This is a genomic window from Brevibacillus sp. NRRL NRS-603, from assembly GCF_003013445.1.
In the GTDB taxonomy this organism is placed as follows: Bacteria; Bacillota; Bacilli; order Brevibacillales; family Brevibacillaceae; genus Brevibacillus; species Brevibacillus formosus.
On sequence record NZ_PXZN01000011.1, the window covers coordinates 288,078 to 345,748 of the forward strand.

Below are 57,671 nucleotides of genomic sequence, written 5' to 3' on the forward strand. Positions count from 1 at the left end.
GAAGAAATCGTACCGGTTCCGATCCCGCAACGCAAGGGTGATCCGGTGCTGTTTGCCGTAGACGAATTCCCGCGTGCTGGTGTGACAGCCGAAGCACTAGGCAAACTGAAGCCTGCATTTAAAAAGGATGGAACTGTGACTGCTGGGAATGCATCTGGCATCAATGATGGAGCAGCGGCTCTATTGATTATGACACGCGAAAAGGCAGAAGAGCTGGGTGTGAAGCCTCTCGCCCGTATCGTAGCCAATGCGAGTGCAGGTGTTGATCCGAGCATCATGGGGTACGGTCCAGTTCCTGCGACCAAACGCGTACTGGAAAAAGCGGGTCTGTCGATTGCTGATATAGACTTGATCGAAGCAAATGAAGCTTTTGCCGTCCAATCGCTGTCTGTTGGCAAAGCACTAGGCTTTGATCGCGAGAAGCTGAATGTCAATGGCGGAGCCATTGCTTTGGGACATCCAATTGGTGCGAGTGGCGCGAGAATCTTGGTCACGCTCGTGCATGAATTGCAAAAGCGCGAAGGGGTAAAATATGGGTTAGCTACCCTTTGCATCGGCGGTGGACAAGGGGTCTCTACAATTGTCGAGAAAATTTAAATTTTAAAATGTGAACGCTTTGTGTACAGACTGAGCCGAACGTTGACAAAGGGAATAATTCTTCGTTAATATGAATGAGGGCAAAGGGGCACTTGACACCAGCCCTCTCCTTATGTATGAAAGGAGAATGTTACTCTGTGTCGAAATTGGATAATCCGTGGCGAGCGATCACGTTGGTCACCCTGATCGGTGTCGATATGGCCGTTTGCGTGATTTCGGGAGTCCTTCTGGGAAAATACCTGGATGGCTTTTTCTCAACCAATCCGCTTTTTTTGATGGTTGGACTGCTCGCGGGATTAGGAATAGGCGTGTACAGCGTCTACCGCATCGTTCGCGGTTACCTCTAGGGAGATGGAACATGCAAACGTTTTCTTCGGCAATGCGATCCACGTTTCGCTATGCCTTTTTCTGTATGGCAACGGCCTCGATACTCTGGGCGGTGTTGCCATCGTATCGTTTCTTTTTACAAAGCCTCCTGCTTGGGATGGTCTGCAGTTTGGTGAATGGCACGGTCCTATTCAGCAAAACCTGGCGTATTGGTCAGATGGCTGTTGATCCAAATGTCCGGCCAAAAGGAACTGGAATGTTGCAGCGACTGGCTGTGGCAGGCTTTGCAGTTTTTTTGACAATGCGTTTTCCTCATTTGTTTGGAATCGGTGGCGTGTTGATAGGTTTATTCCTCTTTCAGATTCTCAGTTTCCTATTTGTGTATCGCTCCTTTAAATAGATAGTAGATATTTTTTCTTTACACGTACGTAAGCAATAGACTCGCGCGGAAGAAAGGGGTGAAATACATGCATTATTCTCTGCGGTTTGAATGGTTGGGCATGGTATTTGACATCTCCACTATTCTCATGATTTTGGTTACCTCTCTGGTGGTGCTTTTGCTGTGTATCGGGATGACCCGCAACCTGACCTCCGCAACTCCAAGCGGCGCGCAAAACGTGATGGAATGGATTGTGGACTTCGTTACCGGCATTACAAAAAGCTACATCACACCGAAGAAGGCTGCGGGCTTTGTCTCGCTGGCACTCACTTTGTTCCTTTACATTTTCCTTGGAAACCAACTGGGTCTCGTATTTAACGTAAACACGGCTCACCACAACGGTCCTGACCATCAAGTAAGTGAAAAGGTTAAAGACATGTTGACGGCTTCCACGAATGAACAAATGAAGCAACAAAAGATGGCCAAGCTTGAAGAAGAGCTGAACTCTACCGATCCATCCTCGCATGGCGTTGTCATTGGCTGGTGGAAATCGCCAACAGCGACTCCTAGCGTAACTTTCGCTCTGGCGTTCATCGTTCTTCTCTACGCTCACTATCTGGGCATCAAGAAGAGCTTCGGCGGATGGTTGAAACATACGTTCCTGAACCCGATTCACATTCTGGAGGAGTTCATCATCAAGCCGTTGACGCTGCCTTTGCGTCTATTCGGTAACATCTTTGCGGGTGAGGTTTTGATTGCCTTCCTGCTTGGTGTTGGGATCTTCGGAAGCATTCCGTTGTTCCTGTGGCTGGGCTACTCAGTGTTCGTCGGTTCCGTACAGGCATTCATTTTCACAACGCTGGCGATGGTTTACTTGTCACAGCAGGTGAATGAAGAACACTAATTTTGTGCTTACCCGATTTTATCTTCGCTTTTAAACACTAAGGAGGTTTTTAAACAATGGAAGGTTTGGCTCTTGCAATTGGTATCGTATTTGGTCTGGCTGCTCTTGGCGCAGCGATTGGTAACTCTTTGGTAATCTCTCGTACAATTGAAGGCGTAGCTCGTCAACCAGAAGCACGTGGTAGCCTGATGGGTCTCATGTTCCTGGGTCTTGGTCTGGTAGAGGCAGTTCCGATCATCGCTGTAGCGATCGGTTTCATTCTCTTCGGTCGCCTGTAATCAGCGAGCATTTAGTAACAATAGGCGGGCACTTGATACCCGCCTATATTTTTGACAAAGACAATTAATAACCTTGATGATACATCTTTCTTTTCGCAGGAAGGAGTGAAACGAATGCTCGACTTTGGAGCGGTATCCCTGGAATGGGGAACGCTGTTAACCCAGGCAATTGTGTTCTTGTTGTTGTTGCTGCTTGTTCGTAAATTAGCTATGGGCCCGATCGTAGGGATCATGGAAAAACGTCGTCAGCATATCGAAAGTCAAATCTCCTCGGCTGAGAAGAACCGCACTGAAGCGGAAGCTCTTCTGGCTGAGCAACGTCGCGTGCTGGATGAAGCGCGTGCAGAATCGAAAGCAATCATTGACCGCGCTACAAAGCAAGCGTCTGATGAAGCAACCAAAATCGTGACAGAAGCACAAGCTGCATCCGAGCGTATGAAAGCGGAAGCAAGCGCTGAACTGGCACGCGAAGTGGAAAAAGCAAAACTCGAACTGCGTGAGCAAATGACCAGCCTGTCCGTGCTCTTGGCTTCCAAGATCATCGAGAAAGAACTGGACGAAGCAGCTCAAAAATCTACTGTTGACAAATTTCTCGCACAAGTGGGAGATCGCCTATGAGTAGCGCAGTAGGTAAACGTTATGCTCGTGCCCTCTTTGAAGTAGCGAGTGAACGTAGCAAGATTGATCAGGTAGAAGCTGACCTGGGTGCGATCGTGGAAGCGGTTGAAGGCAATGAAGATCTGAAAAAGATCATGCTGCACCCGCACATCGCAGCAGATGCGAAAGCTACGCTCGCTGACGAATTGTTCAAAAGCCATGTAGGGGAAGAAACCTTTAATTTTCTGAACGTCCTGATTGAGAACGGACGCGAAGTTGATCTGGTTGATATCTACCGTTCTTTTGTACAACTGGCGAACGAAGCTCGTGGATTTGCAGATGCGATTGTGACAAGTGCAAAGCCGCTTTCTACTGAAGAGCAAAATGAGCTGGCTGAGAAGTTCGGTCAAACGCTGAATAAAAAGCTGCGTATGACAGCAGTCGTAGATCCAGCGATTCTCGGCGGCGTTATTATCAAAATTGGCGACCGTCTGTACGATGGCAGCCTGAAAACGAAGTTGGAAACCTTTGCGCAAAAAGCGTAAAGTTCGATGGCTTTTAAGAAGTTGGATGAATGGGGTGAATTAAGTGAGTGCAATCAGACCAGAAGAGATTAGCTCCCTCATTAAAGAGCGGATCGCTAACTTTAAATCTGAAATCGAAGTTGTGGATGTAGGCACAGTCATCCAAGTAGGTGACGGTATTGCTCGTGTTCACGGTTTGGAAAAGGCCATGCAAGGGGAGCTTCTCGAGTTCCAAAATGGCGTAATGGGTATGGTACTCAACTTGGAAGAAGATAACGTGGGTGTCGTTATTATGGGACCTTTCCGCGACATTAAGGAAGGCGATACTGTAAAACGTACCGGCCGCGTTATGGAAGTTCCAGTAGGGGAAGCGCTGCTCGGCCGCGTTGTTAACCCACTGGGTCAACCAATCGATGGTCAAGGCCCTATCGCAAATGACGGTTTCCGTCCAATCGAGAGCCCAGCTCCTGGCGTTATGGCGCGTAAATCCGTACACGAGCCACTCCAAACAGGTATCAAAGCGATTGACGCGATGATTCCAGTTGGTCGTGGACAGCGTGAGTTGATCATTGGTGACCGCCAAACTGGTAAAACAGCAGTGGCGCTCGACACGATCATCAACCAAAAAGGTAAAGACATGATTTGTATCTACGTTGCAATCGGTCAAAAGCAATCCACCGTTGCAAACATCGTAGAAACTCTGCGTAAAGCAGGGGCTCTGGATTACACAATCATCGTTTCTGCTACTGCGTCTGACCCAGCTCCTATGTTGTACCTGGCTCCATATACAGGTGTAACAATGGGTGAGTACTTCATGTACAAAGGCGGACACGTTCTGTGCGTATACGATGACCTGTCCAAACAGGCTGCTGCATACCGCGAAATGTCCCTCTTGCTCCGTCGTCCTCCAGGTCGCGAAGCATATCCTGGTGACGTATTTTACTTGCACTCCCGCTTGCTGGAGCGCGCTGCGAAACTGTCTGATGATCTGGGCGCTGGTTCTATTACGGCTCTGCCATTCATCGAAACCCAAGCGGGTGACATTTCCGCATACATTCCAACCAACGTGATCTCCATCACGGACGGTCAGATCTTCCTGGAGACAGACTTGTTCAACGCAGGTCAACGTCCAGCGGTTAACACCGGTCTTTCCGTATCCCGTGTAGGTGGTTCCGCGCAAATCAAGGCGATGAAAAAGGTAGCAGGTCCACTCAAGCTCGAGTTGGCTCAATACCGTGAGTTGGCTGCGTTTGCTCAGTTCGGTTCCGATCTGGACAAAGCGACCCAAGCTCGTCTGACCCGTGGTGAGCGCTTGATGGAAATCATGAAACAAGGTCAGTTCGATCCAATGCCTGTTGAGAAGCAAGTTGCTTCTATTTATAGCGCTACAAGAGGTTACCTGGATGACATTCCAGTAGCAGAAGTGCGCCGCTTTGAGAAAGAGCTGTTGTCTTTCTTGGATTCCAACAAACCGCAACTGTTGGAGCACATCCGCACAACGAAAGACCTTCCAGATGAAAAAGAATTCAACGCAGCGATCGAAGAGTTCAAAAAAGGCTTTTCGGTAACTCGCTAATCGTTAACCTGATAGACATCAGATGCATGCCGGGCGATTTGCCCGTGCATGCGTCCTCAAGGTGGTGAAAACGAGTGGCTAAAGGAATACGTGAGATTCGACGCAGTATCAAAAGTAAAAAAGATATGCGCCAAATCACGAAAGCGATGAAAATGGTGGCAGCTGCAAAGCTTCGCCGTAACCAGGATAAAGCTGAGGCGGCACGCCCGTATGCTGACAAGATCCAAGAAGTGATCGCAAGCATCGCGAGTGGGACCTCTGGTTCCAAACATCCAATGTTGCAAAATCGTCCGGTGAAAAAGACTGGTTATATTGTCATCACTTCCGACCGTGGACTTGCTGGGGGTTACAATGCCAACATTCTCCGTAAAGTGGTAAATACCATCAACGAGAAGCACAAGTCCAAGGATGAATACGGTATTTTTGTGATTGGCCGCAAAGGTCGTGACTTCTTCAGCAAACGGAACTACCCGCTTTTGGAGGAAGTAACAGGTCTGCCAGTCAGCCCAGCCTTTGCTGATATCAAGAAAATTGCCGGTGCAGCAGTCCAAATGTTCGAGAATGAGCAGATTGACGAACTGTACCTGTGCTACAACAAGTTCCAAAGTGCAATTTCGCAAATACCTACCGTAAAACAATTGCTCCCATTGGAAGCTCCCGAGAGCAACAATGCGCGCACAATGAATTACGAGTATGAGCCGTCCTCGGAAGAAGTATTGGCGGACCTGTTGCCGAAATATGCGGAAACACTGGTTTACAGTGCACTTCTTGAAGCAAAAGCTTCCGAAGAAGGTTCCCGTATGACTGCAATGGGCAACGCGACAGACAATGCTACGGATATGATCAACCGTTTAACGTTGAGCTACAACCGTGCTCGTCAGGCTGCCATTACACAAGAGATTTCCGAGATCGTTGCAGGTGCAAACGCACAGGCTTAGTGGCAGCGAATAGCTCCCAATTTAGCTTTACAGGAGGGAAGAAGTAAGATGGCGAATGGACGCGTGGTTCAGGTAATGGGTCCGGTTGTTGACGTCGAGTTCGACCGCGGACACCTGCCTGCCATTTACAATGCGATCAAGATTCAACATAAAGCACAAAGCGCTGGTGAGCGCGACATCGACTTGACTGTTGAGGTTGCTACTCATTTGGGCGATAACTTGGTTCGTACCGTTGCAATGTCTTCCACTGACGGTTTGGTTCGTGGTATGGAAGCAGTTGATACCGGTGCAGCTATCTCCGTTCCAGTGGGTGCAGTAACCCTCGGACGCGTATTCAACGTATTGGGTGAGCCGATCGACCTGCAAGAACTCGGTCAAGTAGATCGTCGTGACCCAATTCACCGTAAAGCTCCTGAGTTCGTAGACCAAGCAACAACTGTTGAGATCCTGGAAACAGGTATCAAAGTTATTGACCTCTTGGCTCCGTACATCAAGGGTGGTAAGATCGGTCTGTTTGGTGGTGCGGGTGTAGGTAAAACCGTTACTATTCAAGAGCTGATCAACAACATCGCGCAAGAGCACGGTGGTATTTCCGTATTCGCAGGTGTAGGTGAGCGTACCCGTGAAGGTAACGACCTGTACCACGAGATGAAAGACGCAGGCGTTCTGCCGAAAACCGCGATGGTATTCGGTCAGATGAACGAACCGCCTGGTGCACGTCTTCGTGTAGCGTTGACTGGTCTGACTATGGCGGAATACTTCCGTGATGAAGAAGGCCGCGACGTTCTTCTCTTTGTTGATAACATCTTCCGCTTTACTCAAGCGGGTTCGGAAGTTTCTGCTCTCTTGGGCCGTATGCCATCTGCGGTAGGTTACCAGCCAACACTGGCTACCGAAATGGGTCAGCTGCAAGAGCGTATTACCTCCACGAAAAAAGGTTCCGTAACGTCCATTCAAGCGATCTACGTACCAGCGGATGACTACACTGACCCGGCTCCTGCTACTACGTTTGCTCACTTGGACGCTACAACGAACCTGGAGCGTTCCATCGCTGAGTTGGGTATCTTCCCTGCGGTAGACCCACTCGCATCCACTTCCCGTGCTCTGGCTCCTGATGTAGTTGGCCAAGAACACTATGACGTGGCTCGTGGCGTTCAAAAAATCCTGCAACGTTACAAAGAACTGCAAGATATCATCGCGATTCTCGGTATGGACGAGCTGAGCGACGACGACAAGCAAGTAGTTGGACGCGCACGCCGCATTCAACGTTTCTTGTCCCAGTCCTTCCACGTTGCCGAGCAGTTCACTGGTAACCCAGGCCAATACGTGCCATTGAAAGAAACCGTTCGCAGCTTCAAGGAAATCCTCGAAGGTAAGCATGACCACCTGCCAGAGGGCGCGTTCCTGTACGTAGGTACAATTGAAGAAGCGGTAGAAAAAGCGAAGAAAATGGCGTAAGACACCCTGGAAAGGGGAGACGAGTAAGTGAGTAAGATGACAGTTGAAGTCGTAACTCCTGAACGGGTTGTCTACAGCGGTCAGGCTGAAATGGTGATTGCTCGCGGCTTGCAAGGGGAAATCGGTATTATGCCGAACCACATGCCGTTGGTAACCCCGCTGAAAACAGCGCCAGTTCGGATTAAGACAGAAGGCGATAAAGAAGTAAAGATGGCTGTAAGCGGCGGCTTCATGGAAGTGCGCGGCGATAAAGTGACCATCCTTGCTGAAACGGCTGAATTGCCGGGAGACATCGATGTTGAACGCGCGAAGGCAGCGAAAGAGCGTGCTGAAAAGCGTTTGGCTGAGAAATATGCCGAGCTCGACGTCAAGCGTGCAGAACGCGCGCTGCAACGTGCAATGGCACGTATCGACGTAGCGAAGTAAAGCGTAAGCTTGCTATCCCCGCGCCCATGTGGCTGCGGGGATTTTTCGGTTATAGGGCAATGAATGATGAGTCATGGAATTCGGGCATGATATTTCCAGTTGGTAATTGCCTAATGTTTCTGTGTATAATAGACCTAATGCCCTGCCGACGAGCTACGTTAGCATGAAAAATAGCGGGAAAAAGCGGCATTGGCTATTGGGATTAAAGGAGAGTGTAATTGATGCAAACCATTCGCGATATCCGCCACAATCAAGATGGCGTAGTGATTCCTAGCAGCTATGCGGCTAATGGCTGGACAAGCGTGCTATCTCATGAAATGAATGTTCTTTTCCAAGCAATGTGCTATGTAGTAACGAATCATGAGTCCAAAGAAGAGATGAGAAAAGCTCTGGACGAGTTCGATGCATTGAAAGACACATTCACCGAGCCTGTTCAAGAAGGGTTTAAGTCTGAAGAGGATTTTAAAGGCTATGTAAACCTTTTGAACAGATTCAAAGCGTTTATGAGCCGTTCCGATTATGCGTATCCGACATCTCTTGACGAAGCGATTGAGCTTTTTGTGAAGTGGGGTCTGGTAATCGATAATGGAGATGCTTGGGATGTACCGGTATATCCATTCCCAGATGCATCTGAGTTGTTCAAGCTGAGAGAAGAAGAAGCTCTTGCGTTGGCTCATATTAAACTGGAGGCATTGGTTCATCCGATGTTTAGCCGTCTCGTGATGAAGCTGCACGAGCATGAAGAAAATACGTTCAGCATGTCCAAAGCAGAAATGAAGCAATTGCTGAACACCAATGACGAGATGCTGGCAGAGGTTCTGATCAAGCTGACTCCATATATGGAAGATGCGATTGAAAATATGCTGGAAATCCCAGAAGACGAGAAGATGAACTTCACGATTGTATGGGAGCGTATTTACGAGGACTTCCTCGGACAGCAATTTTCAAACAACGTTCAATAATTAAGAGAATAAGGGAACCAGACGGGCATATTCGTTTGGTTATCATACTATGCTGGAAAAACTCAGGGAGAAATCTCTGAGTTTTTTCCCTTTATATGGGATAAAAGGAAGGCTTTCGTTAGACACCCTATTGGCAATTTGCTATAATGATAAAGGTATTTTTTTCTAGCAGTACTGGTTCAAAAGACACTTTTGAACAACCCCTAGCAGTATCGATAAGCGACAGCGTTCATACCTACACCTTTGATGCTGCGAGCAGTACCCTTTTGAGGGAGTCTCGACTTCTTCTGGAGGACAGCGCAAGACGATTCATACCTTTCTCAAGAGCGGAGGGAACGTGGGTGAGTGACATCTATACCAACAATTATGTGATTGTCGCGATCTTTTTGATTCTTGGTGTGCTGTTGCCCGTAGCTACAGTCAGTTTTGTTGGTCCATTACTTCGTCCAAAGAAACCGACACGGGAGAAGCAAACTACTTATGAAAGCGGTAACATCCCTGTTGGTGACAGTTGGGTGCGTTTCAACGTGAAGTATTACATCTTTGCTCTCATGTTTGTCATCTTTGATGTAGAAACACTCTTTCTGTATCCGTGGGCCGTCGCTTACAAAGAACTGGGGCTCTTTGCCTTAGTCGAGATGGTCATCTTTATATCCTTGCTTATCATAGGATTGATTTACGCGTGGAGAAAGAAGGTGCTAGAATGGAACTAGACCTGACAAGCATTGCGCCTGAATTGCAAGAGGAATTGAATCGTAACGTCATGTTCACGACATTGGAAACAGTGAAGGGATGGGTTCGCAGCAACTCGTTGTGGCCATTAACCTTTGGCTTGGCCTGTTGCGCAATCGAGATGATGGGAACGGGTGGAGCGCGTTATGACCTCGACCGGTTTGGCGTTATTTTTCGAGCATCCCCGAGACAATCTGATGTCATGATCGTAGCCGGAACCGTCACGAAAAAGATGGCACCACTGCTGCGCAGGCTGTATGATCAAATGCCTGAACCAAAGTGGGTGATTGCCATGGGCTCCTGTGCGACAGCGGGAGGTCCGTACGTGCGCTCATACAGCGTGGTAAAAGGTGTAGACCAGATTGTGCCTGTCGACGTATATATTCCGGGTTGTCCACCTAACCCTGCCGCTTTGATCTACGGAATCAATAAGCTTCAAGAAAAAATCCGTTACGAAGCGAAGACTGGGAAGCAGGTGACCAATCTATGAGCGACGAGAAACGCAAGGCGACGCCGGAGGAAAAGGCAGCGGCAGCGGCTGAAGCCCGTGCCAAGGCAGAAGCTTTGCGAAAATTAAGAGAACAGGAAGCACAGGCTTCCCAAGAGGCGAGTCCAGTGGAGGCATCTCAAGAGCCACAAGAGAAAGTCTCTGCTCCGGAAGCAAAGCCTGTGTCGGAAATGACACCTGAGGAAAAAGCCGCAGCCAAGAAAGCAGCAGCGGCTGAAGCGATTGCCAAGGCAAAAGCAGCAAAAGAAGCAAAAGAAGCTGCGGAAGCGGAAGCCCCAGTTGCCGAACAACAATCAGAAGCAGTTGCTACATCAGCAAAGCCAGTGTCGGAAATGACACCTGAGGAAAAAGCCGCAGCCAAGAAAGCAGCAGCGGCTGAAGCAATTGCCAAAGCAAAAGCAGCGAAGGAACAGGCAGAAGCTGCTCCACCCCCAGCAAAACCTGTGTCGGAAATGACGCCAGAGGAAAAAGCCGCAGCCAAGAAAGCTGCCGCCGCAGAAGCACTAGCCAAGGCAAAAGCAGCGAAGGAAGCAAAAGAAGCCGCAGAAAATGGAGTCAATTCAGCACCAGATGCGGATGCCAAGGCAAAGGCCGCTGCCGCCGCAAAAGCCAAGGCTGCCGCCGCAGCTGCTGCAAAGGCAAAAGCTGCACGTGAAGCAGGCGGCGATGAATCCGGTGATGACGCCAAGGCAAAGGCCGCCGCTGCCGCAAAAGCCAAAGCAGCCGCCGCAGCAGCAGCGAAGGCAAAAGCAGCGCAAGCGACTGGGGATGAGACCCCGGCTGAGGAAGCGCCAAAAGCACCTTCCAAAAACCAGCCCTATCTTGATAAATACGTGTCACGAATTTCCGAAGCATTTGGACAGGAAGTTATCGAGGCCTCTTATATTAACGAGCTTTCAAAGGAAGTTCCGACCCTCACCATTCAAAACGAACGTTGGCATCAAGTTGCCCAATTTTTAAAAGATGACGAGCAATTGAGTTTTGAGTACCTGTCCGATCTTCACGGTGTGGATTATGAGGATCGCCTGGAGGTATACTACCACTTTTATTCCTACAAAAATCGCCAAAGCCTGGCAGTAAAGGTCAAAACGAGCAGAGAAGAGTCAAAGGTTGCTTCTGTAATGGACCTCTGGCATGGCGCAAATTGGAATGAAAGAGAGACTTTTGACCTTTTAGGTATTCATTTCCCGGGACATAAGGATTTACGTCGAATCCTGTTGCCGGATGATTGGGTAGGGTATCCGCTGCGCAAAGATTATGTGCAATACGACGAGGAGGTTTAGCAGATGAACCATAACATCCTCACGACTCATGTTGATACCTCTTCTGAAACAGGACTTCGTACGGAAGAGATGTTATTAAACGTAGGTCCACAGCATCCGAGTACACACGGGGTATTTCGTTTGGTAGTTAAAATCGATGGGGAAACGATTAAAGAAGCGATTCCGGTGATGGGCTACCTGCATCGAGGTACGGAGAAGCTGGCAGAAAACTTGACCTATACGCAAATTATTCCGTATACAGACCGTATGGACTACGTGTCGGCCATGACCAACAACTACGTTCTCTGCCACGCAGTAGAGACGATGATGGGGTTGGAGATTCCAGAGCGTGCTCAGTTTCTGCGATTGATCGCGATGGAACTGAACCGAGTGGCGAGCCATTTGGTTTGGTGGGGAACGTATCTTTTGGACATTGGTGCGATGGGGCCCTTCCTGTATGCATTCCGTGATCGGGAGACGATCCTGGATTTGTTTAATGAGCTATGTGGGGCGCGGATGACCTTTAACTACATGCGCGTAGGCGGAGTGAAATGGGATGCACCTCCAGGCTGGATTGACAAAGCCAAAGAATTTGTCCAGTACATGAAGAAAGAATTGAATAACTACCACCAGCTGGTGACAGGGAATGAGATTTTCATCAACCGCCTCAGAGGGATTGGCAGGTTCGATACAAAAACGGCATTAGATTACTCGCTATCAGGTGTCATGCTCCGCTCGACAGGTGTCAAGTGGGACCTGCGCAAGGACGAACCGTATTGCATTTACGATCGTTTTGAATTTGATGTGCCGACAGCAACAGAGGGAGATTGCATGGCGCGCTATCATCTGCGCATGGCTGAAATTGAACAGTCTCTGCGAATTCTTGAGCAGGCATTGGAGCAATTTCCGAGTGAAGGCGAAGTCATGGGAAAAGTACCACGTGTGATTCGCCCACCTGCTGGGGAGGCATATGTGCGCATCGAGTCACCGCGGGGGGAAATTGGCTGTTACATAGCCAGTCAAGGCAAGGATAAACCGTGGAGATTGAAGTTCAGACGGCCGTCGTTTACCAATCTGCAAATTCTGCCTAAGCTGTTGCAGGGGGAAAACCTCGCGAACATGGTTGCCATCCTTGGCAGTATCGACATCGTGCTCGGGGAGGTTGACTGTTGATGAATACTCTCTTGCAGCAAGCCCCCTCATGGGGGACCACGCTTTGGTTTATCATAGCGGCAGTTTTACTACTTGCAGTCGTGTTGGGATTCGTTACGTACGCCATTTACTTTGAGCGTAAAGTGATTGGGTGGATGCAGCTGCGCATCGGGCCGAATCGAGTAGGTCCATTGGGACTTCTCCAGACGGTTGCGGATGTTGCCAAGCTGTTATTGAAGGAAGATGTTCGTCCGCAGCACGCTGACAAAGCATTGTTCACTCTAGCACCAATTTTGGCCTATGCCCCTGCTTTTGCCGTATTGGCGGTCATGCCTTTTTCGGAGAGCATTCAGTTCGCTGATCTGGGAATAGGGGTGTTGTACTATATCGCCTTGTCTGGGATCACCGTATTAGGCGTGATCACGGCTGGCTGGGCCTCGAATAACAAGTACTCGCTGATCGGGGGTCTTCGCTCCGCTGCGCAGATGATCAGCTATGAAGTACCGCTGGTCATGTCCGTGGTGGGTATCGTTCTATTGACGGGCAGCATGAATCTCGAGGATATTGTCAATGCACAGCAGGATGTATGGAATATTGTTCCACAGTTTATCGGATTTGCTGTATTTATCATTGCGGCCCAGGCTGAGCTAAATCGTACGCCATTTGACTTGCCAGAAGCAGAGTCGGAGCTCGTTGGCGGTTACCACGTCGAGTATTCGGGTTTCCGTTTTGCGATGTTCATGCTGGCTGAGTATGTATACATGTTCGGGATGGGTGCCTTGATCACGATTCTCTTTTTGGGTGGATGGTTGCCGATTCATCCATCGCTGGACTTCATTCCGGGAATCGTTTGGTTTATCCTTAAATTTTCACTTTACGTCTTCCTCCAGTTTTGGATTCGCGCCACGATGCCGCGCTTACGTGTCGATCAACTGATGTCGTTTGCTTGGAAAGTGCTGTTGCCCGTGGCATTGTTCAACATCCTGCTCACAGCTGTAGTGGTTTCTTACCAAAACGGCATGTTCTAGTAGCGACTTGATCGAAAACGACTACGTCCCACTGTTTTCATAGCGCAGGCTCCGCCATAGGCTTGCTTCGTCAAAAGCTTGCCTTCGTCAAAAACGTGGTGCAGCCAAGTTCTCAAATTCTGAGGGGTGACACACATGCTAGGACTGGCCAAAGGCCTGGGGTATACATTTAAAAAGCTCACGGAGAAAAAAGTAACCCACTTCTATCCGGATGTGCCCTTTCCAATGCCGCCTCGCTTTCGCGGTATTCAGCACTTTTCTCCTGAAAAATGCATCGTCTGCAACCAATGCGCACGCATTTGTCCGACGGAGTGTATTCAACTGACAGGGAAGCCCCATCCTGATCCGGAGAAAAAGGGAAAGATTATCGATACGTACGATATCAATTTTGAGTTGTGCATTTTATGCGATCTGTGTACAGAGGTTTGTCCTACTGAAGCAATTGTGATGACAAACAACTTCGAACTGGCTGCCTATAGCCGGGACGAATTGTATAAAAACTTGAAATGGCTCGACGACAACAATACGAACGTCAGGGAGGAGAATTAGTATGACAGGGGAATTCGTTGCCTTTTTTATCCTGTCCCTTCTGACGATCGGTGGCGCGGTGTTTATGATCAGCTTTACGCGCGTCGTTCACATGGTCATCTCATTGGGCGTTACGTTTATCAGCATTGCAGGTCTGTTTGTTTTGCTGGGAGCGGAGTTCGTCGGGGTCGCACAAATTCTGGTTTATTCAGGAGCTATCTCCATTCTGATGCTCTTCGGAATCATGCTGACCAAGCACGATGCGAACGATGAGGGAACGGGTCGGACATGGAAAAACCGTTTTATCCTGCTCTTCGTAATCGTACTGTTCGGATTATTGTTCTGGGGTGTGCAAAATACACCATGGCCTGCGCCACCGCCACCTGCAGATGCTCCTGTAAACAATGCAAAAGAAATCGGTATCGAAGTATTCACCAAATTCGTCATACCATTTGAGCTATTGTCTGTTCTGTTGTTGGTCGCATTGGTCGGTGCGATCATCATGGCGAAAAAGGAGGGGGATAACGAATGACAGTAAGCATTTCCTCCTACTTAATGGTCGCTCTGATTCTCTTTTGTGTAGGCCTGTACGGTGCATTGACGAAACGAAATGCAGTCGTCGTCTTGTTATCAATCGAGCTGATGCTGAATGCTGTAAATATTAACCTGGTCGCCTTTTCCAAATTCGGGCTGTATCCATCCGTGACGGGACAAATCTTTACCTTGTTCACGATGACGGTTGCAGCTGCTGAGGTTGCCGTGGGGTTAGCGATTCTGATTGCGCTGTACCGCAACAAGGAGACCGTGAATGTAGATGAAATGGACCAAATGAAACGATAAGAGGGAAACCTGAAAAGGAGGACAAAGATGGATACTCTAATGCACTATGCCTGGCTGATCCCTCTGTTTCCGCTTCTTGCTTTCATCGTGATCGTCTCATTTGGTCGCCAATTGAAAGAAGGAGCGGCCATAGTGGGCATCACCCTGACGGCTGTTTCTTTTGGAATCGCAGTGCTCATTTTCTGGGAGAGATTCCAGGGTGGGGGAACCGATTACAATTATGTGATAGATTGGCTGCATATTGGCGATATCGTGATCAACATGGGATTCGAAGTGAATCCGCTGAATGCCATGATGCTCGTCATTGTGACCTTGGTCAGTTTGTTGGTCCAAATCTATTCCAAAGGCTACATGCATGGGGATGAACGTTTTCCAGTGTTCTATCAATATCTGGCGCTGTTCACGTTCTCCATGCTGGGATTAGTCATCTCGCCAAATTTGTTGCAAGTATATATTTTCTGGGAGCTGGTCGGGGTATGCTCCTTTCTGCTCGTTGGCTACTACTACTTCAAGAAAGAGGCGAAAGCAGCCGCCAAAAAGGCTTTTATCGTTACACGCATCGGGGACCTTGGTCTGTTCATCGGGATATGTTTGTTGTTCTGGTGGACCGGAAGCTTTGAATACGGAGCGATTTTTGAGAGTATCGCGCTCGGACGACTGGAACCATGGATGATTACGCTCGCGGCGATCCTCATTTTCGTTGGGGCCATGGGAAAATCAGGTCAATTTCCGCTTCATACGTGGTTGCCTGATGCCATGGAAGGTCCAACGCCTGTGTCTGCATTAATTCACGCGGCAACGATGGTCGCGGCTGGTGTTTATTTGGTCGCTGCTACCTATCCGCTGTTTATCGCATCCGATACCGCTTTGACGGTTGTAGCGTATGTAGGAGGATTCACCGCCATATTTGCAGCTTCGATCGGCCTGACCCAACGGGATATCAAGCGTGTCTTGGCTTATTCCACAGTCAGTCAGCTCGGGTACATGATGCTGGCATTGGGTGTAGCTGGTGCTGCTGGTTATGTAGCAGGCTCCTTCCATTTGATGACGCACGCCTTCTTCAAAGCACTGCTCTTCCTTGGAGCAGGTAGTGTCATCCATGCCGTACATACGCAGAATGTATTCGAAATGGGTGGCTTGTGGAAAAAGATGCCGATCACCGCTTTGACTTTCTTGATTGGTTGCTTGGCGATTGCGGGGATCTTTCCGTTCGCTGGTTTCTGGTCAAAAGAAGCGATTCTGGGGGCTGTTTACGGAGCGCATCGCTACGATTTGCTGTTCATCGCGCTCTTGGCAGCATTCTTTACTGCATTCTATATGTTCCGTCTGTTCTTCCTGACATTCGCTGGGAAGGCACGTGGCAAGCACGAAGCGCACGAATCGCCAAGTGTCATGACGGGTCCTCTCTTGGTCTTGGCATTGCTTGCGGTTGTCGCGGGCTTTGTGAATACGCCGTACGCGCCATTACTCTCTGATTGGTTATTGTCAACGAACACAGGGACGGCAATCACGAGCATGTTTGGGGAAGGCAGTGAGCATGCGGCAGCTTGGTTGCAGATTGTGGCACTGTTGATCTCCATTCTTGGAGTCGTGCTGGCTTACCTGATGTACGGCAAGAAATCAATCTCCTCGGACACGATTCCAGAGACATTGCCGTGGCTCTATCAGCTCTCCTACAAGAAGTACTACATCGATGAGCTTTATCACAACGTTATTGTTCGTCCGTTAGGCTGGCTTGGATTTGTCTTGGATGTATTTGATAAGTATATTGTGGATGGTTTGGTTGGATTGACAGCAAAAATCACCCAAGGAATCGGATCATTGCACGCAAGAGTACAAAGCGGGCAGATTCAGTCCTATGGGGCAATGGTCATATTCGGTCTGTTATTATTGATCATCGCCATCAGTTTGACGGCTAAGGGAGGTGGACTCTTTGGGTAATATCCTTTTGTCATCACTGGTGTTCTCTCCGCTGTTGGCGATTCTCGTCATGTCTTTTATCCCTGGTCGACATGCAGGTGTGATCAAGCAAGTCGGGATTTTTGGAACGTTGCCAGCACTTATCTTGGCAGGTTGGATGTTCGGCATGTTTGATTACGAGACAGCCAATCTGCAGTTCGTAGAAAAACATAATTGGATTTCGATTCCGATTGGAATGGCCCAGGCAGGCACTGTCTTTGCTTTTGAGATCAACTACGAACTCGGTGTAGACGGTATTTCGATGCCTTTGATTTTGCTGACGGCGATTATTGGTACCCTCGCAGCAATTGCTTCATGGCAGATCAAGAAGAGGCAGAAGGAGTATTTTATCCTGTTTCACTTGCTGTTGATCGGCATGCTGGGAGTCTTTGCTGCAGACAATCTGTTTCTGTTCTTCATTTTCTTTGAGCTGACACTCGTACCGATGTTCTTCCTCATCGGTATTTGGGGATATGGGGAGCGCGAACAAGCAGCGAACAAATTCCTTTTGTATAACGGAATCGGTTCAGGGATCATGCTGCTGGCTTTTATCGTGATCTTTGTCATCATGCGGACGCTCAATATGGATGAAATCACGGCGATTCTGACGACACCAGGGCATCCGATAACTGAAATCCTTACGCCGGAAATGCGTTTTGGCATCTTCCTAGCGCTGTTTATCGCTTTTGCGATCAAGCTGCCAGTATTTCCGTTCCACACGTGGATGCTGCGCGTACACGTACAGGCTCCACCTTCTATCGTCATGATTCACTCCGGTATTTTGCTGAAGATGGGGGCGTACGGTCTTTTGCGGATGGGAATCGGCTTCTTCCCAGAGCAGGCCTATGATTTCTCTACGTGGATGGCAGTTTTGGGTATTATCAACATTTTGTATGGAGCTGTACTGGCCTTCGTACAAAAGGATTTAAAAATGGTGCTGGCTTACTCCAGTATCAGCCATATGGGTATTGTCTTGCTCGGCTTCGCTTCGATGAACACGATCGGGTTTCAGGGAGCGATGTTCCAGGTGGTATCTCACGGCTTTATCTCAGCACTGCTCTTCTTCTTGATCGGAGTCATTTGGGATCGGACACAGACATCGCTGCTCGACGATTTGGGCGGTTTAGCCAAATCCATGCCGTTTGTCAGCGGCGTGTTGTTGGCAGGCGGGATGGCTTCACTCGGACTTCCGGGCATGTCCGGATTCATTAGTGAGTTCTTCGCCTTCCTCGGTCTGTTTGGTCGTTTGCCAGTCATGGCAGCAGTGGGAGCGATCGGGATTGTCCTCACGGCGGTTTATTTACTCAGAGCGATCTTGAAAACGACTTTTGGCCCTACTCCAGGAAGATGTACAGGACTTGCTGATGCACAGCCGATGGAAGTCATTCCGATGGTAGTCCTATTGGGATGTATTATTCTCATTGGGGTTTATCCGGCAGTTCTGGGGAATCCGATGCAGCAGGCGCTGAAAACGATCGTACCTATCGTAACGGGAATAGGAGGGTAATCCATGGAGGTTAAAGATATTTTCTCATATGACTGGAGCTACCTTCTGCCCGAGTTTATCATTCTTGGCTTTGCTACCTTTTTATCACTGCTGGATCTTTTTGCAGGCAAGCGCCTCGGCAAGCAGGTCATCGGTTGGCTAGCCTTCCTGGGAACGGTCATAGCGGCGATCTTTGTGATCATCAATATGAATGCTCTCGATAAGCCATACAGCTACATGATCGACATGATCCGGATCGATGATTACGGCAATGCGTTCAAGCTGATTTTCCTGGCAGGGACTGCTTTTGCCATTCTCATTTCGCTGTCCTATCTGAAATCAGGGGAAATCCAGCACAGAGGCGAGTATTACTACTTGTTGCTGACCGGATTGCTCGGGGCTATGGTCATGGCTTCGTCGGCTGACTTGATTACCTTGTTTGTGGGATTGGAGCTATTGTCTCTCTCGTCCTATGTACTTGTCGGATTGCGAAAAAAATCGCAGCTTTCCAACGAGTCGGCGTTCAAGTACGTCGTTTCGGGAAGTATTGCCACGGCTGTGCTCCTGTTTGGGATGTCGTACGTGTACGGACTCACGGGAACTACACATATTTATGAAATCTCGTTCCGATTGGCAGAAGCGGGAATGGCAGGCTATCAGTTCCTCGTCTATACGGCGTTTGCGTTTCTTGCAGTAGGTCTTGCCTTCAAAATATCGGCAGCGCCTAACCACATGTGGGCGCCAGATGTCTATCAGGGTGCTCCTACCCCGGTCACAGCTTTCCTGGCAGTTGTGTCAAAAGCTGCAGGGTTCGCGCTGATCTTTCGAGTAATGATGATCTCGTTTTTCAACGTTTCCGATGGAACGGGATCAGGACGATTCTTTTTCGAAGAGGGAAGCCTCTATCTGGGGCTGATGGCAGCCGCCTCGATGATTATCGGGAACACGATGGCGCTCAGGCAGACAAACGTTAAGCGTATGATGGCTTACTCAGGTATTGCGCAAGCGGGATATTTGCTCGTGCCGTTTGTACCGCCGACCTCTCTCTTTTTCAGCGAAGTGATCTTCTATCTGTTCGGTTACTTACTGGTCAGCTTTGGTGCTTTCGCTGTGATTATGGTTGTATCTCGTGAGCAAGAGACAGAGGATTTGAAAGGATTCGCCGGATTGTATCATCGCTCACCAGTGATGGCCATTGCGATGAGCATCTTCCTCTTGTCCTTGGCAGGTATCCCGATTACGGTTGGCTTCTTCGGGAAGTTCTATCTGTTCATGGGTACATTAGTGGTAGAAAACTACTGGCTGGCGGCAATTATGATCATCACCAGCGTCATTTCCTACTACTACTACTTCGGGATTATTCGTCAGATGTACATGCGTCCTGGGACAACCGAAGCACCTATGGTTGTGCCAAAAGGCATTTGGACGTTTATTCTCATCATGGCAATCGCTACCGTACTCTTCGGTGCTTTCCCGGGTCTGGTCACCGACTATATCCAGACTCATTTCAATCCGTCCTTTGATTTTGGGAACATGCTCTCTCCCAGTTCTCAGTGATGCTCGTAACTGAATAGCACTTCAGGTACAATAGAAGGGATGGCTCGTGATCGGGCCGTCCCTTTTTCTATGATTCTCGAAAGGGCAATGAGGAGGTAACTAGCATGTCGCAAGAAGTATACGGCTTGTTAAGCATCATTTTATCGATTGCGTTTATTGGGCTCGCTTGGTGGGCGTTGCAATCCTTTCGCTTTGATAAGATTTTGAAAAAACCAAATGGTGCTCAGGCGAAGCTGTTGCAAATTTTTCTTTCCATAGTGATTGGATATGAACTGTCCCGCTTTTTCCTTGATTATTTGGGCTGGTCCCTGACATTCGGGAATTTGTTCAACTAAATACCCAAAGACGACGATTCGCTGGTATATCCACCCAGCTACATGTACAAAATGAGAAGTACAAAGAGATACATGTAAGCATAGGGAGAGGATATTAATGGGGAAATGGTCTGGTTGGTGTGTGCTGGCTCTATTGCTCGTGATGGGGGCCGTGTATTGGATGCCTGCACAAGCAAAGGAAGAAAAGCCGGTTGTGACCGAAATGATGACAGTACTAGAAAAAACGGGCGCAACGGGTGTATCCGTTCAGGTACGTATGCGTACGGCGATGGGAGAAGGCCTGCGTGCTGAACAAGTAAAAGAGTTGGCGACGAAATGGGCACAACAACTTGAGATTCCGTTTTCCCCAAGCGAACAATCGCGTAAACACAACATACTCGCATATAGGACTACATACACACAAAACGGCGTGGATCTGAGCTACGAGGTGACAGGAGTGCCTAAAAATGGAGCATTTTCTGTATATCTAGTACTTCAGTTATCCGGAAACCGTGATTCGCTACTATATATTGGACAAGTACAGGAAACCTTCACGAATGCCCTGCAAAGCGCCGACTTTATTCCGCAAATTAGCACTTGTATTCGCGGATTGTACAATGTTAAGATGGGTGTTGACCAACAGGAGGGTAAAATATTGTCGATTTTTGGTACTCTCCAGGCAACAGAATTAGAACGTTTGCAAGATGAGACGGTTGTCAGTATTTCAGGGTATACCCCTATGTGGGAATCATTCATCGCGTTAAACGGTCAAAAGATGAATCTACAGGTGGCTACACATCGTGACAGCCATTCTGGAACATGGATTACGGTAGGTACACCAATCATCACTGTGGAATATTAGCACGCGGAGGGGTACACATTGGATAAAATTATTGTCCGTGGTGGTAAGGCATTGGCTGGAAATGTAAAAGTATCTGGCGCCAAAAATGCCGTACTCCCTATTATTGCAGCATCTATCTTGGCAGAAGAAGGGACTTGCGTCATCTCAGACGTACCAGGCCTCGACGATGTCCGGACGATATGCGACCTTTTGAAATCGATGGGAATCTCCCTTACATATGATCATGAAGTGCTGACGATCGATGCTTCCAAGCTTACGAGTGTAGAAGCGTCCTATGAACTGGTCCGCAAAATGCGCGCATCTTTCCTCGTGATGGGGCCGCTTTTAGCCAGAAAAGGACAAGCTCGTGTCGCTCTTCCGGGTGGATGTGCCATTGGTACACGCCCGATCGACCAGCACCTAAAAGGGTTTGAGGCTATGGGAGCCAAAATCGAAATCGGACAAGGGTTTATTGAAGCGACGGTAGAAGGACGATTGAAGGGTGCGAAAATCTACCTGGATATTGCTAGCGTCGGTGCAACAGAAAATATTATGATGGCCGCTGCTTTGGCAGAGGGAACCACATTGATCGAAAATGCGGCAGAAGAGCCGGAGATCGTTGATTTGGCGAACTTCCTGAACAGAATGGGAGCAAAAATCCGCGGAGCGGGTACAGGTTCGATCCGTATCGAAGGCGTGGAAAAGATGAAGGGCTGCACACATTGTGTCATTCCTGACCGCATTGAAGCAGGAACTTTCATGGTGGCTGCAGCGATTACTGGCGGAGATGTCTTTGTGGAAGGTGCGATTTGCGATCATCTCAAATCCGTGACCGCCAAGCTTCGTGAAATGGGCGTGGACATTGAGGAGCAAGAAAACGGCATTCGTGTACGCCGCACAGGCCCACTGAAAGCAGTTGACCTCAAAACGTTGCCATACCCCGGCTTCCCGACAGATATGCAGTCGCAAATGATGGCGCTTTTGCTTGTTTCAGAAGGAACGAGCATTGTGACTGAAACGGTATTTGAGAACCGCTTTATGCACGTGGAAGAGTTCCGCCGCATGAATGCGAACATCAAGATCGAAGGCCGCAGTGCCATCGTCGAAGGTGGTTCCAAGCTGACAGGCAGCAAGGTAGCAGCAACTGACTTGCGTGCGGGTGCAGCACTTGTACTGGCTGGGCTCGTATCGGAGGGAGAGACTGAGGTTTCTGCCCTGCACCATATTGACCGTGGCTACGTGAACTTTACGGAAAAGCTGCTGGCTCTGGGAGCAGATGTAGAACGCGTGGTTCCAGAAGAAAAGGCTCGTGAAAAAGCAGTTTCCGAAACCATCAAAGTAAGCTTCTCTCCTAATTTTGCTTGATAAATGCGTCAACCATATGGCAAAACGAAAGATTCTCTGCTTATGCAGGGGGTCTTTTTTTCGTTCTCTCGACTCTCTCATTCTCTCGTTCTACCGCTCTGTTGCAGAACATAGACTTTAGTAGGTTATTTTAAGACTTTTCGTGTCTAGTACGTAACGGGGAGGATCTCTTGCATGAAACGCTATCTACTCATGTGGTTTATCGCTTTGCCGATCTTGCTCGTCCTGATGCCTGCTGCTCTGGTATTTTGGTTTTCACCCCCAATAGGCCCTGTCAGTCAGCCTACTATGGCCGTCTCGGAGCCTGCCATACCGGCGATGAAGGAATCCGCTTCCTCTCTGCCGGTAAAGGTATACCGAACAGAAAAAAAGGCCGTGGAAACATTGCCGTTAGAAACGTATATTACCGGAGTCGTAGCGGCGGAAATGCCAGCAGAGTTCGAGCTGGAGGCTTTAAAAGCACAGGCATTGGCGGCCAGAACCTATATCGTGCGCCGTTTAAAAGAGGGCAAGTTTGATGATGTGCCATCAGGCGGTCAGGTTTTGGATACGGTGCAGCATCAAGTCTATATGGATGAGCATCAGCGGCGTGAGCGTTGGGGAGACCAGTACGAATGGAAAAACAAACGCATTCAGCAAGCAGTTATGGCGACGGCGGGGATTATCCTGACCTACCAGAACGAGCCCATTGACGCGACGTTTTTTTCCACGAGTAATGGTTTTACAGAAAACTCGGATGAATATTGGGAAAAGCCCATTCCTTATTTGAAGAGCGTTGCGAGTCCGTGGGATATTCAATCTCCCCGCTATGAGGAAACGGTCGTCATGTCCACAGTGGAGCTAGAAAAGAATTTGGGCGTCAAGCTCACGCAGGAGGCTTCTACCAATGGTTCCTGGTACCGGATCGAATCGCGTACAACCGGAAATCGCGTAGGGACCATCAGCATTGGCGGCAAGGAGTTTACAGGAAGAGAGTTTCGTGAAAAGCTCAATTTGAATTCTTCTTCCTTTACGTTGGACTTGCGTGGCAATCAGGTTTTCATTACGACCAAAGGATACGGTCATGGTGTCGGGATGAGCCAGTGGGGAGCAAATGGAATGGCCAAAAGCGGCAAAAGCGCGGAGCAAATCGTCAAACACTTCTATCAAGGAATCAGTCTGCAAGAGTATAAAAGAGTGATCCCAGCTTAAAAGCAGAGCAAATTTTTACTTTTCCCTACTCTCTCAGGTTTATACGCCAAAATTCTGGCGATACTGAGGGATGAGGTGATGAATAAAATGGAAGATCAAAAAAATCAAAATCAACCGATTCCATTCAAGAAGGCAAGTTCTTGGAAAAAAGTTTTGGGCAAGAAATGGGCGTTTCCTGCAATCTACATCGGCACCGCAGCAATCATTCTCGCTTTTGTGATGTGGTATCAGGGCAATGTCATGGACACGGTATCCAAAATGACGAATGGCACAGATGGCGTGGCTGTGACAACTCCTACAGCACCTGAGACGACTACACCGCAAAACGAAGAAGCGGTACCTGCTACAAGTGGCGTACAACCACTGGCTTGGCCAGTAGGAAAAGGCGTACAGTACAATGTGGGCATGAACTACTACGATGAGAAAGCCTCCAAGGAAAATCAGCAAAAAGCGTTGGTGAGCTTCGACAACTCCTTCTACCCGCACACAGGTATTGACCTCGTATCCACGGATGGCAAGGGCTTTGATGTCATCGCAGCTCTTGCGGGAAAAGTAGTAAAAGTGGTGAACGATCCACTTGTCGGCAACGAGATTGAGATTGAGCACGCAGACAAAATGATTACGGTATATCAAAGTCTGGAAAGCGTAACAGTCAAACCGGGCGATGAAGTGACACAAGGTCAAGTAATCGGATCTGCTGGACGCAACACCTTTGAAAAAGACGCTGGCGCACATCTTCACTTTGAAGTTCGCATCGATAACAAGCCTGTCAATCCAGAGCAATACTTGATTCAGGCCGATACAGAAGTAAAAAATCAATAACCAATGAATTTTGAAAAACACCTGCAAAATACAACAATTGCGGGTGTTTTTTTGCGTGTAGTACAAACTGTTGAAAAAAGATGCGGCCGTGCTGGCTTGTCAGGCTTGGAAACGTAGAATATGTGTCCCTACGCACCCATATATTGTATCAGACAATGTAGATACAAGGAGGCGAGTAATGTGCACGACTACATCAAAGAGCGGACCATCAAAATCGGCCGATATATTGTAGAGACGAGAAATACGGTTCGGATGATCGCCAAAGAGTTCGGTGTTTCGAAAAGTACTGTGCACAAGGACTTGACTGAGCGGCTGCCTGAGATAAATCCAGAGTTGGCGAACCAGGTTAAGGAAATTTTGGAATATCACAAAGCCATCAGACATCTTCGGGGAGGCGAAGCGACCAAAATTAAGTACAAACGACGTAGTAAAAAAGTACGAGTAGAACAGGAGGAGAGTGTGTAAGAAAGAATTTCCTTGTCCTCTCACGTAGAAGAGCCTATGATATTAGGTAGAAATGTAACTGGTAATCAGGGAGGACCTTTCATGTTTGGCAAAGATATCGGAATCGACTTGGGCACGGCCAATGTCTTGGTTTTTGTAAAAGGCAAGGGAATTGTCCTAGACGAACCATCTGTCGTGGCAATAGATAGTAAAACCAGAAAAGTTTTGGCCGTAGGAAATGAAGCCTATCGCATGGTAGGCCGCACCCCGGGAAATATCGTAGCGATCCGACCTTTGCGAGAAGGGGTTATCGCGGATTTTGAAATCACAGAGGCCATGCTGAAGCACTTCTTAAACAAAATTGGTGGAAAGAGCATGTTTGCCCGTCCGCGAATTTTGATTTGCTGCCCGACCAACATTACCTCAGTTGAGCAAAAGGCAATTCGCGAAGCAGCTGAGCGGAGCGGTGGAGCAAGAGAAGTATTTATCGAAGAAGAACCGAAAGTTGCCGCAGTTGGGGCAGGTATGGACATTTTTCAGCCGTCCGGTAATATGGTAGTGGATATCGGTGGGGGAACGACCGATGTAGCGGTATTGTCGATGGGCGATATTGTCACGTCTTCCTCCATTAAAGTAGCAGGCGATACATTCGATGTGGCTATTATGCGTTACATAAAAAATAAATACAAGTTGCTGATTGGAGAGCGTACGGCTGAAGATATCAAGGTTCAGATTGGAACCGTATCCGGCGGACGCCAGGACGAAATGGACATTCGTGGTCGTGACATGGTAAGCGGCTTGCCGCAAACGATTACCATTCGCTCCAATGAAGTCCAAGAAGCCCTGGCTGAGTCGGTGAGTGCGATTGTACAAGCCTCAAAATCTGTTTTAGAACGAACACCTCCGGAGCTTTCTGCCGATATAATTGATAAGGGTGTTTTCCTGACCGGTGGCGGCGCATTATTGCACGGTATTGACGAGATTCTGGCAGAGGAGCTGAAGGTTCCTGTGCTGGTTGCGGACGAGCCAATGATGTGCGTTGCAAAAGGAACAGGAATGATGCTGGACTATTTGGACAAGATGCCGGCTCACTCGAATAAGCGATTATTCAGGGGGTAAGATTTAAGTGATCAGAGGCTTGTATACGTCTGCATCTGGCATGCTGGCTTTGCAGAACAGGCAAGAATCGCTGGCGAACAATTTAGCAAATATCAATACACCCGGGTTCAAACAGGACGTGGGTGTCATGCGTGCATTTCCGGAGCAATTGCTCTCCCGCATGAATGATCATGAGGGACTGGATGTTCCGGGCATCCCTACTATGCCTGGACAGCCTGCCATTATCGGGCGTTTGCACACAGGGGTATACATGTCCGAGGCGCTGCCTAATTTTGCGCAGGGGGATATTGAAGAGACACGCAATCCGTATGATCTTGCGTTGATGGACAATATTCAGCCAGATCAGGATGGCAATGAGCGGCGGTTGTTTTACAGTGTGGCACGGATTGATGAAGCGGATTTGGCACAGCCCGTACAAGAAGAGGATATTCGCTACACGCGGAATGGCAACTGGAGCGTGAATAACGCTGGTTATCTAGTGACTGCGGAAGGGTATTACTTGCTAGATAATCAGAATCAGGCGATTCGAATCAATACGAACGATGCAAGTAATGCACTGCCTAACGAAAATGCAGGCAAGAATGTAAAGATTGATGAAAAAGGCAAGCTGTGGAATGAGTACTTCGACAGTGGAAGCGGCGAAACAATACTCGATGATATGAACATCGAGCTTGGATTGAACGTTATTACGGATCCTTCAAAGCTGTTGAGGGAAGGCAATAACGTCTTTCGCTACGAAGGCGATTTTGCCATTCAGGGAATACAAGAAGCAGAACAAGACGACCAGGATGCCCTTACTAGAGGAGACTACAATGTTTCAAAAGTTAAGGGACGCTATGGAACGCAACAGGGATGGCGGGAACGCTCCAATGTAGATCCAGCGCAAACGATGACGAGCATGATGAGTGTTTTGCGAGCCTATGAAGCCAACCAAAGAGTAATTACCACGATCGATGGTACGTTGGACAAGGCTGCTAATGAAATTGGTCGAGTAAACGGATAATAGGAGGGGAAAAGGATGCAATCACTAAATATCTCTACATCAGCCATGCGTGGGATCCAGCAAGCATTGGACAACACAGCAAACAATCTTGCTAACATAGATTCTGCTGGTTATCAGCGGCGAGTCGCATCGTTCTCTGAACTACTTTCCGATTCAATGAACGAGCAGCCAGCAGAAGACAACGTGAATCGAAATTCCCCTAAAGGGATTCGAATCGGTAGCGGTGCGCACCTTGGCATGTCCAAATTGGATCTCTCGCCAGGGGCGGTCAAGGTTACTGATGTACCAACTGACTTGATGATTGAGGGCGACGGATATTTTGCTGTCAGCCGTCGAACCATGATAAATGGAAACCTTGAAGAAAAGTTCTATTTTACTCGCGACGGGAATTTTAAATTAAGTGAGTATGGTACCGATCCTAATAATAAAGAATTTGTTTTAACCAATTCTAATGGAGATTTTCTCATTGGAGATAATGGGGAACCTATTACGATCCCTGATCCAACAAAGCCTTTTACCATCAATTCTGATGGTGGCATCGTAGTCGGTGATAATCCGAATCCGATCAATACGATTCAGGTTTGGAAAGTAAATAATCCAGATCAGTTGGAGCAAGTAGGTAAAAATTTGTTTGATGCTGAGCTTGACACGGCTATTAAACCAGATGGTAAATATGTCAACGCCATAAATGAAGGTATCGCTAAAATTCGCCAAGGCGCATTAGAAGGCTCCAATGTCAGCATGACAGAGGAAATGTCCCAACTGGTGAACATTCAGCGTGCATATCAATTGAACTCACGTGCAATCGGCATCAGTGATCAAATGATGGGCATTGCGAACCAACTGAGAAGCAGATAAACTCATATCAACATGACGGAGGAGAGGAGCATGGAACAAGGGAAGAGCAAACGTTTCCCGCGTCAGACCGAAGAGGTTAAGTCAAAAGCAAGAGAGCGGGAACGGAGCGGCAAAAATTGGCGGCTGAGAGTTGCCAAGATGGTGCTGGTCCCACTCCTGCTGTTTTTCTCACTGGTCATTGGTCTGATGATTGGATACGGTGGGGTTGGCAAGAAGCCAATGTCTGATGTATTCGATCCGGGAACCTACAAACATATGTGGGATTTAATGTTTGAAGATACGTAAAAACGAAGCTGGACAAGCCCGAACCTATGGTTGGGGCTCCTATTTTTTCGAGGACTTGTTGTGGTGTTTGTCCACAGAGTATAATAGGTCGAGTGGTTGAAAAAGGAAGTGACGATTTGAATACGGAGGGATGTCCGTGAATCTTCCTAATTTGCTTACGATCTTTCGCATCGTGCTCATCCCTTTGTACCTGTATGTCTTTTTTTCGGAGTTTCCGTATCATGTTGAAATCGCTTTAGGCATTTTGATTTTGGCGGGAGTGACCGATATTGCGGACGGGTACATCGCGCGGAAGCATAAGCTTGTGACCACCATCGGAATGATGTTAGATCCTCTGGCAGATAAATTAATGATGCTGGCGGTCATAGCCTCATTATTTTTGACGGATCGAATCAGTGTATGGGCCGCCCTGTTTTTCTTTGTGCGCGATCTGGCAATGATAGTAACAGGAGCTGTTTATCATTTCCGTGGCAAAAAAACCGTCCCGGCAAATGCCTATGGCAAGCTGACAACCGTTCTTTTGTATCTGGTCATTCCGCTCGTTATGTACCGTTATGAGTACAGTGAAGCGATACTTTGGTCGGTTATAGCGTTCTCATTTATTGCGAGTGCGATTTATCTGGCAAAGGCTCGACTATTGAACCGCGTGTAAGGGTTCCTGCACGTTGAAAAAGAGCACTTCCCGCTTTTATGGGAGGAAGTGCCCCTTTTATCTTAACCCCGCTTGTCCGTTTTACTGGGGCGGGAGTTATGTATATTGTTTCGTCAGTTAAAGGGTATTCATGCATAGACAAGTCTAGTTAAGTATGGAAATGGAGCGATACATAATGGAAATCAAAGCGCCTTTGGATATTATGCAAATTCAGGAAATCATCCCACACCGTTACCCGTTTTTGCTGGTAGACAAAATCGAAGAGCTGGAGTTAGGCAAAAGAGCAGTTGGAATTAAAAATGTCACGATAAACGAACCGTTTTTCCAAGGCCACTTTCCTGGTTATCCAGTTATGCCTGGCGTCCTTATTGTGGAAGCATTGGCACAGGTTGGTGCAGTAGCGATGCTCAGCATGGAGGAACATCAAGGAAAAATCGGACTGTTTGCAGGCATTGATGAATTCCGTTTCAAAGATCAGGTGAAGCCGGGAGACACGCTGGTGCTAGAGGTTGAGCTTACTCGTGTACGTGGAACCGTCGGCAAAGGGCATGGCAGAGCACTGGTAAATGGGAAAGTAGTAGCAGAGGGCGGATTAATGTTTGCCCTGACGGCAGGAAATAAGGCACATTCATGATCATCTTGAATGTGCCTTTCTTTTCGGGTAGAATGGCTAATGGGCAACACCATGCATGAAAAGGTAGTTTGAAAAGTCGTCTTTTTAAACATTCATTTACTAACAAGCACTTGAAGGTGAAGAAATGACCAAACAGGTCGCAACCATATTAGATGTGCCATTTACGACTCGCGGTTTTCGTGAGACTGTCGATCATATAACAGAGCGCATACAAAGCGGTCAAAAGACCCATGTGGTGACTGCCAATCCGGAAATCGTCATGGTAGCGAGAGAGAATCGCGCTTTCCGTTCTATTGTAGAACAAGCCTATGTCGTTCCAGATGGAATTGGAATCGTGTACGCTGCTAAATGGACGAATCAGCCGATTTATGAGCGCGTTACCGGTGTGGAGCTTCTGGAAGCGCTCATGGCGAAAGCCGATCAACATCAGTGGGGCGTGTATTTACTCGGCGCCAAGCCAGATGTCATTCATTTGGCAAAAGACAAACTGAGTGCTCGTTACCCGAACGCCCGAATCGTCGGATGCCGGGATGGCTATTTTCGCCCAGAGGAAGAAACTCAACTTGTACAAGAAATTGCCGAAGCGAAACCGCAGCTCCTGTTCGTCGCGCTGGGTGCGCCCAGACAAGATGAATGGATGGCGAAGTATCGCGATCAGTTAAATGCCTCCCTGATGATGGGGGTAGGCGGCAGCTTTGACGTCATTTCCGGGAAAGTAAAGCGCGCTCCCGAGATTTGGCAAAAACTGCATTTGGAATGGTTTTATCGACTTGCTTCTGAGCCTTCCCGCTGGAAGCGTCAACTGGCTATTCCTCGGTTTGTTCTAACCGTACTGAAAGAAAAATGGAGTAGCCGTTCCTAGATGCATCCGTAGAGAGGAGAACAGTCGATGTCTACACTAATCCTCGGATTTCTGACTTCGCTGATCATATCGTTTATTGCAACACCGTATGTAAAAAACCTGGCTGTAAAAGTAGGAGCAGTGGATGCCCCGAACCAGCGCAAGGTACACACGCGAATCATGCCACGTATGGGTGGCTTGGCTATTTATATCGGTTATTTGGTTGCGTTCTTTCTATTTGTCCCGTATACAAGCATATCGGAAATGCTGGGAATTTTCATCGGAAGCACGATCGTTATGGTTGTCGGCATGCTCGATGACAAATACCAGCTCTCGCCAAAATGGAAGCTGCTCGGACAGCTAGTCGCAACAGCGATTGTCGTCATTCCTTTTGGCTTGAAGATCGGCGTCGTGAATCTGCCGTATAGCGGAAGCATTGATTTCAGCAGTGGCTGGCTCTTCTGGCTGGCGATTCCGATCACGATGTTTTGGATTGTCGGGGTAACCAATGCGGTGAACCTGATTGACGGTCTCGATGGCCTGTCGGCAGGTGTGTCAGCGATTGCTGCAGGGACAATGGGTGTCATGGCCTTGTTGATGGATGATTACAAGGTAGCGACCTACTGTTTCGTGCTCCTCGGAGCGATTTTGGGCTTTCTCTACTTTAACTTCCATCCGGCTCGTCTGTTCATGGGCGACACCGGTTCGCTTTTCTTGGGCTTCAACCTGGCTGCACTGTCGATCATGGGCTTTAAAGAAGCGTTGTTCGTTTCCTTTATCATTCCAATCGTCGTACTGGGTGTACCGCTCTGGGATACGTTCTTTGCCATCGTGCGCAGGATCGTGAACAAAAAGCCGATTTCGAGCCCAGACAAAGGGCATTTGCATCACTGCTTGCTAAACATGGGTCTGTCGCATCGCTCGACTGTACTCACGATTTACTCGATCAGCATTTTCTTCGGGACGATGGCGATACTGCTGACGAAAACGACGAAGTGGACTACGATTATTGTCATGGTCGCGCTGCTGATAGCCATTCATCTTGGAACGGAGATCGTTGGCCTCGTAAGCCGCCGTCACCGTCCGTTGATTAACGCTTACAGACGGATCAAAATTAAACAGACCGAGCAACAGCGTCGGACGAATTAAAAATAGCAAGAGCCTTGAGCCCTGGTATCATTTAGATACCGGGGCTTTTTTTGGCAGATTATTACGGGGAAACACTTAACAAATGAAGGTGTTTATCCGATAAAGAAAGGAGAAGTACACTGCCCGGTTTTTACATGGTGTGGCTCCTGAGTTATAGGGGAAGTAATTGGAGGGATGTCTCTGTTCATGATTGGCTAGTGAGGGGGAAGCGTTGACGCGTGTTGGCGTCGAACTACGCGGGCAACACTTTTTTGCAAATAAAAATTAGCGAAGATACTGTAAGTAAATCAATACTTCGGAGGGGAAATCAAATGGGTAAAAAAGTCTTTCGAATAATGATTGCCTTAGCGCTCTTATTCACAATGATTCCATTGTACCCAGTGCAAGTAGACGCTGCTTGGGGCGACAACAATAAAAATCAGAAGAACTTCGTTTTTCCAGATGTAGTAGCGAAAGTAAACTATAAGTATGTAACGCTGCAAGGGGTTTTAAGTAATGTTTCGCCTAACGGAATTACATACTCCGTAAAAAACACTGCGGCCAATATTGAAACAACTCCATCATCACGAGGAATCACAGTATCTCAAGATGGTGCGAGAATCACCGTTGCGAATATTGAGTTGTTCGATGGCGATAATACGATTACTTTTTACGGGAAGCAAGGTACTTCTGATGTAGTAAATACCTATGAAATTTCATACATTAGTACACCGCTTTTATATAACCTTCAGCTAACGGGTGGTGGAAAAAAGCTACCAATCGATCCGAACAATAATACGATCGTGCCTAGAGAATTTTCTACTGGTAACTACTTTACGATTGAAGGTAATGCTCCGAATGTAAACCAAATAATTATTCGGAATGGAAGCGAGTCCGTTTCGGGGAGCGTATCACAAGATGCAGATGCCTACTTCATCGTAGGAAGGGTAAAACTAAACCGTGGGCTTAACAAGCTAACGTTCTTGTTGAAAAATGAGAATCAAACCGTAGAAGTAAAGCGAGAACTTGTGTATTTCGACGGTACAGGTACTTTTTATGGTGTTGAGATGAGCGAAACTTCTGGGAAGTATTTATTGGGGGATAATCCGACAGTAAAAACATCTTCCACCGTAGCGCAAAGGAAAACAAATGCAAGATTTTCTGGATATGTCATTATTCCAAAAGAACCGCGCCTGACTTCGTTCAACCCTGCTAATCCAGGAAGTACCGTTTTAGTTAAAGCAGACATGTTGAATACGAAAACAAATGTGAGAGAATCAATACCAAGTAGTAATTTTACTTACGCTTTCCAAAGTCAAACTGGATCGTATGCTATTTATAAGTTTGACTTTCATGCTACGAACTTGCCTACAGATAGTATGTTTGCAAACAATGAACGCATCTATACACAACTATCTGCATTTAGTCCTGTAGAAACTTATAAATCCGATCCGACTAGTACAACTCCAACTGCGGTGTATAATAATCCAACTGATGACGAGTTTGGTTACTTGTTTCAAGATCAAAATGCTCCTACTATTTCAAAACTTGAATATAAGTTCGATCCAGCTGGTACTTATAATGAACTGAAAGACGACACTATTCTCAACGAGAAGCCGTTTTTTATCAAGATGACTGTTACTAACGGGTCAAGTACTGCAGGGATCAAAGTAGAATCAATTAACTCGTATGGGAATAAATCGAGATTGGTTATTCCTTCTGGAAACATTACCGGTTCAGCAGGTGCTTACGAGATTAAAATTGATAGTCTTCCATTCGATGGGACACAAACATTAACCTTTTACTACGATGATAATACGTTTGAATCTGTAAAAGTCAATGCAGCAGCAGGGCCAGTACTTAAAATGGATGGGCTAAATGACGGTTTAATCTTTAAATACGACCCAAACCAGTCAAATGGTGGCTCAGGTTATGCTATTAGAGAATCAGGTAGAACAAAAGAGTTGATCAAAGATATTGTAAAAGACTTTTCAGGGCGATTGGACAATGTTGATGTAGTAGCAGCGGACTACACAAAAGGCGCCAATGGAAAGAAACCGATTACGTTAAAAGTTAATAATAATGAAGTAATTTTAGTGCCAGGTTCTAGTCCGAACGTGTTTAAAATGTCTGAGAATCAAGGAAGCACTTCAACTGGACAAGATTACAGAGGAAAAGTATCAAGTTACTTCCATGACGGTCAAAATACAGTCGTCTTCAAGTACGATAAAAATAATTTAGTATATGAAAAGACATTGCTTGTGACATTGTATTCGAATTCAGTTCCTGAGATTCCAGTTAAGAATACAGAGATTTATCCATACAACACGAGTACACGAAAACCTGACCCTCGTTTTGTAGGTAAAGATGGGGTTTATACAACAAAAGAAAACAAAATGAAAATTACAGGTACGTTTGATTTTGTAGACTTAGGTGATGACAAAACCGAGGTAATCAGAAGCATTCAAAATATTGATCCAAATAAGTACGTACTCGTTATCGAGGGTCCCGATGACTTTGGAACAAAGACATGGGATCTGAAGCAAAATACGTTAATGAACGACAATAGCCCTTTTGAAAACAAGACTGACGTTACCGATTTAGATGTTTACTACGATATGAAAAAGCATTACTTTACTTTTGATATTGACGAGCAGGATATTCCTACAGATGGAAGTAAAGTAGTCTATACATTTACGGTTTACAACAATGGTGTAAATGGTGGTTCAAAAGCATCATACCGACTTGAAGTTTCCGCACCAGGTGTTACCTACAAGATTTTACGTCCGACACCTTTGCAAAAAACGGTAAATCAAAACTATATTGAAGTTGTAATCGAATCGAAAAACTCCAGCAAGGTAACGGTTGGAAAAACAGAAGCACAAAAAATCAGCTTTGACTCTGATCTCGATGGCGACATTGATACAACAGATGCTTACCGCGCGATCTTTACCGATTTAAAACCAGGTAAGGCGAATAAGATTCCGATTACGATTACACGTGGAGCCGACACAGTAAAGGACACAATTGAAGTGTTCTATGCACCTACGAACATTCAAGGTGCGCAACATATGGCGCCAATGGATAAGATCGGGAAAGTCTTCGGGGGCAAAGTCGCACTGACATTCCCTAAAGAGACATACTTGATGCGAACTGACTATACAGTTCCAGAGAATCTGCGAGGACAAGTGTTTAAAGGTCATAACATCTTATTTGGTATCGCAAATACTGATGACGGTGTCCTTGATCGATATGACTATCTCGAAGATCGCCCAAGAAACTTCGATGACACTGTGCAAGATTTGGGTAGACAGTTCAAGAATTCCTTTGATATGCATTTTATAAAAGCAAGTAATGTGTTCTGGATTGACGCGGGTATGGCAGATAATCCGAACACAGATGAGTATGATCCATATCAATACGGAATGCTGCCAATCATGGCGATTCCTGATCCAGACGAGATGAATCCTCGACTGTACAATTTTAACGATGTACCTAGCAACCGAGTGGTAATGCCGACTAAGCGTGGAACGTTGGAGTTGTCCTTTGACGAGCATGTCGTGCCAGATGCTTCTCATACGCTAACCGTTATGCGCTACGATCCGGAGAAATTCTATTGGGAAAATCTGGGTGGTGTAGTGAACACCAGCAAAAAGACTATTAAAGTTCCGTTTGATCGTTTCGGTTACTACGTTGTAGCAAAATTGAATGACTCCTTCCGTGATGTGGTACACCATCCGTACGCGCGCAATCATATGGAAGCTATGTTTGCAAAAGGGGTAGTACGGGCAAGAAGTTCTCTTGATTTCGCACCTGACATGGATACTACTCGTGGTGAATTCGCTGCAATGGTAGTTAGGGCATTGGAGTTGCCACTTGTCACAGATGTGAGCAAGCCTAGCTTTGACGATGTAATTATGGATTATTCGCCGACAGATCTATATGACTATCGCCATATTGAAACTGCGGCTCGACTTGGAATCGTGAAAGGGACGGATCCAAGAATCTTTAACCCGCAAGGCAAAGTAACGCGCCAAGAAGCAGCAGTAATTTTGTCCCGAGCTCTGAAATTGAAATTGGGTACCTCTGCTCCGGCTGCTAAACTAGCGCTCAAGAAACAATTCAAGGATTTTAACTTGATCGATGATTATGCGGCGCCAGCTGTCGTGGCAGTTGCAAAAGCGAAATTGATTGCTGGTTCACCTGTAGATGTTGATGATCTGAAAAAGGGATATGTATTTGAACCAAATGCAAACATTCTGCGTGGAGATGCAGCCATCCTTATGTCACGTGTGATGGCAAATCAAAAGAAAATACCTCCAGTTCTTGAAATCAAGTTGTAAGAACCAAAGCCTTCTTTTTGGACTGGTCCAGAAAGAAGGCTTTTTAACAACCTAATGACAATAGGAGTGGATCAAATTGAGAAAATTAACAATCCTAGCTACTGTTGCTACGCTTGCCATTGGTATTGGCACTGCTTATGCTGCTGGAAGTCCTCACGGAAAGCTTGGGCCTTACGAGCAAGTTTCCATTAACATGGATAGGGAGAAAACGAATGCCAAAGGTGTTCTAATTAATGGAGAAATTTATGTTCCGGTAAGCGCCATGCAAAAAAATAATAAAAGCGCATACTATTATGATTCCGCAAATTATCAGGTACATTTATTTTTTGGCGGTGGCCAGGAAAGTAACAATACCGTCGATTACTACTATCGTGACAACGGCTACCAATATAAGTCCAAATCTGAACTGGCTGCAGAAGTCATGAAAAACATCCCTTACGACGATGCGAATTATCATTCGGGTATGATGCATCAGGATATCTTGAATATTACTTCTTTTTCTAAAGCTTTTCTGACGGTAACAGAGATGATGGACAATGCCGTTCAATCAAAAGTAAGCATTAACCGGGAACCAAATATGGAAATGATCAAGCAGGCTTTACGATATAGAGGCTTACCATTGGAACTGATGGATGATCGGATGGAAGCATTGGCAGAAGAGCTTGGGGATCAGATCGGACGAAGAGAAGAGCGAGATATGGAGGATGTAAGAGATCATATCCAAGATGCAATCAAATATCAAAACAAAGCCTACAATGTCCTGGAGGATTGGCTGCGGAGCTCGGATGAAGATGATCTGGATGATTACAGAGACTATGTTGAAGAAGTAAAAGAAAACCTGTATGAAGCAATTGAATTGCTGACTGGTGAAGTGATGGATGAACCAGGTCAAGTGAATGAAGACAGCTTAAAGAAGGAAGTTGAGAACTGGCTTCTTAAGCAATAAATAATACTGGCGTAGTAAGTCAATATTTCGCTATATATAATAGAAGAAAAGCTGAAGAGGTCATCGCCTCTTCAGCTTTTTTCATGGAGCAATTACTCTTCTTCCACATCGCCAACCGCGTCTACAGGAACCTCCACATATTCCTTTTCCCCGAGCACGATCTGAGCTTGTCCATTCGTCAAATCAACCATCCGTGCAACAAACTCATCCTGTTCACCCTCAGGGATCAGCACATGTGCAGTCACCTTGTCTGTAAAATCCGTACCACTCACGCGATGTTCGCCTAGGCGCAGCTCGTTCTCCACCTTGCCCCACCACGTATAATCCACGCTGACAGAGATTGTCTGATGCAGCGTGTGCACCACGATCTTTGCAGCCTTCAATGCAGTGACGGTTCCAGCTGTATAAGCCCGAACGAGTCCACCGGCCCCAAGCTTGATTCCGCCGAAATAGCGAGTGACGACCACGACCGTATCCTTCACGCCGTTTTTCTTGATGCATTCCAGGATCGGCTTGCCTGCCGTACCGCTAGGCTCCCCATCATCACTCGAACGCTGAATCTGGTCGTTTTCGCCGATGACAAAAGCAGAACAGTTATGGGTAGCGTCCCAGTGCTTCTTTTTAATCATCGCGATAAACGCTGTCGCTTCTTCCTCTGTAGTAACTCGCTGGGCATATCCGATAAAACGGGAGCGCTCAATGACGATATAATCCTCGCCGTAGCCAGCAATGGTTTTGTATTGGGTAAGCATCGTACAATCACCTCAAGAAAAGGATAGCATGCCAAAGAAATGTTGGCGAACATTGAAATGTTTTTGACACATAATCGTAGTACTCTATGTGGTGCTTGTGGAATAAAAAAGGAAAGGGAGGAGTTACTTATGATTCCCTTATGAAAATGCTGGTATGGCATAATTTTGCGTGTGAGAAGGATAACTCTGTGATATAGTGATCTTGGGACAAACCACATATTTAATGTGGTTAATAATTTTATGCTCAATATAAAATGAAGGAGTGGAATTCAGTGAATTTTCCATATTCGAAAAAGAAATGGATGTCTATCAGTTTGGCGGCATTATTAACAACAGCACTTGGCGCAGGAACCTTGACAGCATCTGCGAATACAGGCTCCGAACAAGCAAAGGCACCTACGACTGTACAAGCATCTACCGATAAAGTAGCAGCGGAGGCAAGCAAAGATAATACGACAACACCTGATACTGCCGCAACAGAAGAGTTGACGCTGGATAAAGCGATTGAACAAGCTTTGAAAACCAACGTTACATTGCAAAATGCTATTCTGGATGCGAAAAATGCAGATATTAACAACTCAATTACTTACAGAAGCACGGCACAAATGACAGCAGACATGCTGGAATCCTTGGACGCAGCGCAAGCAAAGTACGTAAGAAGCGCCCAAAGTGAAATGACCAAGAAGCTGAATGCTCTCGCTGTTAAGTCTACAGAAGGAAAAATCAAGTTAGGCGCACAAGATGCCTATTACAAACTGATTTTTGCTCAAGATGACGTGAACCTGAAAAAACAAAGCTTGGCTCGTGCAGAAGCACAACTGAAAGTAGCCAAGGCTGCATTTGATGTGGGAACGAACGCGAAGACTGACGTCCTTGAAGCAGAAATGGGCGTAGCTGGTGCAAAAGCTCAGTTGACGACTGCGGAAAACAACTTGGAAATTGCCATGATGAATTTGAACGATTTCCTTGGCGTTGATCTGCAAAAGGAATGGAAAATTGTCTCTGCCAATAAGAAAATGGCTCCAATCTCGATCACCATGGAAGATGCCGAGAAGCAGGCCCTCTCTAAACGTTTGGAAATTACCAAAGCAGAAGAAGAGCTCAAACTGGCAGAATTGAATGTGAAGCTGATCGCTGAGTATACAGCGGCGTCAACTCTTTCTGGTCAACAAGCTCGAAACAACGTCGAGAAATCGAAGCTTGCCATTGATGAGGCAAAACGTACTGTTTCGAAAGATGTTGCTCAGGCATACCTCAACCTAAACGCAGCTCGCGAGGCGATTGACTTCCAAAAAGCGGCAAAAGATTCCGCAGCTGAGAGCTATCGCTTGAAAAATTTGCGTTTTGAAAATGGACTCGCGACGACTTTGGAAGTGATCCAATCGGAAGAAGCATTGTCTACTCGTGAGAACGAATACCAAAAAGCTGTTCTGTCTTACAACCTGGCTGTCGTAAACTTTGAAAATGCGTTAGGAAATTAACCTAATTCAAGCAAGATTTATGAGGTTTTGAACCAAATTGGAAAAAGGTTCAGTCGTGACAGCCCGCCATATGTCCCCTATAATACGGAGTGTGGCGGATGTCACTTCGTACATAATAGACAGGTGAATAACGAACCACGAAAAAAACTTTAAATTTTTTTCGAAGGCGCCGCAACTTTTGATTCGCTCAGGCGTTTAATAGGATGTCACACGAAAAACGGGGAATTGTGTAAAAAAGATTCACGAATTCTAGCAGTTGTGTTACACTAGTGATTGTTGCATTTTACACAATACTGAATATACTAGAGATTTTTTAACACAAAAAGCGAGGCTTTCCTGCGAAAGGAGGTGACACGCGCTTGCAGGATTCGGGCTTTAAAAAGAAAGATAGATTAACAACAAATATTCCCCAAGAACAATTTGTTTATACTAGAGGAGGAGAACACAAGGTTATGAAAAAGGTCGTTAACAGTGTATTGGCTAGTGCACTCGCACTTACTGTTGCTCCAATGGCTTTCGCAGCAGAAGAGGCAGCAACTACAGCTCCTAAAATGGACGCTGATATGGAAAAAACCGTAAAACGTCTGGAAGCTCTTGGCCTGGTAGCAGGTTATGGCAACGGCGAATACGGTGTAGACAAAACTATCACTCGTGCAGAGTTCGCTACTCTGATCGTTCGCGCTCGCGGACTGGAGCAAGGTGCGAAATTGGCACAATTCAGCAATACTTACTCTGATGTTAAATCTTCTGATTGGTTTGCTGGTTTCGTAAACGTAGCTTCCGGCGAAGAAATCGTAAAAGGTTTCCCGGACAAATCTTTCAAACCACAAAACCAAGTTACTTATGCTGAAGCAGTAACTATGATCGTTCGTGCACTGGGCTATGAGCCAGCTGTTAAAGGTGTATGGCCTAACAGCATGATCTCCAAAGCTTCCGAGCTGAACATTGCTAGAAGCATCACTACTCCTAACAATGCAGCAACTCGTGGCGATATCTTCAAAATGCTCGACAACTCTCTGCGTGTAGACTTGATGGTGCGCAAAGGATACGGTACTGAAGCTACTTATGAAACTACAAACGAAACTCTTCTGACTAAATACCTGAAAGTTACTGTTCGTGACATGGAATGGGCTCAAGAAGCTGGCAACGACAGCGATGACCTGCCATTGGTAACTAACGTACCAGCTATCGGTCTGGGCAAAATCAAAGCTAACGAAGTTACTTTGAACGGTAAAGACGCTGGTATCGGTAACACTACTTACAAAGTAGCTGACGGTATCAACGCTAACGATTTCGCTGGTCAACACGTACAAGTGTGGATCAAAGACGACCGTGAAGACGTAATCGTTTGGATGGAAGGTTCCACAGACGAAGAAGTTATCATGGACCGCCTGGGCGAGTTCACTCTGAAAGGCAAACTGTTGGAAGATCCAAAAGATCTGAGCAACTCTGATCTGGCTGATCTGAAATTGGAGTTGGACGCTAGCGAAAAAAGCTACCGCTTCAACAAAAATACCCAAGTAACTTACAACTTCACTCGCTTCAACGATGCAGTTGATGGTTTGAAAGAAATCATCAAAGACAACTCTGAATCTCCTGGTTACACTTTCGGAGCTAAAGTTGTTCTGGACAACAATAACGAGATTGCTTACATCCACGTTATTGACGACCAAACAATCAACAAAGAAGACGAAGGCGTTAAATACGGTTCCGAAGTTATCTCCAAAATCGATGCTGATAAGAAGAAAATCACGAACCGTGATAACGACAAGTTCAACGAACTGGAAGACAAAGAAGAAGGTAAAGACTTCTTGGTATTCCTCAACGGTAAACCAGCTAAATTCAGCGATCTGAAAGAAGGCATGGTTTACAGCGTATACTACGCTGATGGCGACGAAGACAAATTGCTGGTATTCGCTACTGACACAGTAGTAGAAGGTAAAGTAGACAAAGTTGTTAGCCGTAACAACAACGACTACCGCCTGACTATCGGCGACAAAACATACCGCATTTACGAAGGTGCAACTTTCTCCGATGACGGTAACAAAGATGTTCAAGACATCGACAAAGACCACTGGGATCTGGTTGACAGCTTGGACGATGAAACAGTAAAACTGTACCTGGATGCTTCTGGTCGTGTTCGTCACATCGAAACTAAGGATGCTATCGACGATCGCAAACAAAAAGCAATCATCACTCGTGCAGCTACTTTCAACACAAGCAAAGACACTTGGGATTTCACTGTGTTGACTCAAAAAGGTAAAAAAGTAACTGTTTCCCTCGAAGCTAAAGACATCTATGACTTCGATGGCAAAAACTACTCCAGAGATGGCAAGTCCGAGTGGGATCTGGAAAACATCCTGGTACCTAGCAAAGACAAAGACACTCTGCTCGTAGAAGTAACTCTGGATGCAGATGGCAAACCAGACAAAGTTGAATTCCTGAAACCTGTAAAAGTTGAACAGGAATCCGGCAAAGCTTGGGATGACCTCGCGGATGAAGACGACGATATGGTTGGCGACTACGAAGTTACTGACAAAACAGCTGTCTTCAACATGACTGGTGAGTTGGAAACAAACGGCAAACGTGCAGAACTGAAAAACGCTAAAACTGCGAAGTTCAAAGACGTTGCTGACGAAAACGACCTGTCCGTAATCTACACTGTAAACGATAAAGACGAAGTAGAAGCAATCTTCGTTGTTGAAGGTGACGGTTTGTCTGGTGACGCTATCTACGGTCAAGTGATCGACTTCGGTCGCGCTGGCGGTAAAGACACCATCAAAGTATGGGTTAAAGAGAAAGACAGCAACAAAATTGTTGAGAAAGAATACAAACTGGATGGCGATCAAGACGATCTGAAAGATGACGACATTCGTCGTAACGACTTCATCGCATTCACAGTTGATTCCAACGACGAAGTTATCGTTGACGATGTAGTTGAAGTAGTTAACAAAAACGCTAAAGGCATGCTCGCAGAAGTAACTGACGAAAAAGGCCTGAGCGATGCAAACATCGACAAATTGACTGTTGGTTTGGTTGATGATGTAAACAAAGACACCATCACTTACAAAGATGCTGACGGCAACAAGAAGAAAGCTAGCATCAAATCTGCTACAGTTTACTTCGATCTGTTCGATGACCTCGGTGAAGCAGATGGCGTTAACGAAGGCGACTACGTTGTAATGATCGACAGCGGTGACATCTCCGGTACTAAATACGACTTCGTTCTGATCGTTTCCGACGAGAAGACAGTTCGTAAAGAAGACCTGGAAGATGAAGCAGAAGCATTCTTGAAACAAGAGCCAGCTGAAGGCGAAAAACCAGTTTGGGATGCTCTTCCAACTACTGTAGAAGGTAAATATGTATCTGCTGGTACAATGAAAATTTACCGTGCTTCTGTAGAACTGAACAAAGACATCAAGGCTGATGACGTTGATGACATCATTTTCTCCATCAACGGCAAAGAAGTAACGCCTGACGTTCTGGACTTCAAAGATGGCAAGATCTCCATCCAGTACCAAACTGAAGACAAAGTAACTTCTAGCGAACTCAAAGTTACTAACAAAAATGGTAAAGATTCCGACAAAGCAAACGTGAAATTCGTAGAAGCGTAAGAATTTCAGTTAGCTAGTCTGAAGCAGGATTTGGGTTATCAAAGAGTTAGAGGGGACATTTCCCCTCTAACTCATATTACCCGACTATAGAGAACTTCCTATCAAACATACGGAGGGGTAGTACGTGAATAAAAAAGTGGTACTTTCTGTTCTTTCAACTACACTTGTAGCTAGCTTGGCAGCTTCTGCTTTCGCAGCACCAAAAGATGGTATTTACATTGGTGGAGACATCAAAAAATTCTACTCTACTGACGTTCTGTTCGAAATGACGCCAGCAGCTAAAACAGCTTATAACAATGAGCTGAAAACTATGGCTACTAACCTGAACAACGTAGTATTCGTTGACTACAAAGGAAACGGTGCTTCTCTGCAAGAAATGTTCGACAAGGGCGGTAAAGTTGCTCTGGGCGAGCCTCTGAAAAAAGAAGACTTCGCTGATCTCTACAAAGTAGTGAACAAAGACGGTTCTTCTACTGCAACTGAAAATGCTAGAGACAAAGTAGATGGCACAACTCCAGGTGAACTGAAAGTTGAATCTGTAAGTGCTATTAACTTGAATCAAGTTAAAGTAACCTTCTCTAAAGAAGTTACAGAAGCAACTGCTGAAGCAGCTCCTAACTACACTATCTCCGGTTATGCTGGAACTTTCGTTCCAACTCTTCTGGCTGATGGTAAATCTGTCATTCTGACACTTGGAACTAAACAAACTCAAAGCTCTAAAGCATTTGTATCTGTTGCAAATGTACAAGACGCTGATGGTAAAACTATCGAAACCAAGGTTCAAGAGGTTACTTTTGCTGACGTGACCGCACCAACTATCGCATCTGTAGTTGCAAAAGGTAATAAAGCTGTTGTTGTAACCCTTAGCGAACCAGTTGCTGGCCTTCAAGTTACTGATTTTAAACTTAATGGCAGCGATTTGAGCATCGTTGGTGGCGCAGTTCTTACTGCAAGCAACGGGACATCCGATAAACAACCAACTAACCAAGAATACACTCTGACTTTTAACAACGCATTGCCAGCTGGAACACACAATCTTCAATTTGCTTCTTCTGTAGCACGTGTTGACGAAGCTGGATTCCCACTTGTAGCAACTACAAAATCGTTTACTGTTGATGGTGTAGCAACTGCTCCTGTAGCAACTGTAACGGCTGCGAAATCAGGTGTACAAGGTACTGTAACAGTAACTTTTGATCGTGCTATGGATGCAGCTACTTTGGCTAATAACTTCTTCTTGAATGATGTTACGATTCCAACTGTTGGTGCTCCACAACTCGGAACAGATGGCAAAACTGTAACCTTGACATTTGCTAACATCTCTGCAGGTGCTAATATTCTTCTTATCAACCCAGCTGTTGCTGACACTTATGGTAACAAAGTAACAACTGCTACTACACCAGTTCGTGTAAACTTTACTGCAAGTGCTGACACAGTAGCACCTGTTCTTGATAGTGCAGTATCCACTAGCGAAACTGCTCTGACATTGAAGTTCAATGAGGCGTTGGATTCACTGACTACTCAAAACAGCGCTAACTATGTAATCAAAGATGCAAACGGAGTAACTGTTGCTCCTACTGCTACTAGAACTTTGACTCCTACTCTTGGCGGCGTTGGTAATAAAGAGGTTTCCATTGCACTTGCATCTAAATTGCCAGGTGGTACTTACACAATTACTGTAACTGGAATTAAGGATACTGCAGGTAATGCATTGACAACTGCTTCCAAAACATTCACTGTTGGTGACTTGACTCCTGCAGATTTAGATTACAAAGGTGGAGCTGGAAAGGCAGCGGTTCATAATCCTGCTAACCACACAGTAGAAGTATTCTTTAATGAACCAGTACAAGTATCTGGTGCATATTCCGTACTCGATAAAACGAACTGGCAGTATAAAGGTGGTAACGTTCCTGCATACGTAACGTTGTCTGCTGGTGCTGGTAACAAATCTGTTGTATTCCAATTCACGGCAACTGATGTAATTAATGCAACTGATACCTTTACAGTTTCTGTAGTAAAAGACGTAGCGGGTAATGTTTCACGTAACCTGACCACAACTGTTGCTGCTGCATCTACAGTAGATGCTCCAGTAATCCTTAATGGTACTGTTAAAGCACTTGCTGGAACTACTAGCAATGACATTCTGACTTTTGATGTGGATCAACCATTGGTATCCATCGAAAAGAATGATTTTGCAGTATCAGTAAATGGAACTTCTGTTACAGCAACAAATGCTACTATGAATGGAAAAACAGTAACATTAACTTTTGCTGAGGGTGCCCTTGCTGATGGCCGCAACATCACTCTCAATGTAACTGGTCCTATTGATTCCAAAAATGCTAATGGTGCTCCTCTTGGAACTGAGGGTGGCGTAGCTCTTAACGCGGCTGACGTAGTTGCTCCAACAGTTGCAACTGCAGCTGTAACTGCAACTAATGAGCTGACGGTCACTTTCAACGAAGATCTGAATGGCGGTCTGGGTGCGCTGTTTAAATCTGACTTCCTCATCGACAACAATGGAGCTACTGTCTCTGCAGCATCTTCCTCTGTTGACGCTAAAAAACTAGTATTGAAACTGGCATCTGGTAAAACTTTCGGAGGTACTGTAAAAGTTTATCCGGTAGCAACACCAGCAAATGTTCAAGACTTGGCTGGGAATAAATATGTTCCAACTTCTACAGAAGTGAATTCTGGTATTGCAGCAACTGCTTTAAACACTGTACCAACAGTAACAAATCCAATTGCAAATACAGTTGGAACTGCAGGTGGGGCTGTTGTAACCGTTGACGCCACAAACACTTTTGCAGATGCAGATAGCGATACTCTGACTCTGACTGCAGCATCCAGCGATAACGCAATTGCAACAGTTACTGTAAACGGCAAGAACGTAGTAGTTACTCCAGTTGCTGCAGGTACTGCAACGATTACTGTAACTGCTAACGATGGTAAAGGTGGCACTGTCACTGAAACCTTCGATATCGTAGTGAACGCAGCAGCTAACAATGTACCAACAGTAGCAGCTCCTATCGTTGACCAAACTGGCACTGTAGCTGGTGGAGCTGTAACAGTAGACGCATCTGGCACTTTTACTGATGCAGATAGCGATGCTCTGACTCTGACTGCAGCATCCAGCGATAACGCAATTGCAACAGTTACTGTAAACGGCACGAACGTAGTAGTTACTCCAGTTGCTGCAGGTACTGCAACGGTCACTGTAACTGCTAACGATGGTAAAGGTGGCACTGTCACTGAAACCTTCGACATCACAATCTCTTAAAAAAATCACGAAACGTTACTTCATAAACTCATTACCTGAGTGAAAGAAGTGGAGAACGACCCCTAGACAACTTTCATAGCGGTCTAGGGGTTTTCTCTAACTATCTTGTCAAATAGATTGGTGCAACTCCAATCCATGAGAACAGCCTATGACTCATGTGCCTAATCCTCCTGCACGGAAAGCAGTCCTATACCAATTGCTCCCGTGAAGTCAGGTGAAGTCGTACTTGCTGAGATGCAAGGCGGGGCTCTTTAAAAGTTGACTATGGTCAGGCGACGAATCCATGGTGACCCAATACGAGATAGCTGTTGTTAGGTAATGAAGCGCTAGGGGTTTAACAACAGTCGATGTACGCGAGATCGTTCAGACGAAACAGGAACAATTCAGGCTGTTAAACCTGTTTTTCTCGGATTGTATAGTGGGGACCTAAGGTCAGCAAAACAAGGGATAGACAAGATGGAACGTTTGAAGTCTTATCAGAAGAGGTGGGGTAGCACCAGTGAGGCTGATAAGATGCCGGCGGGTTCGTAGTAGTGTGGATGGCTTGCCGTTTGTACCCGTAGTGGTAACACAGGCGGGGAGGAGAAAACTGGCCGGAGCGAAGGAACCCAGTCAGCGGATAAGAAGGACACGAGAACTTACAATGGGCGTTGTAGTTTCTCAAGTCTACAAATCAAGAACAGCAAAGTAGGATTGCAGAGTGATTGTTTCTGTAATCCTACTTTGTTGTTTCTTGATTTTGATTCTTACTTCTTCGATGATGGAACGCCGTGTGCGATGAAAGTCGCCCGCACGGTGTAGTCTCGAATCGAAAGCTCTCATTTTGTGAAGAGTATAAGTCGAGAATAGCAATCGAGAGCCCATAATTGTAGGGTATGGAATTCCAGATGTAGTTTTCCCACATGATGCGATGTCGGAGGTTATCTCGCTTACAGATTATTTTTCTGACCCTGATGGAGATACTTTGACTATTACGGTTGCGATTGAAAGTGGACCTGGCATTGTATACACATTTAACGACATGATTGGTAGTCCAAACTATGGAAAAATCGTTTTTCATCCTACGAACGGAATTTCAAGTCATGCGACTGTAATGGTGACAGCAGATGATGGTAAAGGTGGTACTGTTCTTGACCGCCTTGAGGTGAGCGTTTCATAAAGTGATTGGTGCAAATCCTATCCATGAGAACAGCTCTATGACTCATGAGCCTAATCCTCCTGCATGGCAAGCAGCCCTATACGACTGCTCCCGTGAAGTCAGGTGAAGTCGTACTTGCGGAAGGCAAGCCGGGGAGGGGAAACTAGCCGAAACGAAGGAACCCAGTCAGCGGATAAGAAGATTACGAGAACTTACAATGGGAGTTGTCGCTTCTCCAATCTACAAGTGAACAATTTCCTAGGAGGATTGCAGAGATATCATTTCTGCAGTCCTTTTTTGCGGCTCATCCTGCTTTAGACGGCTGCTAGCATCACTCGCTAAGACGATTACGTTTGTGAGAAATTTGTGAGAAGCATTTGATAGGATGAAGATGCCCATTGTAAGACGTAACATTTCCTTATTCGCTGATGGAACGCCGTATGCGATGAAAGTCGCCCGTACGGTGTAGGCTCGTGATAACCCCAAATTTCAAACGGGATAAGACGAGAATAGCGAGATTGTCTGGAATGCTAAGGAAGTAGCAAAAGGTATGGCACCGACCGGTGGTACACAAGAGACGAATCAGTTGGAAATTTTAACAGGTGCAAATAAAGACGGAAGGATAAAGGTAGTATTTGATGATGGCCAGACTCGAAAAGACATTATTCAAACGGTAAACATGAATGACAATACTACAACAGTCTTTTACAAGCTGATGGATGCGATCTATCAAGAATTGGGATTTGATTATGATATGACAGGAAGTGGTATGACTATTTATATTAAAGAACCAACTCAAGAGGCAGACAAAGATATTACCATCACGTTAGAAGATCTTGACGCGACGGGGGTCACTGGAGCAGGTTCAGAATGGAGAAAGGGAGCTGCTGGTACGGACGGAGTAGCTGAGGTAAATGAACTTGAAATTACTGAAGCTTCTGGCTCGAAGGATTTGAGTGTTAACTTTACCGACGGAAACTACTTGAATGAGACGGTTACTGTTACCCTTCAAGGTACAGAAACACCTTCTGAAATTACAGACAAAATTGCATCTGCTTTTCAAGCACTCAACAATGGAAAAGGGTTATTCCGTCAGACTATCACGGTTTCTGGGGCGAAAGTAACATTTACGTCTACAAAAACAGTAGCAGATCAAAATATCACAATTACAGTGACGAGTAAATAGTTTTCAATCAGAAGCTTTAAATCCGTTAATTCTTCACAAGAGCCTGCCTCTAAGAGGCAGGCTCTTTCTCTTGTATCGCAGCGATTTGCGCTTGTATGATATAAAAATAAAAAGCCTCCATATCCCGTAGCATAATACAGGGACCAGAAGGCGAATCGACTTACACTTTACCAATCAATGTACTGATCTCTCTCTCATACCCATATCGTTTGAAAAACTCAATCAATGCCACAGCGAATATATCTCTCTGACTAATATTTTTTTCCTTGCTGTATTCGCGGACCATTTGATCGAGTGTATTTGTCATATGAACGGATTTCGTAACGAAAACACCAGGTACGGCATAACGAGGAACTTTACCTGATTCCGAGCCAGGAACAATCAGATCGACTAGACGGCCTCTGTTGCGCTCCAAAAGCTCGAGTAAGGGCAGATACTGATCCATCTGGTTTGAGCCCATTTGAACAGTTCTAGAAGCTCCAAAAGCCTCCTCGAAAACCTCCAGTGGGTTTTCATTAGATGATTTTGCCACTGCTTCGCTATGAAGCATATCCTTATCGGCCAGTTTCCCATATTCCTTCACATAGTTCTTCGTATCAGAACACCACTTGTATCCTTTTGCCTTCATATATGTTGCCAGCTCCCGATGATCCTGAAAGCCCATACGCTTGGCAATCGTCTTCGCATCTGCTCCTTCTTTCTGAAAGAGCGAGAGAATCGTCGACTCCATTGTAGACTTCATTAAATCCTTGCTTGGATCCCACTTCTCAGTACTTGTATGTATAGGTACATAAGCTTGTTTATAACGATCCCACATAAAGTTCTTGCGACGCATGTATATATCTAATGTCTTGTAATTCTTATGTCCCAATTCCTTCGCTAGCTCATCTCGCGTTTTTCCCTCAACCATGCCGCGCAATATCTCATTGACACGCTCGTCATAGATTGGTTTTTTCTCTGTACGTATATCCACTCTCTACACTCCTATTTATCTCTCTTTTAAAGTGTTTGGATATTTTATACACTCACCTACAAATGGCTGATAGCATCTCGCAGCTGATCTAAATTGGTGTGTGTATAAACACTGGTTACGTTCAAAGATGAATGTCCTAGAAGCTTTTGTATTTGAACCAGATTAACATCCTTTTTTACTAGTTGACTTGCAAAGCTGTGGCGGAGGATATGTGCGGTTACCTTCTTACTCCACCCTAATCGTTTGACGGCTTCCGTAATTTCTCGATTGACGTATACCGGTGATAGTTTACCGCTCTTCTTGGTACAAAAAAATCGATTTGAATCAGAATCAGGTCGATGATGCAATACGTATTCTTTCAACATTGGCAGTAAACGGGGAGAGATTGGAATAAAGCGATCCTTGTTTCCCTTACCGGCTACTACGTGAATCACCTGCTGATCCCACTTCACATCATTTAATGTCAGGTTCAGGCATTCTGATATGCGCATACCAGTCAAGAAGAGAACCATAACCACTAGTCTAATTAGCGAGTGGTCGATGGCGTTAACTAAATCATTTACTTCTTCTTCTTCCAAGTATGTTCTTTCCTTTTGCTGCACCTTTATTTTCTCGACGGACAACGCAATATTGCGAGGTACCCATTCTTTTTTATGTGCATAAGCAAAGAATGAACGAAAAGTATGAAGGTTACGTTGTCTGCTGGCAGGAGCATAGGAACGCTCTGATTTCAGATATAAAAGAAAATCTTCAATATCCGTTGCTGTTACTTCATCGACGTATGGCTCACAGTTGTATTTGCTCTCCAGAAAACGGGTAAAGTAGGTCAAATCCTTTTTATACCCCGTTATCGTCTGTTCACTCCGGCCAATGGAGAACAAGTATTGCAGGAAAATATCTACTGCTTGGGTTAAAACCATTTGTTTCAAAACACCACCATGAATGTCAGCATACTAATACAAAAAGAGTAGCCGAAATATGCGGGTAACACCTTTAGTATATCCGTAGTTTGGTTATTTAAATCCTTTAAATAGAATGTGTTATCTGATTGAAAAAGTTATAAGTTTTCAGTTATACTTCCACCATTTTCATCTTTTTACATAATTTTTTCGAACGGCCAGAAAAATACCCCGTACACATTTCTGCGTATGGGGTATTTTCTTAACTGTTCGATTAGTTATGAGCAGTTACGTCAGCTTTAACTCCGTATCCATTTGCATCTTTCAGAGTTTCGCCAGTAGTTTTAACTGTGATTGTTTTAGTTGGATCCCAGTTAGAAGAAACTTGATTATTGTAACCAGTACCGTTAACTTGAGGAGTCAGTGAGATTTTCACTTGTTTTGCGTTACCAGCTACCAGAGATACTGCTGCATCTCCATCTGTACCACCAGTACCGTCAGTACCCAAAGTACCCAAAGTCAATGCATCGGATCCTACCAAGATTTCGAACTCAGCAGAGAGTTTAGTTGGATCGTCGATTGCTGTTGCAGTTGTGCTGTCAATGTTCTCGTTGAAAGTAAGAACGATGTCGTTACCCAGAACTTGAACAGTTTGCAGAACAGCAGCTGTGTTGTCAGCGATATTAACTCCGAAATCAGCAGCTTTTTCCATAACATTGCCAGCTTTATCAGCTACATTGCTTACAGTCAGAGTTGCTGGAGTACCAGTTTGAGCACCGAACGCTACAGTTTCAGCTTTCAGTTCGATAGTTACGCTATTTTTAGCGGAGCTATTGAAGTAGATGCTAGCTTTTGTGCTATCCAGTGCAACACCGTCGAGTTTGTAGTTAGCCAGATCAAGAGCAGAAGCTCCTACTTCTTCGCTAAAGTCTACAACAAACTTGTTAACACCAGTTACTGCTGCATCAGTAGTAGTTTCAGTATCCAGAGTAGCAGTTGGTTTTACAGTATCAGTTGCATTTCCTACAGTTACTGTAGTAGTAGCTGCTGCACTCAAGTTACCAAGAGCATCTTTTACTGCACCTGCTCCGATTTGTACTGTGTAAGTACCGTTTTCGATTTCAGCAGCACCTGTGAAATCAACCACGAGAACTTTATCATTATCGGATTTAACAACGGTAGTTGCATCCAGAGCAGTAAAGCGTACGCCTTCAGCATTCGTAATGAGAAGTTTTGTCTCATCTACTGCTGTGTCAGCACCTTGGAATGCTTCATCGAAAGTAAGTTCCAATGTTTTCTTGTCAACAGCTACTTTAGAAGAAACGAAACGTGGACCTTGCGCATCACGGTTGAATGTGATTGCTTGTGTATACGCATCGTTACCATTGTTGTAAGCATCTTTAATTGCATTAGCATCAACAATCAAAGTAACTTGTGCAGTTGCAGCTGTGTTGGAAGCATAGAGACCGTAGTTAGGTGCACCAGCTCCACCAAGGTTAAAGGATACATCATAAGTTTTGTTTGTGGTATCATTAGCATCTGGAGTAACAGTTACTACTGTATTAGCAGTACCATGAGTATAAACAGTAGAACCCATCAGAATCTTGAGATCTGCTGCTTCCAGTGCAGAAGCACCGCCAGCAAGTTCTTCGCTCAATACAACTTTAACTGTGTTTTGACCAGTTTGAGTCACAGAAGTAATAGCAGGTTTAGTAGTATCAACTGCTTTTACAACAGTGCCGTTGTATACAGCCATTGTGTTCAGAGCTGTATCTTGCGCACTGGACACAAATACAGTTGCAGTTGCACCACCAGCGATTGCTGGCAAGTTAGCAGCTGGTACAGTTACTACCTTATCACCAGCAACAACTGGAGTATGTGCAACTGGAGTGTTGTTTACACGAACAATCGGTTGTTGTGTAGCTGCAAGTGGCTCAGAGAAAGTAATAGTCAAATCGCCATTAGCAGCAAATTTTGTTTCAGTAATGGTTGGTGCTACAGTATCCAGTACAGTAACAGTTTGAACTTCGCTTGTTACTTTGTTACCTTCAACATCAGTTACACCATCAACTTGGAAAGTGAAAGCTGTGTTGTTAGGTTTTTTGTCAGCAAAAGTGATAACAACAGACTTTTTGTCTGCTTCCAAAGCTGCAGTTGCTTGACCAGTACTTGTACCTTCTACCAATGCAGTAGCATTCACTTTGTAGTTGCCTTCAGTCTCAGCGGAAGTTTTGTCAACTTCTTTGTTGAAAACAACTTTAACTTGAGTTTGGTTAATAGCACTAACCCTTACAATAATTTCTAATTGTTCACCAATTTCAGCAAATCACGTCCTGCAAGTATTTTCATAGTGTCCATGTTACCCATCATTTGTAGAAAAAAGGAATATGGATGTAGCTGATTGCTAAGTAATGGAAATCCCCACAATATGGAAGTGTAGTTTTTCCTTTGGAAGGACAAATCTCTCAATGAAATGCCGAATACCATAGAATCAGAAGCTTATCGTAGAGTCGCGATAAGCTTTTTATTTTAATCTAGGAAAAAATACCTATACAAGAATGTTAAATATTTCTATAATTTACATCGTTGTGATTATAAATAAATGGAGGCGCATATGATGAACGAAAAAAACCGAGGCAATCGCTTCAAGTTAATCATGTCAAAGTTTTTTCTAACGTTTGTAGCTCTCGCACTGATCTTACCTTTCTCACCAACAGGATCATTGGCAGCTCTTGCTCAAGAGGGAACGTTATCCGAAGCAATCGATCGAATCAACGTGATCACTATCAGTGACAACCCGACAAGGGAAGAGGAGCAGGCAGCGATTTCTCAAATGCGTGAGGCATTATCCGATCCAATCTTAGAACTCAAGTTTTCTGATGCCTTTGATGGATTCACCGAAGAGTACAAGCAAGATACCTATTCACGTATGGTGTATCTGGTAAAGTACAAACCGTTTCTCGATCAAAAAGATGTCCAAGCTGGTCTCGACTATTGCATCCAGGAAACAATCAATCTCCGAACAGCCGACGAAGAAATGCCCAAGTATGAACAAACAGCGACAATCCCTGACACAGTAAAAGCAGGGGACGATATTACCGACCAAATCATTCGCCTGATCGAAGGCAACGAGAAGAACCCGCTCGTGATGGTTACAGCGAAAAAAGTTCTGCCAATGAAGGGCAGCGAACGCCCGGTGGAATATTTGCAGCTTGATCCAACTGGCAGAGTGATACTAGTCAAGCCAAATAACACCGGAATGCCTGTGAAAGAACTTGTACATGTATGGTTCACCGTAGACGACACGAGCACAGGACAGCGGGTAGAAGTCACCATACAGCCAAAGGGTGATACTGGGGAGCCGAATGATAACCAAATCGTCCAAGATGAAGTGAATAAATACAACAGAGTCGCTTCGATTTCTGCAACGACAGAAGCCGGAGTAGATGTCACCGAGCAAATTATCCGCTTGAAAGAGGGCATGAGCAAGAATCCAAATGTCCAGGTTCAAATTCATCAAATTGAAGGAATGGGTGGAGGAAACAAACCTGCACAATATTTGCGAGCTGATCAATCAGGTCGAATATATTTGGTTCAACAGAATACCACGAGTACGACCCTATACGAGCATGTGAAAATCATGTTTACAACAGGTACTGCGAGCCAGATCTTCCGAATAGACGTAGATATTCTGCCCAAAGCTCATGAGGGTGGGCTGAGTGACCGAGAAATTCTCATGGCGGAAAGTGATAAGTACTACAAGAGTGCATTAATCGGGAACACGAGCAAGGTCGGAGAAGATGTTACGGATCAAATTATCCGTTTAATAGAAGGAACGCAAAAAAATCCTGCGGTAGGACTCGAGATTGTGAAAGTTGAAGGGATGGGCGGAGGAGGCAAACCCGCACAATATTTGCAGCTGGATGAGTCCGGAAGAATCAAGCTCATGCAAGAAAATCTTACAAATTCAACCGTTTACGAACATGTGCACGTCACGCTCAAAGTCGGGACGTCGGCTACCGGTATGCGTATAGATGTGTATCTTCAACCGAAAGTTGGTAATGACGGAACGAATGATATGCAAATTGCTCGAGCGGAAAGTGACAAGTACCACGGAAACGTAATCATTCCAAGTACGAGTAAGGTAGGAGAAGACGTCACGGATCAAATTATCCGAATGATGGATGGACCTGTAAAAAATCCTGCTGTAACGGTCAAGCTGCATAAGATTGAGGGCATGGGCGGAAATAATAAAGCAGCCGAATATTTTCAGGCAGATGAGTCGGGCAGAATCAAGCTCATACAAGAAAACAACTCCAGCTTTACGGTTTTTGAGCATGTCCAAATCATGTTCACAGTCGGGAATGCGACTACGATCAAGTATGTAGACGTTTTATTTCAGCCGAAAACAGGTGCGGGTCAAAAAACTGTAATGGAAGTTGCGATAGCGGAGAGCGATAAGTACTACCGAACAGCAACGATTTCGAATACAAGCGTTGTCGGAGAAGATGTCACCGACCAAATTATTCGCATGATAGAAGGGAGCGAAAAAAATCCACATGTTTCATACAAAGTACGACAAATCGAGGGAATGGGTGGAGCAAACAAACCAGCGCAATATTTGCAGCTGGATGACGCAGGAAGAATTAAGCTGCTTCAACAAAATACCACCAATACTACACTTTACGAGCATGTGAAAATCACCTTCACAGCGGGGACTGCGAGTACCACTACGCGGATTGATGTGACTATTCCTCCTAAATCAGTTGAGGGAGGAAAGACTGACCTCGATATCGCCATGGAAGAAAGTGAAAAGTATTACAAAAGCGCATTGATTCGGAATACAAGCCAAGTAGGAGAAGACGTTACGGATCAGATTATCCGTATGATCGAAGGAACGCAAAAAAATCCTGTAGTTGCCAATAAGGTTCTTCAAATTGCAGGGCGAGGCGGAGTAAACTCACAATATTTGAAGCTGGATGAGTCAGGGAGAATAAGGCTCATGCAAGCCAATCAAACAAATACAACAGTCTATGAGAATGTAACTATAAGGTTCCAATTGGGGAATTCGGGCTCAACAACATATATAAACGTCTATATCCAACCACAAACGGGTGGAGATGGATTGATTGACAGACAAGCTGCTCATGATGAGAGTGAGAAGTACTATAGAAGCGTAATGATTCCAAGTACAAGCAAGGTCGGAGAAGATGTCACGGATCAGATTATCCGTATGATCGAAGGGCCCGAAAGAAATCCGGCTGTAGGGATCAAGGTGCATAAGATCGAGGGCATGGGTGAAGGTAACACATCTCCACAATATTTGCAGGCAGATGAGTCAGGAAGAATCAAGCTCATGCAAGAAAACAACGCTAACTATACCGTTTTTGAGCATGTCCAAATCATGTTCACAACAGGGACCGCAAGTACGATCAAGTATGTAGAAGTATTATTCCAACCCAAATCAGGTAAGGGCGAAAAGAGTATCTTTAAAATAGCGAAGGCAGAACTAAATAAGTATTACCGAACAGTAAATCTATTGAGTACGAGTCAGGTAGGAGAAGATGTCACCGACTAGATCATCCGCATGAAAGAGGGAGCGGAAAAGAACCCCCACGTGCAAATGAAGCTATTGCATGCAGAGGGAATGGGCGGTGGAAACAGAGCAGCCGAATATTTGCAGGTCGATGAGTCAGGAAGAATTAAGCTCCTTCAAAAGAACAAGACAAAATCTTCTATTCAAGAGCGTATTATTATATCACTTAATATTGGCACAGCCAGTGTAACTGGGAATATCGATGTAAACATTCCACCGCAATAAATGGGAGGCGTAAAAGTCCGAAAAAAAATCGCTGGCGGGGCCTATCGCATTCGTGATAGGCTCTTTTGCTATGAACATAAAAAAGAACCAACTGCACAAGACAGTTGGCCAAAAAAGAAATTCCCCAAGTTATTTGTTTAGACCCTTACATTTTATCAATAATAAACAACGTTGTAAACTTTAACTCATTATGGAAATGTTATACACAAAATTTCTGACAGCTCGGAAGCATAAAATTTTTTTCTTCATTAGATATGCGACGAAGACACGTTGAACGATCATAGGTGTTTGCATGGTATAAACCGACTAAGAAACGGTCCTTGAGGCTGCGAGCAAACCAGGCTCTCCTTTTTTGTCCCACCGCCCATCCTTCCATTCCTTGACATCCCCTGTTGCGTACGGGTATCCTAACATAACTAACAGTACGAATTGGGCAATGAAAAGGTTGCAAAAGCCGTTTGTTTTCTGCTTGGAATGCCAAGTTTTCTATGTTGCAAAAGGATGTCACTATGCTATAGTGGATGACGAATGAAACTATATATAGATGTAGAGAAAAGTTGGGAGCGACGATATGTTATCCTTCTTGAAGAATTTAATGGGGAATAAACCAACAACCAATGAGGTGCGAGAGCAGGTCCAGGAGGAATCGATTCTTCCCGCTGCTGATACCGAACAGTCACATCAGGAGGAGCAGGTACAGGTTGAATCAACTGGCGTCACAACAACACTCTCTCTGCATGAATCTTGGGAGAGTCAGCTGAGTGCGCAAGAGAAATACTCGCTCTCCTTTATGGCTCAGGAACTGGAACCATTGCAGCCAGGGAATATCTCCTTGGCAGGGACTTCACTTGTTCCGCATGACGACGGGATTGAAGTGGTAGCATTCGTCCGAAACAGCACGGACCGTCCAATCAGCCTGAATGAGATGACACTGGTGGTACTGTTTGGGGATCAGGAGCTGTTTACCCGCCAATCCTTTGATTTGAGCGAGCTCGGAGAAATACCGCCGCGTTCTGCAAGGCCGTGGTCGTTTGTATTTGCCAGAGAACACTTTTTACAAGTTGAAGTTCTTCTCGTGAATTGGAAGATTGCTTTTGAGATGGCGCAGAAGAAGATGGTCCTTCCACAGCAGCTGGAGCTGGAGGAATCCTGGATTAAGGCGCTGACGGATGAACAAAAAACGTCCTTAATTGAATTGGCGAAGAACCTCCCCGCTCTAAAAGAGGGAGAAGTAAACATACAGAGTGTGCAGATTCGTAGAACCGAAAGTGGTGCTCTGAATGCGATGCTTTTGATTCGCAATGGCTCTACACAGTCGCTGTCCTTCGAAAAGTTGCCGCTGGCGCTCTATGATGCAAGCGGGGATAAAGTGGCAGAGGGCCTGTTTGAACTAGGAAGCCTGACTGTAAATGCCAATACGAGCAAGCCGTGGCTGTTTATTTTCCCGCCAGAGAGCATTCAAAAGGAAGAGCTTGACTTGTCCCGTTGGAAAGTGAGCGTTCCCCAAGGAGCCTAATGCAAGAGAGCGGAATTTGCATGGGCTAGTCAAAAAAGTTTATCATGATAAGAGAGCTTCGTTCGTGTCCGGACGTGTGAGGAGGTAGCCTATGTTTTCCTTTATGAAGAATTTATTAGGTAAGGATCAACAGGATCTGAAGAAAGACATTCAAGAAGAGTCTGCTATCGATGTCGCTGAGTTGAAAAACACAGAGGTTGAAGTGGAAAGCAC

The 57,671-nt window shown here is 45.7% G+C and carries 52 protein-coding genes (2 of these 52 cut by a window edge); 48 read left to right on the forward strand and 4 right to left on the reverse strand.

The features are described from left to right. From C7R94_RS07335 to C7R94_RS07525, 39 genes are all read left to right on the forward strand, one after another. Positions 1 to 597 carry the 3' portion of an acetyl-CoA C-acetyltransferase gene (locus C7R94_RS07335; RefSeq protein ID WP_047069815.1) on the forward strand. The gene continues 594 nt to the left of window position 1, outside the view, so the window shows 597 of its 1,191 coding nt (coding positions 595-1,191); its start codon lies off the left edge, out of view; the stop codon is at positions 595 to 597. 137 nt (positions 598 to 734) lie between these two features. Then, entirely contained in the window at positions 735 to 944 is a 210-nt protein-coding gene (locus tag C7R94_RS07340) for an AtpZ/AtpI family protein (RefSeq protein ID WP_083995069.1), read from the forward strand. A gap of 11 nt (positions 945 to 955) precedes the next feature. Beyond that, a complete protein-coding gene (locus C7R94_RS07345; protein ID WP_047069813.1) occupies positions 956 to 1,324 on the forward strand; it encodes an ATP synthase subunit I in 369 nt (122 codons plus the stop codon). 67 nt (positions 1,325 to 1,391) lie between these two features. Further along, positions 1,392 to 2,207, forward strand: a complete 816-nt coding sequence (atpB, locus tag C7R94_RS07350) for a F0F1 ATP synthase subunit A (RefSeq protein ID WP_106779513.1) — start codon at positions 1,392 to 1,394, stop codon at positions 2,205 to 2,207. A 56-nt stretch (positions 2,208 to 2,263) separates the two neighbouring features. Further along, positions 2,264 to 2,485 (forward strand): F0F1 ATP synthase subunit C, encoded by a 222-nt coding sequence (gene atpE, locus C7R94_RS07355; RefSeq protein WP_015893623.1) that lies wholly within the window; start codon positions 2,264 to 2,266, stop codon positions 2,483 to 2,485. Positions 2,486 to 2,599: 114 nt separating this feature from the next. Continuing rightward, positions 2,600 to 3,103, forward strand: a complete 504-nt coding sequence (gene atpF, locus C7R94_RS07360) for a F0F1 ATP synthase subunit B (RefSeq protein ID WP_047069811.1) — start codon at positions 2,600 to 2,602, stop codon at positions 3,101 to 3,103. Then, positions 3,100 to 3,627, forward strand: coding sequence for a F0F1 ATP synthase subunit delta (locus C7R94_RS07365; protein WP_106779515.1), 528 nt, complete (start codon positions 3,100 to 3,102; stop codon positions 3,625 to 3,627). The genes atpF and C7R94_RS07365 overlap by 4 nt, the downstream gene beginning before the upstream one ends. A gap of 43 nt (positions 3,628 to 3,670) precedes the next feature. Next, complete coding sequence (gene atpA, locus C7R94_RS07370; RefSeq protein ID WP_047069809.1) at positions 3,671 to 5,182, forward strand: F0F1 ATP synthase subunit alpha; 1,512 nt, start codon at positions 3,671 to 3,673, stop codon at positions 5,180 to 5,182. A 74-nt stretch (positions 5,183 to 5,256) separates the two neighbouring features. Next, the gene (gene atpG, locus C7R94_RS07375; protein WP_047069808.1) at positions 5,257 to 6,120 is read left to right on the forward strand and encodes an ATP synthase F1 subunit gamma; all 864 of its coding nucleotides are present in this window, start codon (positions 5,257 to 5,259) and stop codon (positions 6,118 to 6,120) included. Between the two features lie 48 nt (positions 6,121 to 6,168). Continuing rightward, positions 6,169 to 7,578, forward strand: coding sequence for a F0F1 ATP synthase subunit beta (gene atpD / locus C7R94_RS07380; RefSeq protein ID WP_047069807.1), 1,410 nt, complete (start codon positions 6,169 to 6,171; stop codon positions 7,576 to 7,578). A 27-nt stretch (positions 7,579 to 7,605) separates the two neighbouring features. After that, positions 7,606 to 8,004: a F0F1 ATP synthase subunit epsilon gene (locus C7R94_RS07385; protein WP_047069806.1), complete on the forward strand. Its 399-nt coding sequence runs from the start codon at positions 7,606 to 7,608 to the stop codon at positions 8,002 to 8,004. A 221-nt stretch (positions 8,005 to 8,225) separates the two neighbouring features. Further along, entirely contained in the window at positions 8,226 to 8,966 is a 741-nt protein-coding gene (locus C7R94_RS07390) for a DUF6042 family protein (protein ID WP_106779517.1), read from the forward strand. A gap of 341 nt (positions 8,967 to 9,307) precedes the next feature. Beyond that, positions 9,308 to 9,679 (forward strand): NADH-quinone oxidoreductase subunit A, encoded by a 372-nt coding sequence (locus tag C7R94_RS07395; protein WP_047069804.1) that lies wholly within the window; start codon positions 9,308 to 9,310, stop codon positions 9,677 to 9,679. After that, complete coding sequence (locus C7R94_RS07400; RefSeq protein ID WP_007725455.1) at positions 9,670 to 10,188, forward strand: NuoB/complex I 20 kDa subunit family protein; 519 nt, start codon at positions 9,670 to 9,672, stop codon at positions 10,186 to 10,188. Before C7R94_RS07395 ends, C7R94_RS07400 begins: the two co-directional genes overlap by 10 nt. Continuing rightward, on the forward strand, positions 10,185 to 11,489 hold the full coding sequence (locus tag C7R94_RS07405; RefSeq protein ID WP_106779519.1) for an NADH-quinone oxidoreductase subunit C: 1,305 nt from the start codon (positions 10,185 to 10,187) through the stop codon (positions 11,487 to 11,489). The genes C7R94_RS07400 and C7R94_RS07405 overlap by 4 nt, the downstream gene beginning before the upstream one ends. A gap of 3 nt (positions 11,490 to 11,492) precedes the next feature. Continuing rightward, on the forward strand, positions 11,493 to 12,641 hold the full coding sequence (locus C7R94_RS07410; protein WP_106779521.1) for an NADH-quinone oxidoreductase subunit D: 1,149 nt from the start codon (positions 11,493 to 11,495) through the stop codon (positions 12,639 to 12,641). Then, positions 12,638 to 13,648, forward strand: coding sequence for an NADH-quinone oxidoreductase subunit NuoH (nuoH, locus tag C7R94_RS07415; RefSeq protein ID WP_199197922.1), 1,011 nt, complete (start codon positions 12,638 to 12,640; stop codon positions 13,646 to 13,648). Before C7R94_RS07410 ends, nuoH begins: the two co-directional genes overlap by 4 nt. A gap of 135 nt (positions 13,649 to 13,783) precedes the next feature. After that, complete coding sequence (gene nuoI / locus C7R94_RS07420) at positions 13,784 to 14,197, forward strand: NADH-quinone oxidoreductase subunit NuoI (protein ID WP_007722093.1); 414 nt, start codon at positions 13,784 to 13,786, stop codon at positions 14,195 to 14,197. Between the two features lies 1 nt (position 14,198). Then, complete coding sequence (locus C7R94_RS07425) at positions 14,199 to 14,708, forward strand: NADH-quinone oxidoreductase subunit J (protein WP_015893611.1); 510 nt, start codon at positions 14,199 to 14,201, stop codon at positions 14,706 to 14,708. Next, on the forward strand, positions 14,705 to 15,016 hold the full coding sequence (gene nuoK / locus C7R94_RS07430) for an NADH-quinone oxidoreductase subunit NuoK (protein ID WP_007722089.1): 312 nt from the start codon (positions 14,705 to 14,707) through the stop codon (positions 15,014 to 15,016). Before C7R94_RS07425 ends, nuoK begins: the two co-directional genes overlap by 4 nt. A 27-nt stretch (positions 15,017 to 15,043) precedes the next feature. After that, positions 15,044 to 16,957 (forward strand): NADH-quinone oxidoreductase subunit L, encoded by a 1,914-nt coding sequence (gene nuoL, locus C7R94_RS07435; protein ID WP_106779525.1) that lies wholly within the window; start codon positions 15,044 to 15,046, stop codon positions 16,955 to 16,957. After that, entirely contained in the window at positions 16,950 to 18,482 is a 1,533-nt protein-coding gene (locus tag C7R94_RS07440; RefSeq protein ID WP_106779527.1) for a complex I subunit 4 family protein, read from the forward strand. The genes nuoL and C7R94_RS07440 overlap by 8 nt, the downstream gene beginning before the upstream one ends. A gap of 3 nt (positions 18,483 to 18,485) precedes the next feature. After that, positions 18,486 to 20,018: an NADH-quinone oxidoreductase subunit NuoN gene (nuoN, locus tag C7R94_RS07445; RefSeq protein ID WP_106779529.1), complete on the forward strand. Its 1,533-nt coding sequence runs from the start codon at positions 18,486 to 18,488 to the stop codon at positions 20,016 to 20,018. A gap of 104 nt (positions 20,019 to 20,122) precedes the next feature. Beyond that, positions 20,123 to 20,353, forward strand: coding sequence for a DUF1146 family protein (locus C7R94_RS07450; protein WP_047069796.1), 231 nt, complete (start codon positions 20,123 to 20,125; stop codon positions 20,351 to 20,353). A 97-nt stretch (positions 20,354 to 20,450) separates the two neighbouring features. After that, positions 20,451 to 21,194, forward strand: coding sequence for a YwmB family TATA-box binding protein (locus tag C7R94_RS07455; RefSeq protein ID WP_106779532.1), 744 nt, complete (start codon positions 20,451 to 20,453; stop codon positions 21,192 to 21,194). A gap of 18 nt (positions 21,195 to 21,212) precedes the next feature. Beyond that, the gene (murA, locus tag C7R94_RS07460; RefSeq protein WP_016740202.1) at positions 21,213 to 22,538 is read left to right on the forward strand and encodes a UDP-N-acetylglucosamine 1-carboxyvinyltransferase; all 1,326 of its coding nucleotides are present in this window, start codon (positions 21,213 to 21,215) and stop codon (positions 22,536 to 22,538) included. Positions 22,539 to 22,712: 174 nt separating this feature from the next. Beyond that, complete coding sequence (gene spoIID, locus C7R94_RS07465; protein ID WP_106779535.1) at positions 22,713 to 23,729, forward strand: stage II sporulation protein D; 1,017 nt, start codon at positions 22,713 to 22,715, stop codon at positions 23,727 to 23,729. A gap of 87 nt (positions 23,730 to 23,816) precedes the next feature. Further along, positions 23,817 to 24,551, forward strand: coding sequence for a M23 family metallopeptidase (locus tag C7R94_RS07470; protein WP_047069793.1), 735 nt, complete (start codon positions 23,817 to 23,819; stop codon positions 24,549 to 24,551). 180 nt (positions 24,552 to 24,731) lie between these two features. Continuing rightward, entirely contained in the window at positions 24,732 to 25,016 is a 285-nt protein-coding gene (gene spoIIID, locus C7R94_RS07475; protein ID WP_003388385.1) for a sporulation transcriptional regulator SpoIIID, read from the forward strand. 81 nt (positions 25,017 to 25,097) lie between these two features. Next, positions 25,098 to 26,114, forward strand: coding sequence for a rod shape-determining protein (gene mreB, locus C7R94_RS07480; protein ID WP_047069792.1), 1,017 nt, complete (start codon positions 25,098 to 25,100; stop codon positions 26,112 to 26,114). 7 nt (positions 26,115 to 26,121) lie between these two features. Continuing rightward, positions 26,122 to 27,117, forward strand: a complete 996-nt coding sequence (locus C7R94_RS07485; protein WP_106779538.1) for a flagellar hook-basal body protein — start codon at positions 26,122 to 26,124, stop codon at positions 27,115 to 27,117. A 15-nt stretch (positions 27,118 to 27,132) separates the two neighbouring features. Further along, the gene (locus tag C7R94_RS07490) at positions 27,133 to 27,975 is read left to right on the forward strand and encodes a flagellar hook-basal body protein (RefSeq protein WP_106779540.1); all 843 of its coding nucleotides are present in this window, start codon (positions 27,133 to 27,135) and stop codon (positions 27,973 to 27,975) included. Positions 27,976 to 28,005: 30 nt separating this feature from the next. Continuing rightward, the gene (locus C7R94_RS07495) at positions 28,006 to 28,260 is read left to right on the forward strand and encodes a DNA-directed RNA polymerase subunit beta (RefSeq protein ID WP_015893597.1); all 255 of its coding nucleotides are present in this window, start codon (positions 28,006 to 28,008) and stop codon (positions 28,258 to 28,260) included. Positions 28,261 to 28,390: 130 nt separating this feature from the next. Beyond that, positions 28,391 to 28,912 (forward strand): CDP-alcohol phosphatidyltransferase family protein, encoded by a 522-nt coding sequence (locus C7R94_RS07500; protein ID WP_088909731.1) that lies wholly within the window; start codon positions 28,391 to 28,393, stop codon positions 28,910 to 28,912. Positions 28,913 to 29,087: 175 nt separating this feature from the next. Next, positions 29,088 to 29,546 carry a 3-hydroxyacyl-ACP dehydratase FabZ gene (gene fabZ / locus C7R94_RS07505; protein ID WP_047069787.1) on the forward strand — a complete coding sequence of 153 codons (459 nt, stop codon included), beginning with the start codon at positions 29,088 to 29,090 and terminating at the stop codon, positions 29,544 to 29,546. A 124-nt stretch (positions 29,547 to 29,670) separates the two neighbouring features. Then, on the forward strand, positions 29,671 to 30,408 hold the full coding sequence (locus C7R94_RS07510) for a WecB/TagA/CpsF family glycosyltransferase (RefSeq protein ID WP_106779543.1): 738 nt from the start codon (positions 29,671 to 29,673) through the stop codon (positions 30,406 to 30,408). 27 nt (positions 30,409 to 30,435) lie between these two features. After that, positions 30,436 to 31,536: a glycosyltransferase family 4 protein gene (locus C7R94_RS07515; RefSeq protein ID WP_106779546.1), complete on the forward strand. Its 1,101-nt coding sequence runs from the start codon at positions 30,436 to 30,438 to the stop codon at positions 31,534 to 31,536. 311 nt (positions 31,537 to 31,847) lie between these two features. After that, a complete protein-coding gene (locus tag C7R94_RS07520) occupies positions 31,848 to 35,858 on the forward strand; it encodes an S-layer homology domain-containing protein (protein WP_106779549.1) in 4,011 nt (1,336 codons plus the stop codon). A 76-nt stretch (positions 35,859 to 35,934) separates the two neighbouring features. Beyond that, positions 35,935 to 36,804, forward strand: coding sequence for a hypothetical protein (locus C7R94_RS07525; RefSeq protein ID WP_106779551.1), 870 nt, complete (start codon positions 35,935 to 35,937; stop codon positions 36,802 to 36,804). 92 nt (positions 36,805 to 36,896) lie between these two features. Here C7R94_RS07525 and C7R94_RS07530 read toward each other — a convergent pair whose 3' ends face one another. Continuing rightward, a complete protein-coding gene (locus C7R94_RS07530; RefSeq protein WP_106779554.1) occupies positions 36,897 to 37,556 on the reverse strand; it encodes a YigZ family protein in 660 nt (219 codons plus the stop codon). Positions 37,557 to 37,828: 272 nt separating this feature from the next. On the opposite strand from C7R94_RS07530, the gene C7R94_RS07535 reads away from it, so the two are divergent. The 5 genes from C7R94_RS07535 to C7R94_RS07555 all read left to right on the forward strand — a co-directional run bounded on the left by C7R94_RS07535 (position 37,829) and on the right by C7R94_RS07555 (position 48,249). Next, positions 37,829 to 39,037, forward strand: coding sequence for a TolC family protein (locus C7R94_RS07535; protein WP_106779556.1), 1,209 nt, complete (start codon positions 37,829 to 37,831; stop codon positions 39,035 to 39,037). A 452-nt stretch (positions 39,038 to 39,489) separates the two neighbouring features. Continuing rightward, positions 39,490 to 42,651 (forward strand): S-layer homology domain-containing protein, encoded by a 3,162-nt coding sequence (locus C7R94_RS07540; RefSeq protein WP_106779558.1) that lies wholly within the window; start codon positions 39,490 to 39,492, stop codon positions 42,649 to 42,651. Positions 42,652 to 42,775: 124 nt separating this feature from the next. Further along, a complete protein-coding gene (locus tag C7R94_RS07545; RefSeq protein WP_106779560.1) occupies positions 42,776 to 45,925 on the forward strand; it encodes a beta strand repeat-containing protein in 3,150 nt (1,049 codons plus the stop codon). Between the two features lie 910 nt (positions 45,926 to 46,835). Continuing rightward, positions 46,836 to 47,084: an Ig-like domain-containing protein gene (locus C7R94_RS07550; protein ID WP_106779562.1), complete on the forward strand. Its 249-nt coding sequence runs from the start codon at positions 46,836 to 46,838 to the stop codon at positions 47,082 to 47,084. A gap of 529 nt (positions 47,085 to 47,613) precedes the next feature. Further along, positions 47,614 to 48,249, forward strand: coding sequence for a hypothetical protein (locus C7R94_RS07555; protein ID WP_106779564.1), 636 nt, complete (start codon positions 47,614 to 47,616; stop codon positions 48,247 to 48,249). Positions 48,250 to 48,409: 160 nt separating this feature from the next. On the opposite strand, the gene C7R94_RS07560 is transcribed toward C7R94_RS07555, so the two are convergent. From C7R94_RS07560 to C7R94_RS07570, 3 genes are all read right to left on the reverse strand, one after another. Then, positions 48,410 to 49,222, reverse strand: coding sequence for a hypothetical protein (locus C7R94_RS07560; protein ID WP_106779566.1), 813 nt, complete (start codon positions 49,220 to 49,222; stop codon positions 48,410 to 48,412). Positions 49,223 to 49,278: 56 nt separating this feature from the next. Next, complete coding sequence (locus C7R94_RS07565) at positions 49,279 to 50,142, reverse strand: tyrosine-type recombinase/integrase (protein ID WP_106779569.1); 864 nt, start codon at positions 50,140 to 50,142, stop codon at positions 49,279 to 49,281. 253 nt (positions 50,143 to 50,395) lie between these two features. Continuing rightward, positions 50,396 to 52,321 (reverse strand): Ig-like domain-containing protein, encoded by a 1,926-nt coding sequence (locus C7R94_RS07570; protein ID WP_106779571.1) that lies wholly within the window; start codon positions 52,319 to 52,321, stop codon positions 50,396 to 50,398. A 414-nt stretch (positions 52,322 to 52,735) separates the two neighbouring features. Between C7R94_RS07570 and C7R94_RS07575 the strand changes: the two genes are divergently transcribed. The 4 genes from C7R94_RS07575 to C7R94_RS07590 form a co-directional block, all read left to right on the forward strand. Next, the gene (locus C7R94_RS07575) at positions 52,736 to 55,699 is read left to right on the forward strand and encodes a hypothetical protein (protein ID WP_158264656.1); all 2,964 of its coding nucleotides are present in this window, start codon (positions 52,736 to 52,738) and stop codon (positions 55,697 to 55,699) included. Positions 55,700 to 55,738: 39 nt separating this feature from the next. Then, positions 55,739 to 55,942, forward strand: coding sequence for a hypothetical protein (locus C7R94_RS07580; RefSeq protein ID WP_158264657.1), 204 nt, complete (start codon positions 55,739 to 55,741; stop codon positions 55,940 to 55,942). A 571-nt stretch (positions 55,943 to 56,513) separates the two neighbouring features. After that, positions 56,514 to 57,458, forward strand: a complete 945-nt coding sequence (locus C7R94_RS07585) for an accessory Sec system S-layer assembly protein (RefSeq protein ID WP_106779578.1) — start codon at positions 56,514 to 56,516, stop codon at positions 57,456 to 57,458. Positions 57,459 to 57,549: 91 nt separating this feature from the next. Beyond that, positions 57,550 to 57,671: the beginning of an SLAP domain-containing protein gene (locus C7R94_RS07590; protein ID WP_106779580.1), read on the forward strand. Its footprint extends 826 nt past the window's final position; 122 of the gene's 948 nt are visible here — the first part of the coding sequence; its start codon is at positions 57,550 to 57,552; its stop codon lies beyond the right edge, outside the window.

What these genes read in the sequence shown, in the direction of transcription:
- nuoI (WP_007722093.1), top strand. Translation starts at nt 13,784, where the DNA reads ATGCTAGGACTGGCCAAAGGCCTGGGGTATACATTTAAAAAGCTCACG.
- C7R94_RS07425 (WP_015893611.1), top strand. Translation starts at nt 14,199, where the DNA reads ATGACAGGGGAATTCGTTGCCTTTTTTATCCTGTCCCTTCTGACGATC.
- C7R94_RS07400 (WP_007725455.1), top strand. Translation starts at nt 9,670, where the DNA reads ATGGAACTAGACCTGACAAGCATTGCGCCTGAATTGCAAGAGGAATTG.
- C7R94_RS07565 (WP_106779569.1), bottom strand. Translation starts at nt 50,142, where the DNA reads ATGGTTTTAACCCAAGCAGTAGATATTTTCCTGCAATACTTGTTCTCC.
- C7R94_RS07515 (WP_106779546.1), top strand. Translation starts at nt 30,436, where the DNA reads ATGTCTACACTAATCCTCGGATTTCTGACTTCGCTGATCATATCGTTT.
- C7R94_RS07550 (WP_106779562.1), top strand. Translation starts at nt 46,836, where the DNA reads ATGTCGGAGGTTATCTCGCTTACAGATTATTTTTCTGACCCTGATGGA.
- C7R94_RS07450 (WP_047069796.1), top strand. Translation starts at nt 20,123, where the DNA reads ATGTCGCAAGAAGTATACGGCTTGTTAAGCATCATTTTATCGATTGCG.
- C7R94_RS07530 (WP_106779554.1), bottom strand. Translation starts at nt 37,556, where the DNA reads ATGCTTACCCAATACAAAACCATTGCTGGCTACGGCGAGGATTATATC.
- C7R94_RS07495 (WP_015893597.1), top strand. Translation starts at nt 28,006, where the DNA reads ATGGAACAAGGGAAGAGCAAACGTTTCCCGCGTCAGACCGAAGAGGTT.
- atpE (WP_015893623.1), top strand. Translation starts at nt 2,264, where the DNA reads ATGGAAGGTTTGGCTCTTGCAATTGGTATCGTATTTGGTCTGGCTGCT.
- fabZ (WP_047069787.1), top strand. Translation starts at nt 29,088, where the DNA reads ATGGAAATCAAAGCGCCTTTGGATATTATGCAAATTCAGGAAATCATC.
- C7R94_RS07470 (WP_047069793.1), top strand. Translation starts at nt 23,817, where the DNA reads ATGGAAGATCAAAAAAATCAAAATCAACCGATTCCATTCAAGAAGGCA.
- nuoK (WP_007722089.1), top strand. Translation starts at nt 14,705, where the DNA reads ATGACAGTAAGCATTTCCTCCTACTTAATGGTCGCTCTGATTCTCTTT.
- C7R94_RS07345 (WP_047069813.1), top strand. Translation starts at nt 956, where the DNA reads ATGCAAACGTTTTCTTCGGCAATGCGATCCACGTTTCGCTATGCCTTT.
- C7R94_RS07490 (WP_106779540.1), top strand. Translation starts at nt 27,133, where the DNA reads ATGCAATCACTAAATATCTCTACATCAGCCATGCGTGGGATCCAGCAA.
- C7R94_RS07365 (WP_106779515.1), top strand. Translation starts at nt 3,100, where the DNA reads ATGAGTAGCGCAGTAGGTAAACGTTATGCTCGTGCCCTCTTTGAAGTA.
- C7R94_RS07405 (WP_106779519.1), top strand. Translation starts at nt 10,185, where the DNA reads ATGAGCGACGAGAAACGCAAGGCGACGCCGGAGGAAAAGGCAGCGGCA.
- atpF (WP_047069811.1), top strand. Translation starts at nt 2,600, where the DNA reads ATGCTCGACTTTGGAGCGGTATCCCTGGAATGGGGAACGCTGTTAACC.
- nuoN (WP_106779529.1), top strand. Translation starts at nt 18,486, where the DNA reads ATGGAGGTTAAAGATATTTTCTCATATGACTGGAGCTACCTTCTGCCC.
- C7R94_RS07540 (WP_106779558.1), top strand. Translation starts at nt 39,490, where the DNA reads ATGAAAAAGGTCGTTAACAGTGTATTGGCTAGTGCACTCGCACTTACT.
- C7R94_RS07455 (WP_106779532.1), top strand. Translation starts at nt 20,451, where the DNA reads ATGGGGAAATGGTCTGGTTGGTGTGTGCTGGCTCTATTGCTCGTGATG.
- spoIID (WP_106779535.1), top strand. Translation starts at nt 22,713, where the DNA reads ATGAAACGCTATCTACTCATGTGGTTTATCGCTTTGCCGATCTTGCTC.
- atpB (WP_106779513.1), top strand. Translation starts at nt 1,392, where the DNA reads ATGCATTATTCTCTGCGGTTTGAATGGTTGGGCATGGTATTTGACATC.
- mreB (WP_047069792.1), top strand. Translation starts at nt 25,098, where the DNA reads ATGTTTGGCAAAGATATCGGAATCGACTTGGGCACGGCCAATGTCTTG.
- C7R94_RS07575 (WP_158264656.1), top strand. Translation starts at nt 52,736, where the DNA reads ATGATGAACGAAAAAAACCGAGGCAATCGCTTCAAGTTAATCATGTCA.
- C7R94_RS07555 (WP_106779564.1), top strand. Translation starts at nt 47,614, where the DNA reads ATGGCACCGACCGGTGGTACACAAGAGACGAATCAGTTGGAAATTTTA.
- C7R94_RS07520 (WP_106779549.1), top strand. Translation starts at nt 31,848, where the DNA reads ATGGGTAAAAAAGTCTTTCGAATAATGATTGCCTTAGCGCTCTTATTC.
- C7R94_RS07500 (WP_088909731.1), top strand. Translation starts at nt 28,391, where the DNA reads ATGTCCGTGAATCTTCCTAATTTGCTTACGATCTTTCGCATCGTGCTC.
- atpD (WP_047069807.1), top strand. Translation starts at nt 6,169, where the DNA reads ATGGCGAATGGACGCGTGGTTCAGGTAATGGGTCCGGTTGTTGACGTC.
- C7R94_RS07510 (WP_106779543.1), top strand. Translation starts at nt 29,671, where the DNA reads ATGACCAAACAGGTCGCAACCATATTAGATGTGCCATTTACGACTCGC.
- nuoL (WP_106779525.1), top strand. Translation starts at nt 15,044, where the DNA reads ATGGATACTCTAATGCACTATGCCTGGCTGATCCCTCTGTTTCCGCTT.
- C7R94_RS07585 (WP_106779578.1), top strand. Translation starts at nt 56,514, where the DNA reads ATGTTATCCTTCTTGAAGAATTTAATGGGGAATAAACCAACAACCAAT.
- C7R94_RS07390 (WP_106779517.1), top strand. Translation starts at nt 8,226, where the DNA reads ATGCAAACCATTCGCGATATCCGCCACAATCAAGATGGCGTAGTGATT.
- C7R94_RS07410 (WP_106779521.1), top strand. Translation starts at nt 11,493, where the DNA reads ATGAACCATAACATCCTCACGACTCATGTTGATACCTCTTCTGAAACA.